The following is a 57671-nucleotide window of genomic DNA, read 5'->3' on the forward strand; positions in this document are numbered from 1 at the left end:
GCCTCCGGTCGGCCACCGACACGCTGCCCGTTTTCGTTGTGCCACGTCGCCTTGGAAAACGGGGGGCGCGTCGGCCGCGTGTCGCCGGCCCCGTCGTGCAAGGGTTTTCGGTTCTTTTATGCCGCTTTTCTGACGGTCGCATCCATCGCGCGCGACAACCGTGCCACGCCTTCCTCGATGACGTCCACCGCCGGAGCGGCAAACGACAGACGCAACGTCGACTCATCCGCATCCGTCGCGTAAAAGGCCTTGCCCGGCACGAACAACACCTTCTGTGCAATCGCACTCGGCAGCAACTCGCTGGTTCCGAGCGTCGACAATCGTGCCCATACGAACATCCCGCCCTGCGGCGCATGGAATTGAATTGCGCCGCCCAACCGCTCACGCAGTGCGCCGCACATTGCCTCGCACTTGAGCCGGTACGCTTCGACGATCTTCGGCAAGTGTCGGGTCAACGCACCGTCGGCCAGGTACTCGGCCGCCACCGCCTGCGTCCACGGCACGCTGCACAGGTCGACGGTCTGCTTCGCAACGACGCACCGTCGCGTGATCTCCGGCGGCGCCACCGTCCAACCCACCCGCAATCCGGGCGCCACGATTTTCGACAAGCTCGAAAAATGCACCAGCCAATCGCGGGAACCCGGCACCTCGGACGTCAGCGCCAGCATCGTGGGCACCGCTTCGCCGGCAAACCGCAGGTCACCGTACGGATCGTCCTCGACGATCACGAACCGGTACTCGACCGCCAGCTTCAGCAACGCAATGCGACGCTCGCGCGAGAGCGTGGCGCCCGTTGGATTCGCAAAGGTCGGCACGGTGTACAGCAGCTTCGGCACCGCGATACTGCCTTCGCGCAACAGTGCGGACAGATGCGCGACGTCGAGCCCGTCGGCATCCACCGGCACCGTCACGATGCTCGCCTGCTGCAAGCGCAACGCCTGCAACGTCGCCGGATACGCCGGTTGTTCGGTGACGACGACGTCCCCCGGTGCAACCATCACGCGCAACAACAAGTCGAGTCCCTGCTGCGAGCCCGTTGTTGCCAGCAGTTCTTCCGCCGAGCACGGCGCGCCGCGCGCAGCCATCAGCGCCATGAGTTGCGTCTTGAGTTCGGTCAGGCCGTCGGTGGGGCCGTATTGCAGGCAACGCGTCGGTTGCGCAAAGGCGCGCGCCTGCGCCACCGCCAGTCCTTCGGTGTCGAACAGGTCGCTCGCCGGATAGCCGCCCGCGAACGAAATCATGCCCGGCTCGGACAGGTATTTGAACAACTCGCGGATCGGTGAGCCCGTCGGGTGGGCAAACGGAGAAGTGAAAGCGTACATGGAGGCCTCGCTATCGAAAGCGTGACGAACGGAAGCTGTCGGGAATCCGGGACGGACGCCTCGCCACCATCGGCGCATGGCGTTCGTGAGCGTCCGTAAAGGCAGACTCCGGGGCGTTATTCATTGTTGTGCGCGACACCCGGAGCCCGCTATTGCAACTTCACTCGATCGAGAAGTCGACACCTTGCGCGAGCGGCAGCTCGGACGAATAGTTGATGGTGTTGGTCGCGCGGCGCATGTAGCCCTTCCAGGCGTCCGAGCCCGACTCCCGGTCGCCGCCGGTTTCCTTCTCGCCGCCGAACGCGCCGCCGATTTCCGCGCCGCTCGGACCGATGTTGACGTTGGCGATGCCGCAGTCGCTGCCGGCCGACGACGTGAAGCGCTCCGCCTCGCGCAGATCGGTCGTGAACACGCACGACGACAGTCCGTGCGACGCGGCGTTGTTCGCCTCGATCGCCTGTGAGAAGTCGCTGTACTTGAGCACGTACAGGATCGGCGCGAAGGTCTCCGTCAGCACCACTTCGGTCTGCGACGGCATCTCGACGATCGCCGGCTTCACATAGAAGCCGTTCTCGGCGCCCGCCACCACATGGCGCTCACCGCCCGTCACCTTGCCGCCTTGCGCCCGCGCCCTGTCGAGCGCGTCCTGCATGCGCCTGAACGCACCTTCGTCGATCAGCGGACCCATCAGGGTGCCGCGTTCCAGCGGATTGCCGATGGTGACCTTGCCGTACAGCGTTTTCAAGCGCTCGACGGTCTTGTCGTAGACGCTCTCATGCACGAACAGGCGGCGCAGCGAGGTACAGCGCTGACCGGACGTGCCCACCGCCGAGAACAGGATGCCGCGCAGGGCGAGCTCCATGTCGGCGCTGCCCGTCACGATGCCTGCGTTGTTGCCGCCGAGCTCGAGGATCGAGCGACCGAAGCGGCGCGCCACTTCCACGCCGACCTTGCGGCCCATTTCGGTGCTGCCCGTCGCGCTCACGATCGCCGAGCGCGGATCGGCGACCAGCGCCTCACCCACCTCGCGTCCGCCGATGACGAGCGCCGTCAGGCCTTCCGGGGCGTCGCCGAATTCGGCAATGACTTCTTCCAGCAGCTTGTTCACGGCCAGCGCGGTCAGCGGCGTCTTCTCCGACGGCTTCCACACCACGGCGTTGCCGCACACGAGGGCGATCGCCGCATTCCACGACCACACGGCGATGGGGAAGTTGAACGCCGAGATGACGGAACACACACCCATCGGGTGCCACGTCTCGGCCATGCGGTGGCCCGGACGCTCGGAGGCGATGGTCAGGCCGTACAGCTGACGCGACAGGCCGACCGCGAAGTCGCAGATGTCGATCATTTCCTGCACTTCACCCTGGCCTTCCTGCAGGATCTTGCCGGCTTCGAGCGTGACGAGCGCGCCCAATGCCTGCTTGCGCTCGCGCAGCTTCTGGCCCAGCAGACGCACGAGTTCGCCGCGGCGCGGGGCCGGCACGTTGCGCCAGGTCGTAAAGGCCTTCTGCGCGCGCGCCAGTGCGGCCTGGGCGTCGGCCGCCGAGGCGCTCGCCACGCGGCCGATCAGTGCGCCGTCGATCGGCGAATGCACGGCGATGTCGCCGCTCTCGACCAGCTTGGCGATACCCAGTTCGTTGAGGATGGAAGATGCGTTCACGTTGTCACCTCTTTTGGAATTCAGTGTTGGCCGACGGTGCCACGGGGGTGTCGGCAGGGAAGCACGCAGACCACGCACACGCAAGCATTGTGCGCCGGCTGCGCGGCGAAGTTCATTTGGCGTTGGCCGTCATCTTGAAAATACCTTGCGCGTTGCCGGCATCGAAACGCAGATCGATTTTCCAGCAATGATTCGCCGTGTCGTACTCGCGATGGCGGGTGATGAACTCGTAGAACGAACCCGGCACCTCGCGTGTGACGATCCCGCCGTCCTTGCCGCGGAACTCGCGACGTACGGTGTCGGCGCGGTACGCCGTCTGGAACACCCGTCCCGAGCGCGAGCGTTCGACCTCGGGCTTCATCGGGCGGCCCTTGGCCTTCTCGGCGTCGGAGAGCGCGAAGACGTCTTCCACGCGGTCGGTCGCGTGATTGAACGCGTTGCCTTCGGTCGCGATCCACGCCATTTCGGCGGACTCCGCCAGCAGCAGTTCGTAATCGGCCTCGCTCGGCACGTCGTGTTGACGTGCAAACGCGCTCACGATCACCGGCAGCAACGCCTGTGCGCTCTCGAGCGGCAGCGTGCCGTCGCGCTCGAGCTCCCACAGTTGGGCGACAGCCGCCGGCGTCAGCGGGTCGCGCGACGTGCCGACCACGCGCGACACGGCCTGCTGGAATGTCTCGGAAAAGCGCTCGGGATGCAACTCGCTCACGAAGAACTGCGAAATCTCTTCGGGGGCGTCGTCGTGCACATAGGCGCGTCCTGTCATGCCCAGGCGATCGAGCGGGTAACGACCGTTCAGACGGAAACCGAGCGGGCGCAGAATGCGCGTGAACGCCGCTTCACCCGGCGGCAACGCACCGTTCTCGTGCCAGCGCACGGTGCGCAGCGCCCCGTGATCGAAGTAGACGCGGCCGCCGGCGGCGATCGCGTCTTCTGTATAGGTACGCCCGTTCGGGGAGCGCGCCAGCAACCCTTCGAACAGCGCCATGTTCATGGCCTGCGCCAGCTCGGCGCGGGTCACGCGGCCCGGCTCGCAGTCGGCCAGAATCGACGGGGAATTGAGCGTGGCGAACAGCGCGTCGGTACGCGCCTGCCCGATCAGGGAGACCAGCAAGGACTGCACGTTGGCATTGCGCATCGGTTTGTCTCGCAGGGGGACGCCGTCTTGCGCGGCGTCGCGGAGTGTCAGGGCATGGTGTGGGGTGAAATGGCGACAGGACCACCCGTCGCTTCGCCTCCTACCATCTTGCAGTGACAGCATTATTGGAACGGATGGCGCGCCCGTAAAGCGAGTTAAAATTGCCACTTGATGCGTTTTTGGAATTAACATGCGCAAATTCAAGACACCTGGCACCGCCGCGCTGCTGGCGTTCGAAGCCGCCGCCCGGCACGAGAGCTTTACCCACGCCGCGCGCGAGCTGTTCCTGACGGAGAGCGCCGTGTCGCGGCAAATCGCCACGCTCGAGGCGCAGCTCGGCGTGCGTCTGTTCGTTCGAACCAAGCAGCGTGTCGTGCTCACCCGCGCCGGCCGCCTCTACGGCACGCAGGTGCGTCGCACGCTGGAGCAACTGGACCGGGACACGCTCTCGATCATGGCGCACGGTAGCGGCGGCGGTCACCTTGAGCTGGCGGTGCTGCCGACCTTCGCGTCGGAGTGGTTGATTCCGAGAATGAAAGACTTCAACGCGCGCCACCCGGACGTGCGCGTGAACATGGGCGTCCACACCGATCTGTTTACGTTCGACGAGACGCACTTCGAAGCGGCCATTCACTTCGGACGGCCGACGTGGCCGGGTACGTCGTCGGACTATCTGTTCGGGGAAGAGGTGGTGCCGGTCTGCCAGCCGTCGCTATTGACGGGCCCGGTGCGCTCGGCGGCGGATCTGCTGGCGTATCCGCTGCTGCACTCGACGACGCGCCCGAGCGCCTGGACGCGTTGGTTTGCCGAGCAGCGCATCGAGGACAACCGCACGCTGCAAGGCGTGCGCTACGAGCTGCACACGATGCTCATCGCCGGCGCGGCGGCGGGGCTCGGGGTGGCGCTGGTGCCGAAGTTCTTCGTGGAAGGGCAACTCGACGCGCTCGGCCTCGTGATTCCGTTCGACGTGAAAAGCGTGGCCGACTCGGCGTATTACCTCGTCTATCCGACTGAGCACACGCATGGGCAGCCACTCAGCGTCTTTCGTGAGTGGCTGCTGCATCAGGCGAGTGCCTATCGTCCCGATTACGGTTCGGATCAACGCCCGGTGTAGCGGCCCGGGCGGTGCCAGGCGACGACCATGCCGCTCATCGCGACGGCCGACAGCGCGGACCAGGCGACGCGGTCGGCCGGAATGGTGGCCAGCGAGGCGAGCAGGATCGTCGCATCGATGCAGACCTGCGAGATGCCCGCGTTGATGCCGCGCTCACGCTGCAGCCACAGCGTGACGATGCCGGTGCCGCCGACCCCAGCGCCATGCCGGGCGAGCGCCAGGATGCCCATGCCGCACAGCGTACCGCCGACGAACGCGGCGAACAGCGGATTGACGAAGGCAACGTTGAACGTCTGCGGCATGGCCGCGAGCGCGAAGGTGATGCCGAAGCTCGCGACGGTGGACTTGAGCGCGAAGCGCGGGCCCATCGTGAAATACGCGAACAGGAAGAACGGTATGTTCACCAGCGTGAAGATGGTGCCAACCGGTAGCGGAAAGACATAAGAGGCGAGCAGCGCAATGCCGGCCACGCCGCCGGTCACCAACCCGGCAGCCTTGAGCAGCACCAGACCGACCACCACAAAGGCCATGCCGATGATCATCGCGTAGATGTCTTCGAACACGGAGTGCGGAACACCGATTTTGTCGGTTGCCGCAATGGCGCCGGATACAGCGCCCGTTTCGTGTTTCATGATCTGTCAATCAAGGACAACAGGACGGCGCGTCCGACTCTCCTTGTGTCGTCGCACGCCGCCAGGGATTTCCCGCGTCGCTGTCTCGGGCGACGCGCAGCTTCACAGCTTGTTATGAAAGGAACAACGCCCGATCAGGCAACGTGGTGCACCCAGCCGAACGGATCGGCGATCTTGCCACGCTGAATGCCCGTGAGCTGGTCGCGGATGCGCTTGGTCACCGGACCTTCGCCACCGTCGCCGATGCTGAATTCGCCCTTGGCGTGACGCACCTGCCCGATGGCCGTGACCACTGCCGCCGTGCCGCAGGCGAACGTTTCCTTCACGCGACCGCTGGCAGCATCGGCTTGCCACTGCGCGAATTCGTACGGGGCCTCGTTGACGCTCAGGCCTTCGCGCCTGGCCAGCTCGATGATCGAGGCGCGCGTGATGCCCGGCAGGATCGTGCCCGAGAGTGGCGGCGTTTGCAGCGAACCGTCGTCCATGACGAAGAAGACGTTCATGCCGCCCAGTTCTTCAATCCAGCGATGTTGCGCGGCGTCGAGGAACACCACCTGGTCGCAGCCCTTGGCGCTCGCCTCGGTCTGCGCGATCAGGCTGGCCGCGTAGTTGCCGCCGCACTTCGCCGCGCCCGTGCCGCCGGGCGCCGCACGCGTGTACTGGTCGGACACCCACACGGTGACCGCCGACTTGCCGGGCTTGAAGTACGGGCCGACCGGGCAGGCGATCACGCAGAAGATGTACTCCTGCGCGGCGCGCACGCCCAGGAAGCTCTCCGACGCGAACATGAACGGACGGATGTAGAGGCTGCTGCCTTCGGTGCCCGGAATCCACGCGCGGTCGATGTCGACCAGTCTTTCCACAGCCTCGAGGAACAAGGCCTCCGGCAACTCGGCCATCGACATGCGCTGGGCCGATTCGCGGAAACGCCTGGCGTTGGCTTGCGGGCGGAACAGCGAAATCTTGCCGTCTTCACCGCGATAGGCCTTCATGCCCTCGAAGATTTCCTGCGCGTAGTGCAGCACGGCGCACGCCGGATCGATCTCGAACGGACGGCGGGCTTCCACCTTCGCGTCATGCCAGCCCTTGCCCTCGGTCCAGCGGATCGTGACCATGTGATCCGTGAATACGCGGCCGAACACCGGGTTCGCCAGCTTCGCGGCAACCTGGTCGGCGGGAGTGGGGTTGGCGTGCGGCTCCACGACAAAACGCAATTGACCCTGTTCAGTATTGGCGCTCATGTTTCTTCAATGTCTCGGCAGAGGGGGGCTTTCTTCGGTCGTCAGTGCCGTTAACGTAAACGGCAAGGTGGCGATATTTTCCTCCTTCGCAGGCCGCCTGTCGACTGCCTTCACCGTTTCCCGCGTCACAGCGGGCTTTCAGTGGTGCCAGTGTCGGAAAAAATCGGAATTTGGCCGGTTTTTGGTGGAAAAGCGCACGACTTGCGGTAGTTCGGCGTCAATCGACCTTGCCGACGGGGGTGTTCGAGCCAAGTGGTGTCGCCCAAGAGGGCGATGGGGAGGAGTGTAAAAAAACGTTTCCTGTCACAAGACGATCGACGCTCTGCAGTTAACATCGCAACGAGATGCGGCAGGGGATGCGCCCAAGGTGGCCGCCGTGTTGACTCCTGGGGGGATGGTGCCCCGACCCGATAGGACAAGTGTGGGAGGGCGGATGAAATCGTCGACGATTCGGATGTTGCGCGCTTACCTGCTGGTGGCTTCGCTGGGAGCCGTCTGTATCGACGCCTGCGTGGTGATCGCCATGCTCGTCTTCGATATCCCGGAACGGGTCTTCACCTCGGGCGACTTCCGGATCGCCATGGCTGCCTCGCTGCTACTGCTGGTATTTGCCGCGCGCTCGGTCGCGGAGTGCGCGTTCCATGCCGCCCTTGCCAGTCGCCATGCGACCGTGGACGGCGCCCACGGTCGCCGCAAGGTCGCCTTGCGCGCCGATTGCCCATATCGCCCGCTGGTGCTGCTTCACGTGCGCATCCATCGGCAGGGGCTGACGTTGATGCCCGCCTGATACGTCTGATACGCCTGATACCGCCGGGACCGGCCGTCACGGCCGGCCCGACCTTTTGCGTTCCAGACCTTATCAAGCCGCCTTCTCGTCGGCGACGAGATCGCATGCGCGCGGCGGGCGTGTCATCGCAAGCCATTCCTGCACGGCGGGACGCGTGAATTGATGCCGGGCATATGCCGCCAGGGCGGGGGGCACCACGTCGTCGTTGTACACGAGGCGGTTGATCATCAACGCAAGATCCACGTCCGCGATGCACCACTTGCCGAACAGCGACAGACCACCGTCGGGCAGCAGGCTTTGCGCGATCGCGATCAGTTTGCTCGCGGCGGCATAGCCGGCGTCCGAGAGCGGCTTGTCGGAGGGGCGGTAGAAGATGACTTCCGTCGAACGTTCCTCGCGCAGCGCACCGAGATCGCTGCGCAGCCACGCCTGCACCTGACGCGCCCGCGCGCGCTCCCGAACGTCGTCGGGATACACCGGCGCTGCAGGCGACAACGTATCGAGATATTCGCTGATGGCGGATGACTCCGACAGGGTGAAGTCGCCATGCACGAGCGTTGGCACGCGACGCGTGAGCGACATGTCGGCGAAGCTCGTCTCGTGATGCGCACCCTGGCCGAGGTCGACGGTGCGCAGGTCGAACGGCAGCCCTTTCTCGCGCAAGGTGACGAAGACCGACAGCGCGTACGGGCTGGTGAACTGCGAGTCCACGTAGAGCGTGAACGAGGCGGGGGCAGCGGCTGACACGATGAACTCCTGAAGAGACGGGACGAGGAAAAAACGGGGTCATGACGACTGGCGCGCAAGGCGTGCTCGACGGCAGTCGAATCCCTATGTTGCCGCACCGGCGCGGTGATAAGCTACTGCACGAATCGATGACAAGCTGTGAGCAATATTCACATCTCGCCGTCAGCGCAAACGCGTGATTCCCGTGTGATTTTCCGCCCCCCAACGCCCATGAACGCACCGCATCGCTCCCGCCCGCCGCTGGCCAATCTCGAAACCGTCTGTCTTGTCGCGCGTCACGGCTCGTTCACGGCGGCGGCGGAGGCGAGCGGCCTCACGCACGGCGCGATCAGCCGCCGTGTCGGCGCCGTGGAAAACTGGCTCGGTTGCGCGCTCTTCGAGCGGCACGGGCGCGGCGTCAGCCTGACGTGCGATGGCCAGCGCTTCCTGGGACGCATCGAGCACGCGTTCGATGTGATCGACGCGGCCGCCGACCAGTGGCATCAGGCGCGCAAGGTGCCGGCGGTCCGCCTGAGCGTCGTGCCGTCGTTCGCCAAGCTCTGGCTGCTCGAGCGGCTGCAATCGCTCGAAGCCGGACAGCCGTTCATCAACATCCAGGTCACGACGGAGCACCGCAATGCCGACGTCGGCGCGGGCGAAGTCGACATCGCGCTGCGCTACGGACGCGGCGGCTGGACTACGGTCGACTCGGAACCGTTGATGGTGGAGACGCTGTATCCGATCGCGTCGCCCGAGATGGCGGTGCGTTTGAAGGGCGCCAGTGCGTCCGAGATGCTCGCCATGCCCTTGCTGCACGACTCCGACCTGACCGGATGGCGAGCGTGGTGCGGCGCGCAGGGCGTCTCCCTCAGACCGCGTGCGCGCGATCGCCGCTTCGAGGACTACACGGTCGTGCTGGCCGCCGCCGAAGCGGGGCTGGGCATCGCGCTCGCGCGTGCGCCGCTGGCCGACGCGGCCATCGCGAAGAGCCGGCTCCAACGTCTCTCGGACGTCGAAGTCGAATGTCCGCTGAGCTATCACATCGTGACGGCCAAGCGGGAGAAGCGGCCGGAAGTGCTGGAGGTCATGACGCGGCTGCATCGTGCGGTGCGTGCAGGCGCGCGCACGTAAATACCACGAACGTCGTGGTGCGCGTGGGCGGGTTTCCCGCAATGCGCATACGCACGTGCGTTGCCTAAAATGCCGCACGGCCATTCACGGGATTTTCGCGGGAACGCACTGCTGGGGATGAACTTACGCTCGCTGGATCTGAATCTGTTGCTCGTGTTCGAGTCGCTGCTGCGCACGCGCAGCACGACGGTGACGGCCGAGGAACTGAACCTCACGCAGTCGGCTGTGAGCAATGCGCTCAAGCGGCTGCGTCTGGCGTTCGGCGACCCGCTGTTCGTCAAGACGCCGCAAGGCATGCTGCCGACGGACCTTGCGAGCTCGCTCGCCCCGCCGGTCACCGAAGGCCTCGGCCTCATTCGCGGCGCCGTCGAAACCCCGCAAGACTTCGATCCCGCCAGGGCGCAACGCACGTTCCGCCTGTACCTGAGCGACATCGGCCAACTGATCTTCATTCCGAAGCTGATGGCCACGCTCGCCGCCGAGGCGCCGGGCGTTCGCATCGTGACCGTCGATACCACGCCGCGCGAAGCGCAGAACGCGATGGCGATGGGAGACATCGACCTCACGCTCGGACTCTTCACGCGATTCTCTTCGGGCTTTCATCAGCAGCGCCTCTTTCGCGAGCACTACGTGGCGCTCGTGCGCGAGGGGCATCCGACGATACGTGGCAAGCTCAGCGCCGACGCGTTCCTCAACGCGGCGCATGCGGTGTACCGTCCCACGGCGGGCAATCACGACGTCTTCGAGACGGCGGTCGAGCAGTGGTTCGCGCAGGCCGGCCGCCAGCGGCATGTGGCGTTGCGCATGGCGCACTCGATGGGACTCTCGGCGCTCATCGCCGCGAGCGATCTCGTGGTGTGCGTGCCCACCCGCCTCGGCCGCGCGCTCAGGGCCGCCACGGAACTGCGCACTTACGCGCTGCCGTTCGAGGGGCCCGAGTTCGATATCTCGCAACTCTGGCATGAACGCTTTCATGCCGACGCCGGCCATCGCTGGCTGCGCAGCACCATCTTCCACCTGTTCCACGGCGAGGACTGATCTCGCGGCGCGCATCCGCGCGCGCATGCTGCACCCTCGATTCACGACGTAAATACCGCGCATTTACGCAATTTGTTGGCGTCATTCGGCGCCGCTCCTTATCGTATCCCTCACGACATTCGAACTACATCCGCAGGAGACAGGCGGTGATCAATCTGCACGACATTCGTTACGTGCGGCTGGGCACGCGCGACCTCGAGGGGGCGACACGCTATGCGCGCACCATTCTCGGGTTGCAGGAAGTGCGCCGGGAGGCCGGTTACGTATTCCTTCGCAGCGACAGCCGCGACCACTCCGTTTGCTACTTCGAAGGCGATCCCGCCGATCACACGGTGGCCTTCGACGTGGCGAGCGACGCCCATTTCGACGCCGCCGCCGCGCAGCTCGAAGCCATGCGCATCGAATTTCGCCGTGGCTCGCGCGATGAGGCCGACCTGCGTCGCGTGGCCGACTTCCTGACGTTCCGCGACCCCACCGGCAACCGGATCGAGCTGGTGCTGCGTGCCGCGCAGACGGGGCGACGCTATCACGGCGAGCGCGATGCGGGCATCGACTCGTTCAGCCACGTCGGCCTGTGCACGACGGACGCGCGCCGCGACGAGGCGTTCTGGACGAGCGTGTGCAACGCTCGCGTGTCCGATCGCATCGGCGATGCACCGCTGCTGCGCATCGACGAAGTGCATCACAAGATCGCGTTGTTCCCGGCCAAGCGCGCGGGCATCCAGCATGTGAACTTCCAGGTCAACGGCATCGACGACCTCATGCGCTCGTGGTACTTCCTGCGCGAGCAAGGCGTGCCGATTCGCTTCGGCCCGGGGCGTCATCCGACCTCGCACGCGATGTTCCTGTACTTCGCCGGCCCGGACGGCATGGTCTACGAATACTCCACGGGCGTGCGCAAGATCGCGCCCGAGGACGAGGCGACCTACGTCCCGCGTCAGTTCCCGTTCGATCCGACGGGCTTCTGCATGTGGGGCGCGAAGCCCGAGATTCCCGAGTTTTCGGCCTGACGCGTCGCGTCGTAATTCTCAGTTGTTCTTCGCAATCAATACTTCGCGGCGAACACGCCGGCTGCCCATGACACAACACACGTTCGATGCCGCACGCATCGCCGAGCTCGACCGCGCAGTGCGCGTGGCGGCTCGCACACTCGCCCGCGCGGGGCTCGCGCATGCGTACGGTCATTGCAGCGCTCGGCTCGACGCCGATCGCTTCCTCGTATGCGCCGCGCGCCCGATGGGGCTCCTCGGCGTCGGCGAAGCGGGCACCGTGGTGCCCATCGACGGCCCGCTGCCCGACGGTGTGCTCGGCGAAGTGCGACTGCATCAGCAGATCTATCGCCGTCGCGCCGACGTCGGTGCGGTCGCTCGCACCATGCCGGCGAAGACGATGTCGCTTTCCACGCTGCGCCGCACGCCGCGTGCGCTGCATGGCCCGGGCACGTACTTCGCCCCCGGCGTGCCACTGTGGGACGACCCGCAACTGATCCGCTCCGATGCACAGGCCGCCGCCGTCATCGACACCATGGGTGGGAACGCCGCCGTGGTGATGCGCGGCAACGGCGCCGTCGTGGCCGCCGACACGCTCGAGGCGATGGTCGCGCTCACCTGGTATCTGGAAGACGCCGCGCGCGTCGAGCTCGACGTGCTCGCCCTGGAAGCGACGACGCCGGCCGCCGTGCTCGATCCCGACGAATGCCGTGCCCGCGCGACGCGCTCGGGCCGGATCATCGAGCGCATGTGGGAATACCTCTCGGCAGGCGACCCGGAGCTGACGCTCGACTCGGCCGACTCGTCGGCATCAGCGCTTTCGTCTCGTTAGCAGGTTCTCGATGTAATCGCCCCCAACCGGCGGCGCGGCTTTTCACAGAGCGTCGGACAGACGCCACGGCCCGCCGCTCAGTCCACGGTAGCCACCGTACAGGAGACAGACATGGAAATATCCGCCCTGATGAATCGCAGGGGCATCACGCCATTCCAATGGCGTGTGATCGCCCTGTGCTTTCTGATCGTCACATTGGACGGCTTCGACACGGCCGCCATCGGCTATCTCGCGCCGGCCATCCGCACTGAATGGGCCATGGCGACCACGAGCCTCGGCACCGTCTTCGGTGCGGGCCTCGGCGGCCTGATGCTCGGTTGCTTCATCTTCGGCCCGCTGGCCGATCGCATCGGCCGCAAGCGCGTGCTGATCCTCTCGGTGATCATGTTCTCGCTCGGCAGCATCGCGTCGGCCTATGTGCACAGCCCGACCGAACTGGCCGTGATGCGCTTCGTCACCGGCATCGGGTTGGGCGGTGCGATGCCCAACGCCATCACGCTGAGCTCCGAGTACTGCGCCGAGCGCATGCGTTCGCTGCTGGTGACGGCCACGTTCTGCGGTTTCACGCTGGGCTTCGCCATTGGCGGCGAAATCGTCGCGCAGACGCTGCCGCACATCGGCTGGCGCGGCGTGCTGATCGCGGGCGGCGTGGTGCCACTGGCCGTCGTGCCCGTGCTCATGCGCTGGTTGCCGGAGTCGATGCGCTATCTCGCGGCGCGCGGCGATCGCGGCGAGCAACTGCTGGCGATCGCGCGCCACATCGACCCGCAGGTCACGCGCATCGATCCGGAAGTCGTGCCGGCCGGCGCATCGCACTCGGCCGTCGGCGGGCTTTTCGCGCGTCGCTATGTCGTGGGCACGCTGCTGCTGTGGGCGACGTACTTCTGCACCCTGTGCGCGTTCTACCTGCTCACGAGCTGGTTGCCGCTCGTCGTCAAGGATTCGGGCTATACGCTCTCCGAGGCGGCGCGTATCGGTGCGATGCTGCCGCTCGGCGGTACGGTCGGCGCCGTGCTGATCGGCTTCGCGATGGACCGCACGAGTCCGTATCGCGTGCTGGCGTCGTCGTATGTGATGGCGGGCATTGCCTTGTGCCTGCTCGGCACGGTCACGCATCAAGCCGGCTGGCTCATGCTCGTGGTCTTCCTCGCGGGCTTCGGCGTGGCCGGCTCGCAGACCGGCGCCAACGCCCTGACGGCCGCGTACTACCCGACGCCTTCGCGCGCCACCGGCGTGGCATGGGCGCTCGGCGTCGGTCGCCTGGGCTCGATTCTCGGCTCCAGTCTCGGCGGCGTGCTGATCGCGTCGGCGTCGAGCATCGCGCAGGCGTTCCAGATCGTCGCCATCCCGGCGTTTCTCGCCGCTGCGCTGATGCTCGTCATGCGCCGTCGCGTGAGCCGCGAAGGCGCCGTGCCGGCAACCGCCGCGCGCATTGCCTGACACGTTTCGCCGCGGGCGGCCGGCATCGGTTTGCCCGCGCGTGCGGGTTCCGTCGCGCGTGCCCGTCCCCCGACGAGCCCTGCGGCGGTGCAGGACCCAGAAGTCGACCGGCCGGGACAGGCCGGACCACCACATGCATTTCATGGAGACATTACCGTGACCCACAAGGGACTGCCCGCGCTCGCGCTGGCTGCCGGCCTCGCATTGGCCCACACATCCGCCTCGGCCCAGACCGTGACGCTCTACGGCATTCTGGACACCGGCGTCGAATACATTTCTCACGCAGGTGCGAACAACAGTTCGCTCGTGCGCATGCCGGCCAACACCGGCTCGCTGCCGTCGCGCTGGGGACTGCGTGGCGACGAGGATCTCGGCGGCGGCCTGCATGCCGTGTTCGCGCTGGAGAACGGCTTCAACCTGCGTGCCGGCGATCTCAATCAGGGCGGACGACTCTTCGGTCGCCAGGCCTGGGTCGGGTTGTCGAACCAATACGGCACGCTGTCGTTCGGCCGCCAGTATTCGATGACGTTCTGGGTCATGGGCGACGCGGACATTCTCGGTCCGGATCTGTACGGCAGCGGCTCGCTCGACAGCTACATCCCGAATGCTCGCAGCGACAATACCATCGCGTACAAGGGCGTGTTCCAGGGGCTGACGGTCGGCGCGACGTACTCGTTCGGCCGCGACAGCGGCGGCACGGGCAATTCGCCGGGGCAGGGCACGTGCGCAGGGCAGGTCGCCGGGCAGATGACGGCGTGCCGTCAGATTTCCGCCATGCTCAAGTACGACACGCCGTGGTTCGGCGTGGCCGGCGCGTGGGACGAGCAACGCGGCGGCGCGGGCGCCGCGGCGAGCTTCTTCAACGGCGCGGCGGCGGTGCCGCTCACGAGTGCTTCCGACAAGGACACGCGCTGGCAGTTGAACGGCTATGTGAAGGGCGGCAACTGGAAAGCCGGCGCCGGATGGCTCGGGCGCCGCGTGCAGACTGCTTCCGCCGCGATTGCCGACGTGAATTCCGACATGTTCTACGTCGGCGCGCTGTATCAATTCACGCCGACGTTCGCCGTCGACGGGGAAGTGTTCCGCATGCTCAATGCGCGCCAGAACACGCGGGCGACGATGGCGACGCTGCGCGGCACCTACTTCCTGTCCAAACGCACGGCCGTCTACACGCAGGTCGCATGGCTGGGCAACAGCAGGAACGCCGCGTATTCGGTGAGTTCGGGCGGTGCGGGCGGCGCGCCGACGCCGGGCACCAGCCAGTTGGGCGTGAACGTCGGCATGCGGCATACGTTCTGACATCCGACGCGGTCTGGCGAAACGCAATACGGCGCACCGCTTTCACGGTGCGCCGTATTGCATTACCGGCGCGGGCTTACAGCATGCCGGCTTCGGCGAGCTGTGCGCGGCGCGGGTCGCCCTGGCGGGAGAGCATCCAGCCCGGATACTCGCTCGGCAACGCGCTCGATGCGTCGATCGCCGCGAGCTCGCGCTCGCTGAGCGTGACGCGCGTTGCCGCGATGTTGTCGTCGAGCTGATCGGTGCGCTTCGCCCCGATGATCACCGTCGATACGACGGGCTGCGCGAGCAACCACGCGAGTGCGATCTGCGCGACCGACACGCCCTTTTCGGCGGCGATGCCGCGCATGACGTCGATGGCGTCGTAGGCGCGCTCCACGTTGACCGGCGGGAAGTCGAAGCTCTGGCGGCGGCTGCCGGCTTCGGACTGGCCGTCGCGGGTGTACTTGCCGGAGAGCAGGCCACCGGCGAGCGGGCTCCATACCATCAGGCCGACGTTTTCGCTGCGCAGCATCGGCACGATCTCGCGTTCGAGGTCACGCCCGGCGACGGTGTAGTACGCCTGCAGCGATGCGAAGCTCGCGAGATTCAGTCGTGCCGAAATGCCGAGCGCCTTGGCGATCTGCCATGCCGCCCAGTTGGAGACGCCGATGTAGCGCACGTGGCCTTGGCGCACGAGCGTGTCGAGCGCGCCGAGCGTTTCCTCGATGGGCGTGGCCGGATCGAAGCCATGCACCTGGTATAGATCGATGTGATCGAGTTGCAGGCGTTTGAGGCTCGCCTTGATGCCGTCCATGATGTGATAGCGCGACAGGCCGCGCGAGTTGGTGCCCTGGGCGCCCGTCACGCCGAACACCTTGGTGGCGACGACGACATTGTCGCGCGGCACCTTGAGATTGCGCAGCGCCTGACCCGTGAGGACTTCCGACTGCCCTTCCGAATAGACGTCGGCGGTGTCGATGAAGTTGATGCCCGCGTCGAGCGCACGGCCCACGAGGGTGTCGACGTCGTTCTGCTGCAGATGTCCGATCTTGCTCCACAGTTCGCCCTGCCCGCCGAAGGTCATCGTGCCGAGGCACAGTTCCGAGACGAAGAGGCCGGTGTTGCCGAGTTTCCGTTGTCGCATTGCATCGCTCCGTTGAAATTGCCGCCCGTAGTCGGCGCCGTCGGAGAGAGGGGGACGGCGTCTACGGGATGGGAGCCATTATGTGGCGCGGGGCATCAGGCAAGCAGTACCTGTTCCTGCACATTTCCTGCCTGATTCTGCAAGCGGTGCATATCGCCGTTTCCTGAGGCTTTCGGTTACGCACGGGAATGGCGGGAAACCGTTGCCCAATATGGCAGGACGATGACATTGGGGGTGATGGACAAGTGTGTGGGACGAGCCGATCAATCTCCTGAATTTGCCGGATCCTCCGGAATTCCTGCCTGATCGTGGACGTTCCTTGCCGGAGAATCAGGCAAGCCAGGCCGGCAGGCGTATGCTGTCGCCTGTGTGACCGCCGCGGTCACGTTGGTTGAGGGGATGGAAATGCATCTGGTCAAGACACTGCCTCGCGAGGCCTCGCAAAGCGACTTTGCGGACGACCCATCGCACGCCGCGCGCGCGGAGTTGGTGCATCTGCTCGAGCGTGCGACGCACGGGCTGGACGGTACGTCGCCGACGGCCGTGGCGGGACTGTCCGTGCATCGGATCCTGCACCCGGGTGGCCCGAAGCCGGCGATGCAGCTACCGGCGTTCGCGGTCATCGCGCAGGGAGCGAAGCAGTTGCAGATCGGCGATGAGCACTATGCGTACGACCCGATGCACTACCTGGTGTCGTCGGTGCATTTGCCGGTGGTTGCGCAGGTGTCGGGGGCGAGCGAACAGTCGCCGTATCTCGGCATGCGACTGGATCTGGATGCCGAGGATGTCACGTCGCTGATTGGCGACGAGAATCTGCCGCCGCCCGCCGCGTCGGTGAGTGGACGCGGGATGTACGTGAATCGGCTGGATGCGGCGTTGCTCGACGCGGTGTTGCGTCTGCTGCGCTTGCTGGAGTCGCCGCGCGACGTGCCGATTCTGGCGCCGATGATCAAACGCGAGATCGTGTACCGGTTGCTGATGAACGGGCAGGGCGTGCTGCTGAGACAGATGGCGATGCAGGACAGCCAGATGAACCGCATCGCGCGCGCGGTGCGTTGGTTGCGCGAGAACTACGCGCAGCCGTTGCGGGCGGAGGCGCTGGCGCAGGAAGTGCATATGAGCGTGTCGTCGCTGCATCACCATTTCAAGCTCGTGACGGCGATGAGTCCGCTGCAGTATCAGAAGCAATTGCGATTGCAGGAAGCGAGGCGCTTGATCTTTGCGGCGGACGTGGCGGTGGCGGCGGCCGCGCTGGCGGTGGGTTACGAGAGCGCGTCGCAGTTCAGCCGCGAATACGCCCGGGTGTTCGGCGAAGCGCCGCTGCGCGACAAGCGTCGCTGGTTGCAGGAGGGAGAGGCGGGAGCGGCGGCGAGGCGCTAGACTTGTTCGTCCTTCCTACTTTTGCGTGCTGCGTTTGCGCGCGGCTTCGCGGCGCGCAGCGAAATGAATTACAGTGCCGGCGGAGGCCTGCAATTTCACCACCACGTCTTGGAATTGCCCGCGGACGAGCCGCCACGGCTCAATCCTCCAACCGTTCCAGAATCTCTTTCGTCACGCGCTGCCGGGCGGCTTTTTCGTAATCCGCCCAAGGATCGCGCTTGAGCGCGGAGAGGCGGTCGAGTGCATTGCGCACGTTCCACTGGTCCGCACTTCGCAAGTCAGGCAACTCCTCCCAGGCGATCGGCATCGACACGGCCATGCCTTCGCGGGCGCGAGCCGAGTACGCGCAGACGGTGGTTGCCCCGCGGTAGTTGCGCAAGTAATCGATGAAGCACTTGCCGACGCGATGTTTCGGTCCCATCGTCGCCGTGAAGCGATCCGGAAAGACGCGCGCCATATGTCTCGCCACGCGCTCGGCAAAGCCCTTCGCGAGTTCCCAGTCGTGACGTCGTGCCAGCGGCGCCACCACGTGCAGGCCCTTGCCGCCGCTCGTCTTCACGAACACCTCGAGCCCCAGTTCCTCCATCAGACTGCGAATCAGTTCCGCACCGTCACGGATCTGGGCGAACTCCACGCCCTTGCCCGGATCCAGATCGAAGATCACCCGGTCGGGACGCTCGATCAGATCGCTGCGCGCATTCCATGTGTGGAATTCGACCGTGCCCATCTGCACGGCGCCGACGAGCCCTCGCACGTCGTCGATTTGCATCAACGGCTGATGATCAGGATCGAGCGACGGATCGAGCTCACGCACGCCTCGCATCGTTTTCGCCGCGTGCTTCTGAAAGAACATCTCGCCGCCGATGCCCTCGGGCGCACGCAGTACTGCAAACGGGCGCTCGTCGAGCTGCGGCAGCATCCACTGACTGACGGCGTTGTAGTACGCCGCCAGCTCCGCCTTCGTGACGCCCGACTGCGTGTCCATCACCCGGTCGCCGTGCGTGATCTTCATCGGCAGGGCCGAGCTGTTGTGCTTCGGTGACGCTGCACGAGCCATGGACGGAGTCTCCTCATGGATGTTGGGGCGCCCGGCGCGCGGCCTGCGTCGATGAGTTGGCTTTTTGCGTCGGCATGACCGTCGTCACTCGTCCTTGTTTTTCCTGGCGGTCTGCGTGGCAGCAGGATTCGCCGAACAAATTGCGCCGACGTCGCGCACGGCATAGTTGCCTTCCTCGTACTCGCAGCCGTGCACGATCTGCCCGTGCATCGTCGCGGGCCATTCCCCGGCCCCTCGCAATACCTGCGATAGATGCAAATGCGATTCGCGGGCCGGCGGGTGGGTTCCCGGACATTGATTTTCTCAATGTCTGTCGTCGATCGAAAGGATTCCTTGATGAAACGAAGCGGGATGCTTGTCATCCCACGGGAATCAGTACGTGTATCGAAGACAAAGGGAGAATTGCGATGGCGAAGATTGTCGCGGGACGTTTCACGACGTTCGATCAGGCGAATCTGGTCGCAAGCCGTTTGTACGACCGGGCATTCCGCACGAACGACGTTTCGGTGTTCTTTCTGAATCCCACGGGCCAGCACGCGCGCTTTCCTGTCGGTGGCGACGTCAATGCCGATGCGGCCGCGCGTCCGGCGGGCAAGGGCGCGGCGCAGGGCGTGATCGTGGGTGGCGTGTTCGGGTTGGCGCTGGGCGTGCTGTTGTTCGTCGTGTTGTGGCGTTTTTGGCTCGTGCCGGTGGTGGGATTGATGGCCGGGGCCTATCTCGGCGCGTTCTTCGGCGCGCTGCAACGTTTGCGGGGCCATGAAGAAGTGTCGGCCGCACAGGCGGGCATGCGTGACGCCGGCGTGATGCTGGCCACCCACGTGGACGACGCCACGGCGGACACGGCGATAGCCGTATTGCGCGACGCTGGCGCCGCGGAAATCGAGGAGGCGGATGGCGTGTGGGAAGACGGCGAGTGGCGCGACTTCGATCCGACGCAGCGGGTTGGCACGCCGCACGAAGCCGAAGCGCGCCCTGAACCGACCGTGGGTGTCGCGGCCAATGATCGGCCGCCGCCGCGGCGGGATCGGCACGGCCCGGTTCGCGGCGACGCGCAGCCGTACAAGGACGCCACACGGGCCAGCCCTCGCCGCACGGACTGGCTGTAGAATTTTCGATGTCACGGCTACGGGAGACTTGCCATGCTGTCGATCCACACCGGTTTCGTCGTCTGTCCGACCTGTCAAACGCGCTTCGCCGTTGCGGCGAGTGAGCCGTCCGTCCAGGCGATGGACGACTATCTGCATTCGGATGCGCAGGTGAAATGCCCGACGTGCGACACCGCATTCGCCACGGGCAGCGCCAGGAGCAGCATCGAACTCGAACCCGTCAACGACGGCGAAACCCTCTCGCCGTCACCCGAGCGAAGCATTGACGGGTTGGATAATCACTGACGCCTGACAGCGGTTCGAGGTCGCGTCTTCACAACGGCGTCAACAATGCCTCGCCCGCCTCAAAGCGGCGGGTGTTCTCGAGGAACATGGCGAGGGTGGCGGCTTCGGCTTCGGGGGAGCGTCCGGCGACGTGGGGGCTGAGCACCACGTTCTGCAAATCGATCAGCATCCGCGGCGGCGACGGTTCTCCTTCGTATACGTCCAGCCCGGCGCCCGCGATGACGCCTTCGCGCAGCGCTTCAGCCAGCGCTGCCGTGTCCACCACGCTGCCGCGCCCCATGTTCACGAGGAAGCCGTTCCTGCCGAGGGCGCGCAGCACTTCGGCATTCACCAGGTGGTGCGACGCCTGTCCGCCCGGCGCCGTCACCACGAGATAGTCGGCCCACTCGGCCAACGCCAGCACGCTGTCGAAATACTGGTAATGCGCAGGCAAGTCGTCGCGACGGTTGCGATTGCGATAACCGATCCGCATATCGAATCCTTCCGCGCGCTTGGCGAACTGACGCCCGATCGCCCCCAGCCCGACGATGCCCATCTTCTTGCCCGACACACCAGGCTGCATCGGCAGTGCATCGCGCCATATGCCCTTGCGGCACGCCGCGTCGTACTCGGGAATGCGACGCACCGCCGCGAGCAGCAGCGCAAAGCCCTGATCCGCCACCGTCGCCGCATTGGCGCCGGCCCCGTTCACCGCCACGATATTGCGCGCGCGCATTGCCGCGAGATCCAGATTCTCGTAGCCGGCGCCCAGTGCACCGACCAGTTCGACGTTCGGCAGATGCGACAGCTCGGCGGCGTTCAACCCGCGTCCGCCGTTGGTGAGCACGAAGCGAACGCGTTCGCCTTCGGCCCCCCAGCCTTCCGGCACAGGATGATGACTCGGCCGATACACCACGTCGAAGCGGGTTTGCAGTTCAGCCAACTGTTCGGCATGCATCGGAATCAAGACCAGCAATGGGGGCAGCGACACCTTCAATCTCCGGCAGGGATAAGGAAAAAGACAATGACAAGCATTCGACACTGTATTCCTATCCGCGACGTTTTGCGTCGCAGCGTTCGGAAAGATCACCCCGCGACGTCGGCTGTTCCCGCCGCAAAAGCCGACGGGCGCCATCGCATATCGCGAATGGCGCCCGTCGGAAGGGCATACCGGGCGTTGCGCCCGACGAAACAGCGCAGCGTAGCTCAGGGACTCAGGCCGCAACCTCCATGGCGCGCGTCGCCTGACGGTGACGCAGACGGCCCAGCGTGAGCATCGTCAGGCCGGCAAGCACGGCCGGCACGCCGATGGCGGCGAAGAGTGCCGGCATCGACCAGCCCATCGCGAGCATCGACGCGCCGCCGACCGATCCGACCACCGATCCCAGCCGCCCCACGCCGTTCGCCCAGCTCACACCCGTCGCGCGGCAGTCCGTCGGATAGAACTCGGCGGACAGCGCGTTGGCGCCGACCTGGCCGCCCGACACGCAGAAGCCAGCCCAGAACACCGCCACCGACGCGAGCACCGGCGAACTGGCGAGCGGGCCGACGGCCGCCACGCAAATGCCGGCGAGCACATAGGCAGCGGCGAGCACGTAATGCGGGTTGAAGCGATCCATCAGCCAGCCGAGCACGATGGCGCCGAGTGTGCCGCCGACCTGGAACATCGCGGTGACGATGGCCGCGTTGCGCAGCGTCAGACCGTTCGTGCGCAGGAGCGTCGGCAGCCAGCTCGAGAGCAGGTAGATCACGAGCAGGCTCATGAAGAACGTGATCCAGAACAGCAGCGTGCCACGCAGCAGCGCCGGCTTGAACAGGTGCCCCACCGGCGACGTGGTGGACGGCTTCGAGGCAATGTTGAACGTCGCACCCCGCAGATCCTCATGCGGTGCGATTCGCTGCAGCGACGCGGCCACGGACTCCGGCGACTTGCCGGCCATCACGAGGTAGCGCACCGATTCCGGCAGGGCGCGAACCAGAAACACGCCGAGCACGAGCGGCATCACGCCACCCACGATCAGCACGGAACGCCAGCCGAACGCCTCGATCAGTCCGGCCGACGCCAGACCGCCCAGTGCCGAACCGAGCGTGAAGCCGCAGAACATCGTCGTGACGAGGAACGACCGACGCGAATCGGGGCAGTACTCGGACGTGAGCGTGATGGCGTTGGGCATCGCGCCGCCCAGGCCGAGGCCGGTGAGAAAGCGCAGCGCGATCAGTTGCCACAGCTCCATCGACCACGCCGAGACGAGACTCGCCAGACCGAAGAACATCACGGAGAAGATCAGGATCGACTTGCGCCCGAACTTGTCGGCGAGCGGGCCGAACAGGAACGCGCCTGCCATCAGGCCCGCGAGTCCCGCGCCGAAGAGCGGTGCGAGATGCGCCGGGGTGAGCGACCACTCGGCGCGGATGGCCGGGGCAATGAAGCCGATCGCCGCCGTGTCGAAGCCGTCGATGGCCACGATCAGGAAGCACAGGACGACGATCATCACCTGGAACGGCGAAATGCGATGCCGGTCGATGAACGCCGTCACGTTGATGGGGGTGGCTGGCATAGGTTGTCTCCTCGAAGGTGCCAGTCGCGGCGAGGCACGCCGGCCTGCGTCGCGGTTACGTTGCAGTGGTTGTTGTTATGGGTGCTGCCGTACCACCGCGCGCCCGATGACGGGCGACGCGATGCGCGGCGGCGCGGTGCGTTCATACCTGCACGCCTGCGCCGCCGCTCGACCGGCTCGGTGCCGCCGGTTTTCTTGTGGACGATGCGGGACTTACTCGCCGTTCAGCCAGGGCGTTTGCGACAGACAGTTCTCGGCACGCCATCCGTGCAGCCATTGCAGCGCGTCGTAGAACTGCGTCTGTGTGCGGCCTTTCCACAGCGAGTTGCGCACCCAGCGATCCACGCCCTTGGCGTGATACACGCGGCCCATGTCGCGCGCGCCATACAGCACGCGTGCGGTGCGCGGAATGCGCGCATGTTCGTAACGACGGAAGGCGTCGACGAAATCGCCGTTCGCCGCCGCATAAGCGGCACCGAGCGTGACCGCGTCCTCGAGCGCCTGACACGCGCCCTGTGCGATGTACTGCGTCATCGGGTGCGCGGCGTCGCCGAGAATCGTGGCGCGGCCGAAGCTCCACTGCGCGACCGGATCCCGATCGGCGGTGGCCCAGCGACGCCAAGACGTGGGACGGTCGAGCATCTGGTGCGGCAGCGGGTCGATGCCTTCGAAGTAAGAGAGCACCTCCTCCTTGCTGCCGTCGCGCACGCCCCAGACTTCCTGCTCGCGGCTGTGGAACGTCACCACGAGGTTGTATTGCCTGCCGCCGCGCAGCGGGTAATGCACGAGGTGGCAGTTCGGTCCGGCCCACACCACCGGCGCGTTGACCTGCAGATCCTTCGGCATGTTCTCGACGTCGACCACGGCGCGGTAGACGACGTGGCCCGTCACGCGCGGCTCGTCGCCGATGAGCACGGCGCGCACGGCGGATTTCACACCATCGCAACCGATCACGGCGTCGGCCACATGACGCTCGCCATGCTGGTCGATCACCGTCACGCCCGCGTCGTCCTGTTCGAGCGAGACGACGCGCGTGGCGGTGCGGAATCGGATCAACGGATTGCGTTGCACCGCTTCGAGAATCGACAGATGGATGTCGGCGCGGTGAATCACCGCGTACGGATTGCCGAAGCGCTCGCGATAGGGCGCGCCGACGTCGACCTCGGCGATCGCGCTGCGATCGATGGCGTCGCGCAGCGTGATGTGATCGGTGAAGACGGAGCGTCCGCGCGCCGCCTCTCCCACGCCAAGGGCATCGAGCGCGGCGAACGCATTGGCCGCGAGCTGGATGCCCGCACCGATCTCGCCGATGGTTTCCGCTTGCTCCAGCAGTTCGATGTGCACGCCCTGGTTGGCGAGCGCGAGCGCCGCGGCCAGGCCGCCGATGCCGCCGCCGACGACCAGCGCCTTGGGTTGATGGGGTTGTGTCATGGTTGTCTCCTGCGGCCCTTCCAGCCGTGAATCGGGATTACGCCGTATAGTCCGGCTGACGGTTGGGGGCGGCCGCGAGGAAGGCCGGATGCGTCGAAGCGTGTTCGAACACGGCCATCGCCTTCGGGTAGGCGGACAGGTCGCAACCCGTGCGCTGCGCATTGGCGATCTGCGGAATCAGGCAGACGTCGGCAAGCGTGGGGGCGTCGCCGAAGCACCAGGGTCCGTGGCCGTGCTTGTCCAGAAGACGTTCCACGCCGGCCATGCCGTCGGCGATCCAGTGCTGGTACCAGGCGTCCTTCTGCGCAGCCGTGAGGGCCAGCGGGCCCTGCAGATACTTCAGGATGCGCAAGTTGTTCACCGGGTGAATGTCGCAGCTGATGAGCATCGACAGTTCGAGCACACGCGCGCGCGTTTCGATGTCCAGCGGCACCAGACGCACCTGCGGATACTTCGCGTCGAGGTAGTCGAGGATCGCCAGCGACTGACCGAGCGTCATGTCGCCATCGACGAGCGCCGGCACGACCGCCGACGGATTCACTTCGTCGACATAGGCGCTGGCCCGATGCTCACCCACGCGAATGTTCACGGGGATGGTGTCGAACGCAAGCCCCTTGAGCGCGAGGGCGATGCGCACGCGGTACGACGTCGAACTGTTGAAGAAGCTGTAGAGCTGCATGACGACCTCAGACCACGCGCACCTTGATTTCGCCGAGGCCTTCGACCGCCGTGACCATCGTCTCGCCGGCCTTGACCGGACCCACGCCTTCGGGCGTGCCGGTGTAAATCAGATCGCCCGGTTCCAGACGGAAGAATCGCGACAGATACGACACGGTTTCCGCGACCGACCAGATCAGGTGCGTGACGTCGCTCTTCTGCTTCTGCACGCCGTCGACGCTCAGCGAGATCGCGGCCTTTTCGATATGGCCGACGACCGACGCGGGGTGGATCGGGCCGATGGGAGCCGACGCATCGAACGCCTTGCCGATTTCCCACGGACGGCCCATTTCGCGCATCTTCATCTGCAGATCGCGGCGCGTCATGTCCAGCCCCACGGCGTAGCCCCACACATGCTCGAGCGCCTGGTCGAGCGGGATGTCCGAGCCGGCCTTGCCGATCACGGCCACCAGTTCGGCCTCGTAGTGGTAGTTGTTCGTTTGCGCTGGGTACTTCAGCTCCAGCGTGTCCCCGTAGGCGACGGGCAGCACGGCGTCGGCCGGCTTGCAGAAGAAGAACGGCGGTTCGCGATCCGGATCGAAGCCCATTTCGCGGGCGTGGGCGGCGTAGTTGCGGCCAACGCAGTACACGCGGCGCACGGCGAACTGATCGTTGCTGCCGGCAACGGGGATGGCGACGGTGGCGGGCGGAGCGAAGACGAATGACATGGCGTTGAACTCGACTGGAATGAGAAGCGTGGGGCGTCACTCATGTGTGCGCGACGCCGATTCGTTAATGACGGATGTGGGTGCGTTCGTTGTGTGCGCGGCAAACACGTGCTCAGGTGCGCGATTCGCGCAGCAGATTCAGCGCGGTGAGCACCGGGCGGTCCGAGTAGCTGAACAGCACGGCGTCTTCGAGCGCGGCGAGTTGCACCGGCGCCCACGACGGCACGACGAAGTGGTCGCGCGGCTCGAACTGGAAAACCTCGTCGCCGATGCGGACCGTGCCCCGGCCTTCCACGACCGAGAACACCGTCGCATCGGTGCTGCGATAGGTCTTGCCCTGGAAGCCGGCGGGCAGGTATTGCATGAACGTCGCCATCGTCGGCATCGGCCAGCCGCCGGTGGCGGGATTGACGTAACGCAGCTTGATCCCGTCCCACGCATCGAGTTCGCCGTTGCGGTACAGCGTGTCGAGCGCTTCACGCGAGCGCGCGTACGGATAGCTGAAGATGGGCGAGGTCGGATCGCTGACCTTGTGACGCACGGGCAGCATGTTGAAGCCGTAGCGCGCGAAGCTGTCGCCTTCGGGACGCTGCACCGGTTGCTGTGCCTCGGGGTAGTTCTCGGCGAAGCCGGCGTCGAAGTACTGCACGAGCGGGATGTCGAGGCCGTCGAGCCACACGACCGGCTCGCCGTCCGACGGGTTGCCGTGGTCGTGCCAAGTCCATGACGGCGTGATGATGAAGTCGCCCGGCTCCATGGTCGTGCGCTCGCCATTGACGGCGGTCCATGCGCCGCGGCCTTCCACGATGAAGCGCAGGGCCGACTGCGTATGACGATGGCTCGGCGCGATCTCGCCCGGCAGAATCAACTGCAAGCCGGCATAGAGCGAACCGGTGATGCTCGACGACCCCGGGGTGCCGGGGTTCTGCAGGATCAGCACGCGACGCACGGCTTCTTCGGCGCTGATCACACGTCCGGCTTCCATGACCAGCGGGCGCACCTCGCTGTATTTCCAGATCGCAGGCACGACGCGTGGGCGCGGCTGGGGCGGCACCAGGCTGTGCAGCGACTCCCACAGCGGGGCCATGTGGTTGCGGCCAATGTGTTCGTAATAGGCAGCGCGCTCGGCGCTGGGGGCGCGTTCGGACATGCGTGTCTCCGTATGGGTTTGGGGCCCGGTCGGTCCGACGAATGCGCTATCGGCGGCGTTGTCGGCGGGTCTATGGGTAGCGTTATACTCGGCGAGACATAATCTTTGAAATGAATTAATCATCGAATCCATACGAAAAAACGTATGGCTGGTTCGATTTTGACGGCATCCACGGGGTGCCGGGAGACCGTGCATGGATTGGACCCATCGCCTGCGACTGCGCAATCTGCAGATGCTGCTGACCCTTGCCGAGACAGGCAACATGAGCCAATCCGCGGGTTTGCTCAACACGACCCAGCCCGGTTTGTCGAAGTGGCTCAAGGATCTGGAGGACGATATCGGCTTGCCGCTGTTCGAGCGTCAGGCGCGCGGCTTGCGTCCGACGGCCTACGGGGAAGCCCTGATCGAGCATGCCCGGCGCATCGAGGCGCAGCTCGACACGGCGCGCGACGACCTCGACGCCATGCGCGAGGGCGGCAGCGGACTGGTGGCGATCGGCACATCGGGGGCGTCGTCGGCCGACACGGTGCCGCTCGCGGTGCTGCTGCTCCTGCAGCGCATGCCGCGCGTGCAGGCCCGTGTCATTGAAAACACCATGGACCGGCTGATGAATCAGCTCGCGCACAGCGAGATCGACATCGTCGTGGGGCGTTCGGCGCCGGAATTGCAGGATCGCAATGTGCGCGCCGAGGCGTTGTACCTGGAGCCGCTGCACTTCGTCGCGCGGGCCCGGCATCCGGTCTTCTCGCTTGCCAAGGTCGACTGGCCGGACATTCATCGCTACCGGTGGGTGGTCTGGCCGCGCGGCACGCCGATTCGCAACGCGCTGGAGGCGGCGCTGGCCGAAGCGGGGTACCCGTTGCCGAACGACACCGTCGAATCGAACTCGACGATTCTCAACCTCACGCTGCTCAACAACAGCGACATGATCGGTCTCGCGTCGCACCGGACCGCGAGGCGGCTCGAAGCGCTCGGTGCGCTGCGCATCGTGCCGCTGCGCCTGGCCGGCTTCGGGGCGATCTCGATGTACTGGCGCGATGACGGCGCCAATCGCGCGGCGGTCGTGGCGGCGCTCGAATGCCTGCGCACGGCGGCAACGCGCTCGACCGGCGACGCGGTCGCCGGTGTCGAAGGGGAGGGGTGAGCGCGCGACCGGATGGCAAGGTGACGTGGCGGCAGGCCGGGACGCGCCGTCACCCTGCCGTTTGCTACACTTGCCGCCTGTCGAAGTCACTCTCTCGGGGCGTCAATGATTGGCCGCATCTCCGGCACGTTGCTGGAAAAGAATCCGCCGCACATCCTGGTCGATTGCCAGGGCGTGGGCTACGAAATTTCGGTGCCGATGAGCACCTTCTTCAACCTGCCGAACGTGGGCGAGCGCGTGACGCTGCTCACCCAGTTCATCGTCCGTGAAGACGCGCAACTGCTCTTCGGTTTCGGCTCGCCCGACGAACGCAACACCTTCCGTGAACTGCTCAAGATCTCCGGCGTGGGCGCCCGCACGGCGCTCGCCATTCTCTCCGGCATGAGCGTGGCCGACATTGCGCAGGCCGTGACGCTGCAGGAGTCCGGGCGCCTCACCAAGATTCCGGGCATCGGCAAGAAGACGGCCGAGCGTCTGCTGCTCGAACTCAAGGGCAAGCTTGGCGCGCAGCTGGGCACGGTGCCGGGGGTGGCGACGCCGCACGACCACAAGAGCGACGTGGTCAATGCACTGCTCGCGCTGGGCTATTCCGACAAGGAGGCGCTCGCGGCGGTCAAGACGGTGCCCGAAGGCACGAGCGTGTCGGACGGCATCAAGCACGCGCTCAAGGCGCTCTCCAAGGCCTGACGCGGGCGGGTGCATGAAAGCGAAGACGGATGCGCGAGTGACGAGGCGTCTTCAGCGTCTGAAGTGTCTGTAAGGAAGCGATGAGGAGACGGCATGCAGTTGCGATGGCTTGAAGACTTCGTCGAACTGGCACGCACGCGCAGTTTCACGCGGGCGGCCGAGAATCGCTTCGTCACGCATCCGGCGTTCGGACGGCGCATTCGTGCGCTAGAGGAGTGGGTCGGCACGCGGCTCATCGAGCGCACGAAACCGCTCGAGCTCACCGCCGCCGGCACCGTCTTTCTCGACGCGGCGACCAACGCCCTCGATATCCTCCACAGCGCCCGCACGCAATTGCAGGATGCCGCGCCCACTCTCGAAAACAATCTGAAGATCGCCACCGGCCGCACGCTCGCGGCCACGTTCTTTCCGGACTGGTACGACGAGACCGTCGCGCGCATCGGCGTCTTCACCGCCACGCTTTCCACCGGCGGGGCCGAGGAAGCGATTCTCCGGCTCGCGGCAGGCGAGGTCGACCTGCTCATCGTGTACTCCAGCGCGCACACGCGGCTGCTCATCGATCAGGAGCGTTTCGACTGGTTGAGCGTCGCGCGCGAAGTGCTGGTGCCGGTCAGCGCGCTCGACGCCAAAGGCCGCGCAAAATACCGGCTGGCCGCCGGGCCGACGCCCATTCCCTGGCTTGCTTTTTCCCGCACGCTCACGCTGCGCGCCGTGCTCGCGCGCCATCTCGCGGAGATGCCGAACCGGCCCACGCTCAAGCCGGTCTATCAGGCCGACTCCTACGAGGCGATTCTCGCGATGGCGCGCCGTGGCGCTGGCATTGCCTGGCTGCCGCAGCGGCTCGTGGCGGACGACGTCGCGCGCGGCACGCTCGCGATCGTCGGCGGCAAGGACTGGCAGATCGGCTTCGACATCGCGTTGTACCGGCGGCGCCATCAGCCGCACCCGGTGCTCGACGCGATCTGGCAGAGCACGCGTCAGGCGTCGGGCGAGGACGTCTGACGCGCGATTTCATCTGGCCTTGCCCAAGCGAGCTCAGCCTTGCGCCAGATGGGCGAGGGCTTCCTTCACGTACGCCAGCAGATGCGCATCGACGAACGTCCCCGACGCCAGATCGGGCTCGTGCATGTACGCTTCACGAATCTTCGCGTGCGTGGCCGGATCGTCCCCGGCGTAGGATCGGAAATACGTCATCCATTGGTGCGCCAGCGCTTGCGTCTCGGGTGAATCCGCCGGCGCACCGCTTTCGAGCCGGTCGCGCATGGCGCCGATGAGGGCGGGCCATTTGTCGTAGTACTTCAGATAGTTCGCGGCCATGAAGCGGTACTCGTCATCCGAGAGGTACTTCCGGAAGACGTTCAGTTTCGTTTGCGCAATCGCCTCCTTGAGATAACACGCGAGGTCGGGCGTGATGCCCGTTTGCGAGCGCACCGACGGCTCGTTCTCGTGCATGGTATTGAGCTTGGCGAGCAGACGGGCGTCGCCGCCCGTGTCGCGCACGATCATCGCCATCCAGCGGCGCGAGATCGCCTGCGCGGCTTCGCCCGTCGATGGCTCGCCGCGCGCCATCAGCGCCTTGACCTCGGCCACGATGGCAGGCCATTCGGCATCATGCGCCTGCTTGTTCTGGTACAGCGGGAAGCGGGCGAGTTCGTCCTTCGAGAAGTATTTGTCGTACATATTCATCAGCTCCAGCGTTGTCAGCCATTCGGCAAGTTCCGGGGCGTCGCCTGCGGCCAACTGCGCCTGCAACCGTGTCAGACGATCGCACAGACGACTCGCGTCCTCGATCTGCCGCGTGAGCATGTCGATCTGTCGAGCGATGAGCGTGTCGAGCGGGACGTCCCGGTTTGCCAACCATTGACCGATGTCGGTGAGCGACATACCGAAGCGGCGCAGCGCCTGGATCTGATGCAGACGGGCGATGTCGCTGCGATCGTAAAGCCGGTAACCGGCATCGGAGCGCGCCGAAGGCGTGAGCAAGCCGAGCGTGTCGTAATGGTGAAGCGTGCGCACCGTCAGGCCGCTGCGTTTGGCTAATTCACCGACTTTGAGCAACATCGGAGCTCCCGTGATCTTCTGGCGTGTGACAAGGCTGAGGCCTCACGTAGCGTGAGGGTCAAGCGATTTTAAGCGACATGGTTCTCATGTCACGCACCAACAAGGGAAGCTCGAAAGCGGGAGTGTGGGAGGGGCGGGCGCATCGCGCCACGCCCCTTCCCGGATCACGATCAGTGTTCGTGATGCAGGTACCTGGCTTCTCGCGGCAGACGCAGGCTCACGAGGAACGCAATCACCATCATGCCGGTGACATACCAGTAGAACGCCGGTTCCATACCGGCCTTCTTCAGGCCCAGCGCCACGTATTCGGCCGAGCCGCCGAAGATCGCATTGGCGACCGCGTAAGCGAGGCCGACGCCCAGCGCACGCACTTCGGTCGGGAACATCTCGGCCTTCACGATGCCGCTGATCGACGTGTAGAAGCTCACGATCGCCAGCGCCACGCAGATCAGCACGAAAGCGGCGATCGGGCTCTGCACCGTCTTGAGCGCCGTGAGGATCGGCACCGTGGCGATTGCCCCGAGCGCGCCGAAGAGCAGCATGTTGTTGCGACGGCTGATGCGGTCCGACAGCATGCCGAAGAGCGGCTGCATGCACATGTAGGCGAACAGGCAGCCCGTCATGATGTAGCTTGCCGTCTTGATCGGCATGCCGGCCGTGTTGACCAGGTACTTCTGCATGTACGTGGTGAACGTGTAGAAGATCAGCGAGCCGCCGGCGGTGTAGCCCAGCACGGTGAAGAACGCCGCCTTGTGGTGACGGAACAGACCCGCCAGCGTACCGGCATCGCGGTTGGTGCGGCTGGCCGCCGTCGACGTCTCGTGCAGCGTGCGGCGCAGCAGCAGGGCGACCACGGCCGTGATCGCACCGACCACGAACGGAATGCGCCAGCCCCAGGCCTTGAGTTCGGCGTCGTCGAGGAGCTGCTGCAGAATCACGACCACGAGCACGGCGAGGAGTTGACCGCCGATGAGCGTGACGTACTGGAACGACGAGAAGAAGCCGCGACGGCCCTTGAGCGCCACTTCACTCATATAAGTGGCCGTGGTGCCGTACTCGCCGCCGACCGACAGGCCCTGCAGCAGACGCGCGAAGAGCAGCAGCGCCGGCGCCCAGTTGCCGATGCTGGCGTACGTCGGCAGTGCGGCGATGAGCAGCGAGCCGAAGCACATCATCATCACGGAGATGACCATCGAGTTCTTGCGGCCGTTACGGTCGGCGATGCGGCCGAACAGCCAGCCGCCGATGGGGCGCATCAGGAAGCCGGCGGCGAACACACCCGCCGTGTTGAGCAACTGCGCGGTCGGGTCGGAACTCGGGAAGAACGCCGGCGCGAAATAGATCGCGCAGAACGCATAGATATAGAAGTCGAACCACTCGACCAGATTCCCGGACGATGCCGCCACGATCGCGAATATGCGCTTGCGGACTTCCTCGGGGGTGGGTGGTTTGTTGCCGATATCGGCGTTGAGGGTAGCTGTCTCTTTCATTTCTACTGGCGATGCAGGGCATCGCGTTGACTACGTTTGCAACAATGACGCGCGGGTGCTTGCGTCATATCCAATTCACATCGGATCTCATAAGCCAACCATCGCGTCGCGGGGCGCGGCCACTATAGCGGTTATGTGCCGGTCCATACAATGCCCGGACATCGGATCTATTATTGTGAATATGGAAACAATCCAACGAATTGTTGCTCTGCAACATGGCGATCGCGCCCGGCGGGCGGCATTCCCGACCGCTTGATCGAGTCTCCCGTCCATCGGGAAATCTGCCCGAAATTCGCGCGGGAATTCTTACGATGTGAGAGGCCGGATGCGAAACGATCGCTTATGCCACGGTTTCCCGGTGCATATCCGATGCGCATTCATAAGCTATTCGATAAGAAATGCTTAGCGCGACGCGGGGCGGTCGGTAGCATGAGAGGCCGCTTTCTCCCGAAGCCCTTGCGCGTCGACGCGGGGCGCACCCCGAAGTCATGCAAGGCGATACGTTATTGATCAAGTCGGGCGGCGCTGCCGCGCTGACCGAATGGCAGCACCATTTTGCGCGGCTGATGCCCGGCTTGCGCGTGTACGGATGGGATGACCCGTTCGTCGATGCGCGCAACGTGAAATACGCACTCGTCTGGCGGCCCGATCACGGGCGTCTCGCGCATTACCCCCGATTGCGGCTGATCCTGAGCGCGGCCGCTGGCGTCGACCACATTCTGGCGGATCCGGCGTTGCCGCCCAACGTGCCTATCGTGCGCATGGTGACGGACGAGACGCGCGAGCGCATGAGCGACTTCGTGACGCTTTCGGCGCTGGCCATCGTGCGCGATATGCCCGCACTGCTCAGCGCCCAACGCGACGGGCGATGGGCGGACGAACTCACTGGACGCCTGGCGCGCGACACACGGGTGAGCATCCTCGGGCTCGGCGAGCTCGGGAGCGCGGTGGCGGCCCGGCTTCACGCGAACGGCTTTCGGGTGAACGGCTGGGCGCGCACGGCGAAGTCGCTGGCGAATGTGCGCGTGTTCTCGGGAGAAGCGCAACTCGACGCCTTGCTCGCAGAGACCGACATCCTGGTCAACCTGCTGCCTGACACGCTGGCCACGCGCGGCATTCTCGGGCGCCGCCTGTTCTCGCGACTGCCCGCGGGCGCAAGTCTCATTCAGGTGGGACGTGGCGCGCATCTCGATCGCCAGGCGCTTCTCGATGCACTCGACAGCGACCGCCTTCGCTACGCGGTCGTCGATGTCTTCGACGTCGAACCGTTACCGCCGGACGATGCGCTGCGCCGGCATCCCAAGGTATTCGTGACGCCGCACATCGCTTCGACGGTGTCGTATGCCGCGCGCGCCCGACAGGTGGCCGATGTACTCGGAGCGCATCTGCGCGGCGCACCGCTGCCATTCGTCTACGACGCCAAGCGGGGGTACTGACATCATGACGAACGACTCACACGCAAGCGACGAGGTTGCCATCGCACGCGGCGACGACGCCTACGAGCGCATCCGGCACGATGTACTCACCTGCGCGATCATGCCTGGCACCATCGTGAGCGAGGCGGAGCTCATGCGGCGCTATGACATTGCGCGCACCAGTTGCCGGGTGGCGCTGGTGCGTCTCGTGCACGAGGGCTTCGCGCGGGCGATTCCGCGTCAGGGCTATCGCATCTCGCCGATCACGCTGGCGGACGTCGAAGAGATCTTCAACCTGCGTGCGCAGCTCGAACCGATGGCCGCGCGGCTCGCTTGCGGCAATGTCGATACCGAGTTGCTCGCGCGCCTGGACGAAGCCTGCGAAGCGCCCTATGCGCACAAGCCCATCGGTCACCAGATCGAGTGGTTCCTGCACACCAACCGGAAATTCCATCTGACCATCGCGGCGGCGAGCGGCAATGCGCGGCTGTATCGCACGCTGGCCGGCCTGATGGACGACATGGCCCGCCTCGTCTCGCTGGGTTTCGGCGTGCAGGGTGTCCGCCCAGGGATCGAGCGCGATCACGAGGGCATCATCAAGGCATTCGTCACCGGCAACGCCGCGCGCGCCGAAGCGCTCGCCCGTCGGCACATCGAGACCTTTCTCCAGCAGACCAAGGAACAGGTGTTCGCCAGTCTTTCGAGTTCGGGCACGTGGCTTCCCTACTTCTCGATCGCCGACCTGCGGAAGTAGGCAGTCCTCGGGGCGTTGGTGTTGCCCGCGCGATCACGCCGCGGTGCGGGCGCGTGCGTCTTCGTGGCGTCTCCCCGGGATCGCATCGAGCAGCGCGCGAGTGTACGGATGGGACGGTGCGCGGAAGATGGCCGCCGTGTCGCCGTACTCGACCACACTGCCCGACTTCATGACGGCGAGCGAGTCGCACAGCTGCGCCGCGATACGCAGGTCGTGCGTAATGAAGATCATCGACAGTCCCAGCTCCGACTTCAGACGCGCAAGCAGGCGCAGCACTTGCGCCTGCACGGAGACGTCGAGCGCCGACACCGGCTCATCCGCGACGAGCACGCGCGGTCGCATGGCGAGCGCCCGCGCGAGTCCGATGCGCTGACGCTGCCCGCCGGAGAACTCATGCGGGAAACGGTCGAGCGCGTCGGCGTTCAGCCCCACCAGTTCGAACAGTTCGCGCGCGTGCTCCCTGGCTTCGCGCGGCGGTTCGCCCCGTGCGACCGGCCCTTGCGTCACGATGTCGCCCACGCGGCGGCGCGGGTTGAGCGAACTGAACGGATCCTGGAACACCATCTGGATGTCGAGCGCCGCGCGTCGCGCTTCGGCGTTGAGCGCACCGGCTGCAAGATCGGCGTCGCGATAGAGAATGCGTCCGGCGTCGGGCGTCATCAAGCGAAGAATCGCGCGCGCGAGCGTCGATTTGCCCGACCCGCTCTCGCCCACGATGCCCAGCGTCTTGCCGGCGCCGACTTCCAGGCTCACGTCGCGCAGTGCTGCCGTATCCGCTTGCGCCTTGCCGAGCCAGCCGTGGCGGCGATACGTCTTGCGCACTTGCTCGATGCGCAGCACCGGTGGCGCTTCCTTGCCGCCGCTATTGCCGCGCTCGCCACTATCGCCGCTCTTGCGACGAGATCCGCCGGATGCCGATGGCGCCCCCGTCCCGGACGACGGCAACGCAGGCACCGCCGCGATCAATGCCCGCGTGTACTCGTGCGATGCTCGCGTAAGGAGGCTTTGCGCCGGCCCTTGCTCGACAATCTCGCCATGCCGCATCACCGCGACCCGGTCGGCGATCTCCGCCACCACGCCGAAGTCGTGCGTGATGAACAGTACGCCGGTGTCCTTGCGTTGCTGAAGCTCGCGAATGAGCGTGAGGATCTGCGCCTGCGTGGTGACGTCGAGCGCGGTCGTAGGCTCGTCGGCGATCAGCAGCTCCGGCTCCAGTGCGAGCGCCATCGCGATCATGGCACGCTGACGCTGACCGCCGGAGAGCTCGTGCGGGTAGCGTTTGGCGGCATCGAGCGGCGAGGGGATGTGCACGGCCTCGAGCCACTCGAGCGTGCGGGCGCGAATCGCGCTGCCCGACAGACGCGTATGCGTGCGATACACCTCGGCGATCTGGTCGCCGATGGTGCGCAGCGGATTGAGCGCCGTCATCGGTTCCTGGAAGATCATGCCGATGCGTGCGCCGCGCCAGCGACGACGTTCGGCTTCGGGCAGCGCCAGCAGATTTCCCTCGCCGTGCCACGCCACGCGTCCCGCGCTGACGCTCACGCCGGGCGGCAGCAGTCCGAGCAGCGCGCTCGCGGTCATCGACTTGCCTGAACCGCTTTCCCCGACCATGCAGAGAATCTCGCCGCGCTCGAGCGAGAACGACACATCGCGAAGCGCGTGCGGACGATCCGCCTCCGGGGGCAGGTCGAGAGTGAGACGTTCGACGTCGAGCAGTGTCGTCATGAGGGAAATCCTCCGTGAGGGCGTTGGTGGCGTCGGTGGGCCATGCGTTCAGAGGCGTTGGCCGCCGCTCGCGTCGAGCGACTGGCCGGTGATCCAGCGGGCGGCGTCGCTGGCGAGAAACGCCACGATGTCGGCGATGTCGCGCGGCTCGCCCACGCGGCCGAGCGCGACCGTCTGGGCGATGACTTCGCGCTCGACGGGATCGCTTGCGCGACGGTTCAGGTCGGTGGCCGTTGCACCGGGCAGCACGGCGTTGACGGTGATGCCGCGCGCGCCGAGGTCTGCCGCGAGCAGTAGCGTCAGCGCTTCCAGGCCGGCCTTCGCGGGCGCGTAGACGCTCATCTCCGGATACGCCGCGCGGGTGCCCATCGACGAAACGTTGACGATGCGCCCGCCGTCGCGCAGGTAGGCGAGGGCGTGCTGGATCAGGAAAAACGGCGACTTGAGGTTGACCTGCAGCACGCGGTCGAACGCCTCGGGCGTGACGGCGTCGATGCGCGCCCGCAGGCCCACGCCCGCGTTGTTCACGAGAATGTCGAACTGCGGCGGAAGGTTGTGCGCCGCGAGAGCGCCGGTGAAGCGTTCGATGAGGGCGAGCGCGCCGTCCGGCGACGACAGGTCGGCGCGCACGGCAAACGCCCGCGAGCCGTTCGCACGCAGTGTCGCAACCAGCGTCTCGGCGTCGTCTTCGGCCGCGTTGTAGTGCACGGCGACGGTGGCGCCACGCGCGGCCAGCGCAACGGCGATGGCGCGGCCGATGCCGCGGCTTGCGCCGGTAACGAGGGCGACCTTGCCGTCAAGGCGAATCGGGTCACGGGAATCGGGCTGAAGGCTCATGAGGCGAGGGCTCCGGAAAGGGGACGTGTGTTGTTTCGGTCTTCGCTCCAGCCGCGTTCGGCTTCGAGTGCGCGGGCTTGTTGCAGGAGCGCGTGGCGGTCGACCTTGTTGGTGCCGGCCAGCGGGAGTTCGGCCACGAACGCCACGCGGCGCGGATGCTGATAGGCGGGACCATTCGCGAGCGCATGTTGCTTGAGGGCTTCGGCGCTCAGCGTGCTGCCTGGCTGCCGGACGACAAACGCGACCGGCACGGCGGCCCGCTCCTCGTCGGGCAGCGGCACCACGCTGGCCTGGCGCACTTCCGGGTGCGCTTCGAGCAGCTTCTCCACTTCCACCGGATAGATGTTCTCGCCCGCGCAGACGAACATGTCGTCCGCGCGCCCGACGAAGTAGAAGAAGCCGTTCGCATCGCGCCGCATCACGTCGCCGCTGTAGTACCAACCTTCGTCGAGCACTTGTGCCGACTTCTCGGGCAGACCGTGATAGCCGCGCATGACGGCGGGATTGCGCATGCAGAGCACGCCGTGATCGGCATCGTCGCCGTCCACGAGCTTGACCGCATCGGGCGACAGCGGATAGCCGAGGGCGAGCGGCGGCGGCGGGATACCGTCGGGGTGCGGTCCGAAGATGCTCGGGCCGGCCTCCGTGGTGCCGTAGCCATGATGGATATGCGTGTGCGGAAACGCGGCCTGAATCCGGGCGAGTAGCGCGGCGCTCATCGGCGCGGAGCCCAGCATCACACGCTTGAGCGAGGAGACGTCGCGGCCCGCCAGCGTCTGCGGATCCTTCACGAGCCGAGCGAACATCGTCGGTACGGCGGTGAGCGCGGTGATGCGATACAGCTCCAGCGCATCGACATACGAGGCGACGTCGAACGACGGCAGTATCACGAGCGAAGCGTTCGCGGCGAAGGCCCGCTTCGCCATGAACAGGCCGTTCATGTGAAACAGCGGTTGCGCGAGCAGAAGGCGCTCGGACGACGGATCCTCCGGGCGCACGTACGTCGCACCCAGCGCCCAGAGCTGCCCGGCGTGCGTGAGCGGCACGCCCTTCGGCTTGCCGGTGGAGCCGGACGTGTACAGCATCTGCGCGGCGTCGTCGGGCGCCGGGCGCACGGATTCGAAATCCGTCGGCCGGATCTGTGCGGCGAAGCCGTCAGGGCCGTCGTCGTCGAAATCGATCACCGGCACGCGTGCGGCGAGCGCTTCGCGGCGCGCACCGTCGACGAAGGCGAGTGAGATGCCGGCATCGTCGATCACGTAATCGAGGATTTCGCGCGACTGTTTGATGTTGATGGGCACGGCGACGTAGCCCGCGCGCATGATGCCGAAGTAGGCGATCAGATACTCGGCGCGGTTGAGCGAGGCGATGGCCACATGGGCGCCTGCCGGCAGGCCACGGGCGCGCAAGGCGGCGGCGACGCCCGACGCGAGCCCGTCGATGTCGGCGTGCGTGTAGCGGTGCGGCAGCTTGCCGTCGCGCAGATCGACGATCGCGGTCGCGTTCAGATCGAGGGTTCGGTCGATGAGGTCGCCGAGGTTGTGCCAACGATGAGTCATGAGATTCGGAAGAACGATGAGATATTCGGGAGGGCGAGGCGTCGGTTGCGCTCGGCGCTCAACGCCTGCGTAACGAGGGGTTCAGCGCATCGTTCAGGCCGTCGCCCACGAGATTGAGGGCGAGCACGGCGAGCATGATCGCCACGCCGGGCTCCGCGCACAGGTACCAGGACGAACGGATCAGCGTGCGGCCTTCGCCGATCTGACGGCCCCAGCTCGCCACGTTCGGATCGCCGAGTCCGAGGAACGACACGACCGATTCGTACAGGATCGCGCCGGCCACCACGAGCGTTCCCATCACGAGCACGGGCGGCAGTGCATTGGGGAGCACCTCGCGCAGCGCGATGCGCCACGGCGAGAGGCCGACGGTGCGGCACGCCTGCACGAACTCGCGCGACTTGAACGACAGACACTCCGCACGCGTGAGGCGTGCGATGGCGGGCCACGACACGAGCGCCACGGCAATCACCGTGTTCTCGATGCGCGGACCGAGAATCGCCACGACAGTCAGCACGAAGACGACATTGGGCACGATCTGGAACAACTCGGTCAGACGCATGAGCCCCTCGTCGATCCATCCGCCCCACCACGCGGCAATCGCACCGATCGACACCCCGATGGCCGTGGCCGCGACACTGGCGGCAATGCCGATGACGAGCGTCGCCCGGGCGCCATGCGCGAGTTGGGCGGCGATGTCGCGCCCGAGGGCGTCGGTGCCCAGCGGGTACTGCCATTGTTCGAACGGCCAGATTTCCGGCGCGGCCACGATGCGCAGCGGGTCGCCCGGATACCACCAGCCGGTGCACAGCGCGACGACCGCGATGAGCGCGAGCAGCATTGCGCCTGCCACGGCGCCGCCGTGTCGGGTGAATTGCCGCCATGCGTGGGCGCGGCGCCTTTCGGGGTGAGGCGCGGGAACATTGGCAACCATCGCAGTCGTATGGCTCGAAGGGAGCGCGTCGAGCGTGGGTTCGGCGGAAGACGTCATGGGACAGACCGGTTTTTTACAGTGAAGCGGGAAGACATCGTGCTGGCAACATCACGACGCTTGCGTGCGGATGCGCGGATCGAGCCGTGTGTAGATCAGATCCACGACGATGTTCGCCACGATGACCAGCGCCGAGCTGAGCACGAGCAGCCCCAGCACGACCGGGTAGTTGCGGCTCATGACGCTGTCGAAGAGCACGCCGCCGATGCCGGGCCAACTGAAGACGGCTTCGACGACGATGCTGCCGCCCAGCACCGTGCCGAGTTGCAGACCGAGCAGGGTGACGACGGGCAGCATGGCGTTGCGCACCATGTGACGCGCGATCACGGCGCGGCGCGTGAGGCCCTTCGCCCGCGCGGTACGGACGTGGTCCTGCCGAGCGACTTCGAGCATCGACGCGCGCATCACGCGCGCATACGTCGCCGCGTAGAAGAGGCCGAGCGTGAGGGCCGGCAGCGCGAGATGGTGGAGCACGTCGAGCGCGGCGTGCCACGCGCCGGCGAGGCCGGTGCCGTAGTCCAGGCCGATGGTGGTCATGCCCCCCACGGGAAACCAGCCGAGTTTCACCGAGAACAGAATGATCAGCATGATGCCGAGCCAGAAGCTCGGCGCGGCGAAGCACACCACGGCGGCGATGGACACGAGCGTGTCGCGCCATGTATTCACGTTCACGGCGGCGACGACGCCGGCGCTAACCCCCACGAGCACGGCGACGACGAGGCTGGCGAGCATCAGCACGAGCGTGGCGGGCAGATGCGCCATGATCACGTCGAAGACCGGCAGGTTGTGACGGTACGAGTAGCCGAGATCGAGGTGGGCCACCGCGTTGATGTAGTGCAGCAGTTGCTGCCACAGCGGCTTGTCCATGCCGTACGTCACGCGCAGGCGCTCGATCAGGGCGGGGTCCGTGACCTGCTGCTCGGCGGTCATCACGTCGAGCAGCGTGCCCGGCACCGACTGGATCAGGCAGAAGTTCATGACGATCACGCCGAGCAGCAGCGGCACGGCTTGCAGCACCCGGCGCAACAACAGACGCGTCACCATGACAACCGTCTCCTTGTTTACGCGAGCCAGACGTCGGCCAGCGCGTCGCCCTGGACGTTGGCGCTGGTCGTCGCGCGCCGCACGTTGGTGCGCGAGAGTGTGAACGACTCCATTTCCACGAGCGGCACATGCGGCACGTCGGTCGACGCGAGGCGCGCGAAGTCATGAGCGAGCTTCACCCGTTTCGCGTTGTCCGTCTCCACCGTGAGGCGGTCGACGATCGCATCCATCGCCGGATTCGAATAGCCCGTGGCGTTGCGGAACGCCGCGCCCTTGACGATGCCGTCCGTCGTATAGAACTGCGTGACCACCGGCACCAGTTCCAGCGGCGCGGTGAAATTCGAGATGGCGATGTCGTAGTCGTAATCGCTGTAGATGCGCTTGAGCGACGTGGCGCGGTCGAGCGAGTCGAGCTTCACCGTGATGCCGATGTCCTGCAGCGCCTGCTTCACGTACTGGCCGAGCTTGGCGTTCTCCTCGAACCAGGCGGCGGCGACGAGGTTGACGGTGAAGCGCGAGCCGTTCTTGCGCGGCAGCCCGGCGGCGTCGAGCAGGGCGTTGGCCTTGGCCGGGTCGAACGGGTATTTCGGCACGTCGTCGGTGAAGAACAGCGGGTTGCTGCGAAAGATCGGCGAGACGGCCGGCTTGCCGCGTCCGAAGTAGATCGTGTCGATGATGAACTTGCGGTCGATGGCGTGCAGGATCGCCTGGCGCACTTCGCGGCGCTTGACGTGTTCGCGTCGCTGGTTGAACTCCACCGTGACCGTCCACGCCGCGTTTTCGTAGCCTTTGGTTTCCACGGCGATCTTGCCGGTCTTCACGAGACGGTCGATCTCGCGCGCCGGCACCGGGTTGGAGAACGCTACCGCGAGCTCGCCCGTTTCCAGCGCGGCCGAGCGCGACGCCGGATCGCTCCACCAGCGGATGATCAGCTTGTCCGGATACGGTTGAGCGTTGTTCCAGTACTGCTCGTTGCGCGAGTAGGCGACGTGGCTGCCGCGCACCCACTGACCGTATTTCCAGGGGCCTGTGCCCACGGGCGCATTGTTGAGAGGGTTCGTGATGATGTCCTTGCCCGCATAGAGATGCTTGGGCACGAGCACCTGGTACTGACCGGCGAGGATCGACTTGAAGAAGAATTCCGGCACCGGCGTGGAGAATTCCAGTTTCACGGTGTGAGCGTCGGGCGCGCTGACGCGCTTGAGCGCCTTGAGCGCGACGCCGGCGGAGATCGGCTTCCAGTGTTCCTGCACGTTGTAGACGACGTCGTCGGCCGTGAACGGCTTGCCGTCGTGCCAAAGCACGTTCTTGCGCAACGAGACGGTGTAGGACTTGAAGTCGCCGGAAGCGCGTACATCCGTGGCGAGTACCGGCTGGAAGGCGAGCTTTTCGTCGATCTTCAGCAGCCGTTCGAGAATCTTCGTCGACGTCATGAAGGGGCTGGAGCCACCGCCACCCGGCACGAACAGCGCCTGCGGTTCGAGTCCCCCCCAACTGGCAACGAGCGTACCGCCGCGGCGGGGTGCGGCCGCCGGGCTGTCAGCCGCATTGGCGCGCGTAGGCGAGACCAGCCATCCGGCGGTGCCCGCGAGCGCTGCCGAGCTGGCAGCCAGTGCGCCGCCGGCGCTTCGGTAGAGGAACTGACGTCGCGAGACGCCCCGTGATTTACGCATGATGAACTCCGGTATGGCTGGGCACCCGTGCGTTCTCGCGAGTGCCTTCAATCGTCGTGGCAATGAAACGTGAGTGAGTGGCGCGGCGCGTCAACCGGGCGGCAACGTGGCGTAGCTGGCGCGGCCGATGGCGACAAGGGCACCCTGATCGTTGAACAGGTCGACGTCCGCCACGCCGATGCTCTTGCCGAGGCGGCGCACGCGTGCCACGGCGCGCAGATCGGTGTCGATGGCTGGACGCAGGTAGTCCACGCGGAAGTTGACCGTCGGCAGGCCGCGGCCGACCAGCATGCCGACCGCGAAGTCGCCGACCGTGTCGATGACGGCGGCCAGCGGACCGCCGTGCCACTGGCGCGTGCCCGCGCCTCGTTCGAAAGCTGCCTGGAACGGCACGCTGACGTCGATCGTCTGGGCGTCGTGATCGAGCGCGGTGACGCGCAGGCCCAGCCAGGCGATGAACGTCGATTTGTCGAATGCCTGCTGAACCTGTTCGGCGCTGAGGGTTTGGGCGGGCGTGCTCATGCGGCCACCAGTACCTTGCCGACGATCTGGCGATTCTCGAGCGAGGCGAGGGCCTGCGCGCCCTGTTCCAGCGGCCACTTCCTGTCGATCAGCACGCGCAGCTTGCCGCTGGCGACGAGATCGAGCAGTTCGTGCAGGTCTTCGCGCTCCCAGCCGTTCGAGCCGCGAATCTGCAGCTCGAACGTCCAGATGAAGCGCAGATCCTCCTTCGGATCGAAGCCCGCCGTGGCGCCGCACGTCAGCACGCGACCGCCCTGGCGCAGCGTGCGCAGGGAGCGCGTCCACGTCTCGCCGCCGGTGAAGTTCACCACCACGTCGACCCCGCCGTTGTTGGCCGCGCCGCGACGGCGCGCGGCCTTGCCGTAGCGTGCCCGCACGACTTCCACGAAGTCCTCTTCGGCGTAGTGGATGATGTCGTCCGCGCCGAGCTCGCGCAGGCGTTCCCCCTTCTCGCGCGAGCCTGCGCAGGCGATGACATGCGCGCCGGCGAGTTTTGCCAGTTGCACGGCGCACACGCCCACGCCGCCGCTCGCGCCGAGGATCAGCACGCGTTCGCCGGCCTTGACCTGACCGATGCGATGCATCATGCGCAGCGCCGTGCCGTAGGCGACGGGCAGGGCGGCGGCGTCATCGAACGAGACCGCGTCGGGCAGACGCACCAGTTGATGGGCGGGCACGCGGCACAGTTCTGCCAGCCCGCCGTGGGTCGTCTCGCCGACGAGGCCACCCGTCACGCGATTGATCGGATCGACGAGCACGCGATCGCCGACCGACCACCCTTCCACGCCCGGGCCGACGCTGGCGATCTCGCCCGCCACGTCCAGCCCGATGATGACCGGGAACGGCAGTTTGATGCCGGGCATGCCGCGACGTGTGAACACGTCGTGATAGTTGAGCGACGAGGCGCGCACGCGCAGGACCACTTCGCCTTCGCCGGCCACGGGATCGGGGAAGTCGGTTTCGAGTTTCAGGGCGTCGTTGTCGCCGTGTTCACGCAGTACGATGGCTTTCATGTCGGTGCTGAGGCAGGTTCAGGGTGAGCGACGCCCTCGGGCAGTCGCCGATCAGTGTTGAAAACGAATAACGGAGTGCCGTGTGCAGGCCGCGAAAGCGGTCGCCGTGGCGCTATGGGGTTCGCGTCAGCGGGTCATGAGCTTGCTTGTCTATGCCGCCGTGGCCAGACCTTGCAGCGCCTGGTCCGTGATCCGCAGGCCGTGGGCGAGCACGCTGTTGCGCCACACCGAGGAGATCGGCACGAAGGCGTCGAGCACGTCGGCGCGCAACTGACGGTCGCGGACGGCGTCGGGATGGGCGCCGGCGCGCGAACGCAGCCACTGGTCGAGGCGGTTTGCGATGCTGGCGTTCGAGCCACGCGTGCCGAATTCGACGACGGCGCCGATGACCGGGCGTCCCCGGGCGAACTGTTCGACGCCACGGAAGACGAGGCCTTGATAGTCGGGCCGGCGCAAACCATGCGGACGTTGATCGAGCACGCGCTCGGCGCCCCACCAGCGTGCCGCTTCGCGTTGCTCGGCGCTGTCCTCGGCGTTGAAACAGAGGAAAAAGGGCTCGCCGTACTCGCCGATGCCGGTGTGCCAATCGATCAGACCGATGCGTTGCGCTTGTGCGAGATCGCGCTCGACGATGGTTTGCAGCGTGACGTTCGACCATTCCCGCGCGCGTCCGCCGTAGATGAGACCATCGGCGTGCGTGTATTGACCGCTCGCAAGCGTATTGAACAGGGCGTCGGCGCCATGCTCCTGACGGAAGGCGTCGATCGCCTTGGCGCTTTGCGCGAGGCCTTCGCTCGTCCACTCGGCTGGAATCAGGTGATCGTGCAGCGACGCGTAGTGAGCGTTCGCGGGCGGCGCGAGCGTGTGGTCGATGAAGTTGCGGTTCAGGTCGACGTTGTGTTCCGTGGTGCGTGTGGCGTGGGCAAATCCATACGGATTCAGGGCGTGCACGAAGGTCACGGCGACATCGGCGGGCAGCGTGTTCGCGGCATGCGCGAGCCATGCGGTTTGCACGGCCGAGCCTGCGCCGCCTTCGAGGCCGTGCGTGCCGCTGATCGCGAGGAGCTGATGCGGCGCGTGCTCCGGGCCGAGCCGTGCGACGTCGATGCTCAATTCGCTGCCGTCAGGCGCCTTGGCGTCGGGGTGAACGTAGGTCGTGAGGCTCGCGCCCGCGTGATCGGCGGCACTGCGAAAGCGCTGCCGGGCGTCCGCATAGTCGACGCCGAACGCTTGCCACCAGGTCGGCTGGACGCTCATGCGGCCTCTCCTTCGACGAACTGCAGGGCGACGCGAAAACCTTCCGCGGCGGCGACGAGCACCGAGCCGTCGTCGAGCGTAGTGAACGGCACGCCGTTTTCGCGCAGCGTGGCCTGCGTTTGCGCCAGCGAGCGGGTGCGCAGGATGAGCGCGACGTTGCGCTCGCTGCCGTCGTCGGTCGTCTCGACGTTGCCGAAACGTTGTTCGGCCTCGGCCGGCGTGATGAATTGCACGCGGGCGCGGCCGGCGGCGAGCGAATAGCCTTGCGAGCCTGCGGCCGCGAGCACGCCGGGTCCGAAGACGCGGTCGTACAGTGCGGCGGTCACGGCCGGGTTCGGCGAGGCGATCACGAAGCCGACGATGTCCGTTACGCCGTTGGGATGATCGCGCCATTCGTCGCGCCAGACGTTTTCCGGCGTGAAGTGATGGCAGAAGAACGTGCGGCCGTTGCGCACCAGCTCGGCGGCCAGGCGCACGGTGCGAAAGCGCGCATCTTGCGTGGTGCCGTCGGGCAGGCGCACCGGGCGGAAGAACTCGGCGGGCGTTTCCACGCCGATGTTGCGTTCCTGCAAGGCGTTGAAGAGGCCGTGCGAGTCCTGCGTCTTGAAGACGAGGCCCGTCAGGCCGAGCGGGGCCTGCGTGACGTCGGGGCGTGCCGTCGATTTGCCGGCCTCGTAGCCGAGCAGTTCGAGGTAGTTCTCGCCGAAGATCGCCAGATGGTTGCTGGTGCCCAGCGAGTGATGGCCGCGCTCGGTCAGCGAAAAGCCCAGACGGCGGTAGATGTCCACCGAGGCTTCGAGTTCGCCCTTGACGTTGATGACGACGTGGTCGAGGACGGGGGCCGGAATTTGGCTCATGCCCGACCTCCGCTGCGGCGACGGGGAATTCGGGCGATGGACGCGAAGGCGGCGGCGATAGCCGCAACGGCGACGCCTTGGGCAGAACGACTGGACACGACAGCTCCCGGCAATGGATGGACGACGCGTCCATTCTAAGAGCCTTGGCGTTCAAGCCCAACTGACGGATTTTGCTTTGCTTAGTGCGGAGACGGCCGGTCGTGAGGCGCTCACGAGCACCGGCCCCCACGGTGGGCGAAATTCACGGTGCCGCGGGCGCCGTCGGCGTCGGCGTCGGCGTCGGCGTCGGCGTTGGCGTTGGCGTTGGCGGTAGCGGGGCGGATGGCGCGATGTGTTTGCGGTCGGCGGAAACGAGCGCGGCGGGAGGGCCTGCTAGAACTGTGCGGTCAACGAGAAGCCGACGGTCGTGCGGGCCGTCTGAAACGAGGATGGCTTGTAAATCGGTTTGCCCGCGAAGAGTTCGCCGGTGACGAAGCCGAACGGCAGTTTGGTGCTCCCTCTGATGCCGATGACCGCGCCCACCAACTGGGTGCCCGCAAGGTAGGCGGCATTGGGTCCCGCCACGCGTCCGTAGTCGACACCCGCAAAGAGCGATATCCCCGAACTGCCCGGCGTCCATTGCAGTTCGTTGCGCCAATAGAAGCCCTTTTCCGCGGCGAGCATCGATTCGCCATCGAAGCCGCGCACCGTGTAGCGGCTGCCGATGGTCAGATCGTCGATGTAGTTCAGGACATCGTTGGTGAACTGGCCATGTACGGTGGTTACGTAACGCAGCGGCAGTTGTCCCAACGGCAGCGACAGATTGGCATCGAGGACGGCCATTCTGTATCGGTAGGTCGGCGCACCGGGGATCGTGGTGTCAGGCATTGCGCCGAGGCCGGCGACTCCCTGCCGATACATCAGGCTGCCGTCGAACTGGCCGGCGCCGATGTAATACCGTTCCACGAGGCCGAACTCCAGGAACGTGTTGTTTCGATACTGTTGATCGATCTCGGCGTCTTCCAGGAAGCTCTTGCCAAAGCGCTTGCTGAGACGGACCTGCGCGCTGAGCACGTGGCTCTGGCTTCGGTGAAGTACGCGCGAGAGCTTGAAATCGATGTTCTGCGATTGCCCGCGTGTCGTGAACGTGTCGTTGATGCCCGCGATTTGCTGGTTATACCGGTTCGTGTAAGCCGACACGGTGGCTGTCCAGTATCCCCATGGAATCGAGTAATAGGCGTTCCATCCGTCCGAGCCGAAACGCTTGTCGCCCAATGCCAGATCGCGTGTCATCCCGATGTTGAAGATGTCGTTCAGGCCCAGCGGGTTGTCGATGCCGATCGCAAGATTCCCCTGCAGCTTTCCGGTCGCACGCGATCCTCCGTTATCGATCGAAGCGACGACGCTCCAGGGCTTCGTCCGCTTTACATCGATCACGACATCGCTTTCGCCGGGAATCTCCGCGGGCACGACCTGCATGGTGACGTCCTGACTTCCCACCCGCTTCATTTGCTCGAGACCCTGTTCCAGATCTCTCAGTTCGAGAAGATTGCCCGGGCTCGTCGGAAACGCGTTGCGCCAGGTGCCGTATAGCGACGGATCGGCGAAACGAATCGTTCGCAGCATGCCGGGAATCAACGTGAGCTTGAGTTCACCGGTCGCCAGATCCTGTTCCGGCACCAATACGCGAGTGGTGACGTAGCCTTTGGCGAGAATCGCCTTCATCAAGCCCGCCGTGATGCTTGCAATGCCCTCTTTGCCAATACATTGGCCGCGATAGTGCTCCAGCCACGTCACCGCGAACGCGAACGGATCGAGCGGCAGCGACGAGGCGCCCGCTGCTTTCGTATGCGCGGGGAGCGATGACGGTACGCCCAGAGAGAACCTGTCGATCCGGAAGCAGGGGGTCTCGTCGGGGAGCGCGGGGAATCCATCCGCTGCCGGCAGCGCGGAGCGCAAGGCAGGGGCGTTGACTGCGGCCGCCCGTTCCTGCGCCTGCCGTTGCTGTTCCAGAAGCTGCTGCTGTCGCGCGTTGGGGTCGACGGCGCTGGTGGACGCGGGGGTTTGCGCTAACGCCGGGTGAAATCCCGCGAGCGGCACGAGCAGGCCAAAAACGAGAAACGAGAAGACGGCGCTGGGGATGCGATTTGAATCTCTATTCATTTTTAGTTTTCGTAGTTCTGGCGAAGCCACAGGGCGAATGCCAGTTCAGCTCGGATGTTTTGTGGCCGAGTCTTATTGCGATGCCGGGCGGATGATGGGAAAAGCGCGGTAATTGATCCCGGCGGATCTCGGCGCCGGGCGGCCTTGAATTCAGGCGTAGAAACTTACCACGATCCCCATTGATATTTACTCGGAATATTAGTTTTCCGGAATATCTCCGTAAATGATCAAGTTATGAATTTTTTAAGAATCTCGAATTCGATGATGAATTTATGAAAAGTGGTGGCTATGGGGAAAATCGTTAATGAAGTTACCTATTATTTGGCGTGCGAAGTTTGTAACGATGAAACATAAATCAAAACATATCCCCATGTAGTCGTAAAACGAATCCATGAAAACAAAAGAGACAAACGAGAAGCGGCGTGCGCGGTGCGCGCTCAAGGGAGGAGGCCGTGCGGATGCCGGATTCCTGCGTACCATGGTGCGAGCGCTCGTTCTGGCTCAGGTCATCGCGCCGCTGTCCGTGATGCCCGTATACGCGCAGGTCGTCGCGGCTCCAGGCAGCCATGCTCCCACCGTGGTGCAAACGGCCAACGGCATTGCCCAGGTCAACATCACCGCGCCGACGGCCGCCGGCGTATCGAAGAACGTCTATTCGCAGTTCGACGTGCCGCGCCAGGGCGTCATCCTCAACAACTCACCGACGGTCGTGAATACGCAGCAAGCGGGGTACGTCACCGGCAACCCCAACCTTGCGCGCGACCAGGCCGCTCGCGTCATTCTCAACCAGGTCAACAGCAACTCCCCGAGCCAGCTGCGCGGCTATCTCGAAGTGGCGGGCAAGGCGGCGCAGGTCGTGGTCGCCAACAGCGCGGGCATCATGGTCGATGGCGGAGGCTTCATCAACACCACCCGGGCCGTGCTGACCACCGGCACGCCTCTGCTCGGGGCGGATGGCAGCCTCGCCGGCTATCAGGTCAACGGCGGTCGCCTGTCGATCCAGGGCGAGGGACTGAACGCCGCCAACGTCGACCAAGTTGATCTCATTGCCCGCGCCGTGCAGGTCAACGCGGCGTTGCACGCCAAAAAGCTCAACGTGGTGACGGGCACGAACCGTGTCGACCATGAGAGCCTGGCGCTCGAGAAGCTGGCCGGCGACGCGGCGACACCCGATGTCGCCATCGACGTCGGTCAGTTGGGTGGCATGTATGCGCAGCGCATTTTCCTGATCGGCACGGAAAACGGCGTGGGCGTTTCCAACAAGGGCGTCATCGCCGCGCAGGCCGGGGATCTGACGCTCACGACCGAAGGCAAGCTCGTCTCGAGCGGCACGACCGAGACGAGCGGCAATCTCGCGGTCAGTGCGCGCGGCGGGATCGAAAACCGGGGCAGTGTGTACGCGGGAGGCAGCGCCGATCTGCGCACCGACGCGGCGCTGGAGAACCACGGCATGCTGAGCGCGGCCGGCGATCTTGCCGCGCGAGCGGCGAGCGTCGCGTCCGACGGTACGTTGGGCGCGGGTATCGATGCGAATGGCCAGGCGACGCTGGCGGGCAATCTGTCGGTCACAGCTGACGGCAAGGTCTCGGCAACCGGCAGCAATGTCGCCCGAGGCGATATGACCATGACGGGGGGCGCGGTGGACCTGAGCGGCAGCCGCACCGATGCGAGCGGCAGCCTCTCGCTCACTTCCACGGCGGCCGACGTCGACCTCCAAAAGGCCATTGCCACGGCGTCGAACGCGCTGAAGGTCCAGTCGGCGCAACATGTGCTCAACGCCGGGGGCTCACTCGGCGCCGACACGATCACGCTCGCCGCGAGGGGGAACATCGACAACCGCGACGCCCAGTCGGTGGCGACGACGCGACTCGATGTGAGCGGCACCGGCATCGACAACCAGGGCGGTCTCCTCCAATCGGGCGCGGCGCTCACGGTCAAGGGCGCGACGCTGGACAACACGGCAGGCCGTGTCGTCTCACTCGCCGGCGACGATGCGTCGGTCGATATGGCGGGGGAGCTGCGCAATGCAGGCGGCACCACGGCCCACGGCAAGACGGGCGGGGTGATTGGCGCGAACGGCGATCTTCGGGTGCATGCCGATTCGCTGGTCAATGCGTCGCAGATCGTGGCGGGCAAGGCGCTTGACGTTGCCGCGACCCAATTGAACAACACCGGCGGGGAAGTCATCGGGGGCGGCGACGTCACGCTCGGTGTGGACGGCACCCTCGACAATACCGGCGGACGCTTGTTCGGTGGGGCGTCGCTGGCCACGACGAAGGGGAGCACCCGGGTCGTCAACGCGAACGGCACGATCGAGAGCGCGGGCGACGTGGCGCTGCAGGTGGCGTCGCTCGATAACGCCGCGGGCGCGATCCGCTCGAATCAGGACGTCGGCGTGGGTGGTGCCATGAGCGGCGCCGGCGAGATGACGGCGGGACGCAACCTGACGGTGGCGGCGGTGGGCGACTACCAGAACTCGGCGACTAACCGTTTGCGTGCGGACGGTGTGCTCAAACTGAGCTCGACCGGGCGTCTGACCAACGAGGGGGCGCTCGATGCGCCCGGCACGCTCGACATCCAGGCCGGGGAGATCGTCAACACGGCCAGTGGAAGTTTCAACGCGGCAACCACGCACTTGAGTGCTGGTGGAAGCGCGGGCGGACTGTTTTCCAACGCGGGCAGCATCAGCGGCGACACCGTTCGCCTCCAGGCGGGCCACTTCGTCAATACGAACGCCGTGTTGGGCCATGACGTGCAGGTCAACGCGAACGACATCGAGAACAATGGGGCGGCGGCCGTCATGGGCGGCGCGAAGCGGCTCGCCCTGTACGCGCCGAATTCGGTGTCGAACGACGACGGCGCGTTGCTCTACAGCACCGGCGACATCGAGATTGCGCGCGACGGCACACGCGATGGTTCGGGACTGCTCGCCAACCAGACGGCGACGCTGAACAACCGTTCGGCCAACATCATCGCGGACGGCAATCTGGACATCGCCGCGCGTGTGGTGAACAACACGCGCACGAGCCTCGTGACGCGCCCGGGGACGCCGGAAAGCAGTACGAAGACCTACAGCCTGTACACCGCAGGACTGCCCGTCGGGGAGGAGACGCTGTCGCACACCAGCCTGACGTTCCCGGAGTGGAAGTGGGGGGCGGGCTTCGCCCCGGTGTCGTCGGCGTTGTTGGAACATCTGGCCAAGCCGATCACGGTCGAGGTGCCGAAGTCGCAGGTGACGAACCTGGACGCGACGTCCAAAACGTTCAGCCTCACGAAGCCGCTCGAAGAGTCGTACCAGGACGTCACGACGGCTGGCAGGGGCCCGTGCGACGACCACGGACAGTGCGCGTCGACCACGAAGACGCGCGAAGTGGGCAAGAACCCCACGCAGTATTACAACAGCATCGTCGACAACGGCGCGACGTATCGCATCACGTTCTGGCCGGACTGGGATCCGAATACGATGATCCGCCCGGATCAGGCCATCTCTCGCGGCGATCTGGGCATCGATCAGCGCGACTACAACGAGATCGCGCGGCATATCACGACCACCCGCACACGCGACGAACTCGTCAGTGCGTCCCCGGAAGCCAAGTTGCAGGCGCAGGGGTCGATCCGGATCAATGCCGATGGGGGCGCCATCAACAACCAGTCGTCGACGATGACGGCCGGCCGCGATCTCATCCGGCGCGCGCAGGGCGGCACGATCAACGACACGGGCATCGTCTTGCAGGAGAAGGTCGCACAGACGCAGACGTCGACCTTCTACTGGCACCAGAAGTCGGGTGGTGACAGTGAGCAACTGGACGTGGCGTACCCGGTCACGCCGCTGCCGCCGGTGACGGTGGCCTCGCTGCCGGCCATTGCGCTGGGTGGGCAGTCGGTGCAGTCGTTCGGGCATGACATTACCGTGGCGAGCGTTGACCGATTCGGCAATACCGTGAACGGCGCGGGGCTCACCCAGACGCTCGGCTCGTCGGCGCAAGCCATTCCCGGCTTCACGCTGCCGCGCAACGGCCTGTTCCAGATCCACGCGGCGCCGGGCCAAACTTACCTGGTCGCGACGGACCCTCGTTTTACCGACTATGGGAAGTTCATTTCCAGCGATCACATGCTCGGCGAACTGGGGCTCGATCCGCAGAAGACGCAAAAGCGCCTGGGCGACGGCTTCTACGAGACGCAACTGGTGCGAGACCAGATCACGGGCCTGACCGGCAAGACGCTGCTGGCGGGCTATACCGATTACCTCGACGAGTATACGGCGCTGCTCAATAACGGGGTGGCGTACGGCAAGCAGTTCGGGCTGACGGTGGGCGTGGGCCTGTCGGATGCGCAGATGAAGCAGTTGACCACCGACATGGTGTGGCTGGTCTCGCAGGACGTGACGCTGCCGGACGGCTCGGTGCAGTCCGTGCTGGTGCCCAAGGTGTATCTGGCGCAAGCCAATCGGGTCGACCTGACGAATACCGGCGCGTTGGTGGGCGGCGGTAGCGTGAAGCTTGCCGCCACGGGGGAGGTCAAGAATAGCGGCCGGATCGTGAGCGACACGGCGACGACCATTCTTGGCGACGCCATCGTGAACCTTGGTGGTGTCGACAGCGGCGGTACGACGGCGCTCGCCGCCTCGGGCGACATTCGCAACACGGGCGGGCGCATCGGTGGCAAGGACGTCGTGGTGCGGGCCGGCCGCGACCTGATCAACGAATCGAGCACGCTGACGCAGACGGCGGGGGCTGACAATAGTGGCAGCGGCGGCAGTTTCAAGTCGTCGGCGTCGGCCACCGGTATCGGGTCGGTGGGCGTCATTTCGGGCACGAACAGCGTGGCGGCCGTGGCCGGGCGTGACGTCACGCTCAACGCGGGCGCCATCGCCAGCGACGGGGCCGTGGTGGTGGCGGCCGGTCGCGACCTCAAGGCCAATACGGTGACGGTGGGGCAGTCGCAGACGGTTGGCACGACCGACGGCCAGAATGGCGGCAGCGATGTCGTCACGCAGCACGTGGGCAGTGCGATCTCCGCTGGCGGCAATCTGACGACCGTCTCCGGGCGCGATACCACGTTGACCGGTGCGACCATGGCGGCCGGCGGCAATGCGACGGTGCTGGCGGGCAACGACGTGACCGTCACCGCCGCCAAGGACTCGCATACGCACGACGAGCGCTCGTTCGGCGGCTCGCTGCAGTCTACGAAGTCGTCGCTGGACGAGGCGGTGCGGGGCTCGTCCGTGAGTGCGGGCGGCAATGTCCTGGTGGGCGCGGGGCAGACGGGCGCCGTCAATGGTGTGCTGAATACCTATCAGGTCAGTCCGGTCAATCCTGCGACGACCTCCTCCGGCACGGGCAATCTGTCGGTGCTGGGCTCATCGGTGTCGTCGCAAGGCACCGGCACGGTGGCGTTGGCCGCGACCGGCGATGTCAAGACCGGTACGGTCAGCGAGATCCACGACAGCCAGAAGTGGCAGCACGACAGCAGTTCCGGCTTCCTGTCGAAGACGGAGGAGACGTCGGCCTCGAGCGCGCACCAGACGATCGCCGTGGGCTCCACCGTTTCCGGCAATGCGGTGGGGGTGGCGGCGGGACGGGATCTCACCGTCAGCGGCTCGACCATCGCCGGCACGCAGGATGTGGCGTTGCAGGCCGGGCGCGACCTGCGCATCGAATCGGCGCAGAACGAGAGCGAGACCCATTCCTTTTACGAGAAGAAGCGCTCGGGCCTGGGGTCATCGGGGGGCGTGGGCATCTCGTATGGCAAGAACGAGCAGCGCGACTGGACGAACGATAACGGCGTGACGCAGACGGGCAGCCTGGTGGGCAGCCTGAACGGTAACGTCAGCATGGTGGCGGGCAACGACCTGTCGGTGCGTGGCAGTGACATCGTGGCCAAAGGAGATGTGACCGGTATCGGGCAGAACGTTTCGATCGAATCGGCGCAGGAGCGCAGCCATCACGACGAGGCGCACGAGTTCAAGAGCTCGGGCTTTACGTTGGCGGTGAAGTCGCCGGTGATCGACGCGGTGCAGAACGTGACGAACCAGGCCAAGTCGGCGGCCGACTCGGGCGGCGATGCGCGGGTGTCGGCGCTGCGCGGTTACGCGGCGGCCAGCGGGGCGTATGGGGCTTATAACGAAGCCAATAAGGCGCTCGATGCGCTCAAGAGCACCGATCCGAAGGTGAAACCGGAGGCGAAGGTCGAGTTGAGTTGGGGCTCGTCGAGCAGCAAGTCGACGTCGTCGTTCGATGGCACGAACAACGTGGCGAGCAACATCAAGGCGGGTGGCACGGCGGCGTTCATGGCAACGGGCGATGCGGCCTCCGGCAAGGGCAACGTGAACGTCGTGGGGTCGAACGTCGACGCGAAGGACGTGCTGCTGCAAGCGACGAATCAGGTGAACCTGCGCCACAGCACGGACACGGAATCGAGCCGTAGCGAAAACGAGTCGAAGAGCGGGAGTTTCGGGGTGTCGTTCGGCACGGGCGGGTTGGGCGTGTCGGCGTCGATGTCGCGGGCGAATGGCGATGCAAACTCGGATTCGGCCTTCCAGAACAATACGCACATCAACGCGGGCAATACGGCGGTGATCGTGAGCGGGGGTGACACGAACATCGTTGGGGCGAATGTGAACGCGGACAAGGTCATCGCCCGTGTGGGCGGGGATCTGAAGGTGGCGAGCGTACAGGACACGAGCGAGAGCGCCGCGCATCAGCAGAGTGTGGGCGGTGGCTTGAACTTGAGCATGGGCGGTGCGTCGGGGAGCTTCAGCACCTCGCATGGCAATGCGAGCGGCAGCTACGCGGGGGTGGCGGAGCAGTCGGGGATTCAGGCGGGATCGGGCGGGTTCGATGTGAACGTGGCGGGCAATACGGATCTGAAGGGGGCGTATATCGCGAGCACGGCGGAGCCGTCGAAGAACCAGTTGACGACGGGCACGCTGACGTACTCGGATATTCAAAACCACTCGGACTACAAGGCCAATAGCTTTGGGGTGGGCGGTGGCTTCTCGGTGGGCAACGGCGGTGCGAATGAGCGCACGACGGGACCGTCGTCGGGGAAGAACACCGGTGGCCCGTCACCGATGCTGCCGCAGTCGGAAAGCGGCAGTGAGCGGGGAACGACGCGCAGCGGCGTGAGTGACGGGACGATCACGCTGACGAACGGTACAAACCAGACGCAGGATCTCGCGAGCCTGAATCGGGAGACGTCTAACCTGAACCAGACGGTGAGCCAGACGCCCGATCTGCAGAAGACGCTCGACGGGCAGTCGCGGTTGATGGGCGCGGCCACGGCGGCGGGTGAAGCGGTAGCGCGGGATATTGGGACGTATGCCGATAAGAAGGCGGCGGAAGCGAAGGATCTGGCGAAGAATACTAACGATCCGGCGCTGAAGGCGAAGTACGAACAGGAAGCGAAAGACTGGTCCGAGGGAGGCGATTATCGCGCGCTGATGCACACGGCGGGTGGTGCGATTGTGGCGGGCTTGGGTGGTGGTAATGCGCTGGGTGGGGCGTTGGGTGCTGGAGCGACATCGAAGCTGGGTGGCGTACTGAACCAGCTCAGCGAAGACATTCGAGATTCGCACCCGACGGGCAATGCTGACATGGATCAGGCGTTAGCTCAGATCGTGACGACGAGCGTGGGGACGGCGGTGGGCGCTGCTGCAGGAGGCTCGTCCGGGGCCTTCACAGGTTACAACGTGGATCGCTTTAACCGGCAGTTGCATCCGACGGAGGAGAAAGCGATTCACGATGCCGCTGGCGGCGACAAGAAAAAAGAGGAGCGGCTGACGCAGGCAGCTTGTTACCGTGTGCAATGCTGGGCGCAATATTCGCCGAACAGCGACGAGTACTTGCAGCACTACGTAAGTGCGCAAGACGCCCGCGGTTTGACGGCGGAACTGGCTTGGGTGGATAGTCAGACGAAGCCGGGGATGTTCGACTACACATGGACACAGCAGGCGGGGGACTTCTTTGCGAGCCAGGCGGATCAGGCCAAACGTGCGGCGCAAGGCTTGTGGGATGACGCGAAGAATCTTCCGCGAGACATGGTGAATACGCGCCTGAAGCCGCCGGGCGATGTGCAGCAGGGCGACCCAAACCCACAGATCGATCCCAACGGAGGTGGGCCAAAGACGCCGAGCGGACCCGCCGGAGCTACGATCGTACCTGGCTATACAGTATGTGGGCCGGGAATAGTTTGTCCGACAGTCAATGTGGTACCGGGGCAAAGCTTGCCTGGTAATGTTGTTGCGTCGAGCGGTAGCAGTGACAGCGACGGAAATCAGGCGAATAACGGTGCGTCGTCAGGTGGGCAGCAAGGACCGGATGCTCCTACGGTCGATATGGGGAAGCAAGGGAAACACCAACCGGATCACAATAATTTCCTTCCCGGGCGCAGTGAGCTGACGTACCCCGACCCCCAACAACTTGTCGATCAATACGCTGGCAGAGGGCAGCCTGCAAATAACGTTTCAGTTGGTCAACCTGGCTATAGAGAGCGGGTGAATTTTGGGACACCGATCGGCAACTATGTCGATCCTGTAACCGGCGAGAAAATGTCAACTACGAAGGGCATCATCCACTATGGGAAAGATGGTGTTCATATCGTGCCTTCGAGGCCCTAATGATGGATAGTACATTGCGTATTCGTTTGCTCCTTGCCATGCAAACGGCCCTGCTTGGAAGGATTATCCCCAACATCCGGGCAGTTAGCTGTGGAGTCGTTGGTGGAGACATAAAGATAAAGGTCATCTTTGATGGCGCGGTTTCAGATTTGGGGCGAGAGATGATTGACGAGGTTGGCTCAGAGGTAGCGTCGCACTTTGAAGATGCAAACGTCGACGTGGAATGCGTGAGGATGGATGTCCCGCAAAAAATTCGGGACAAAGCACTTGATTGGTATGTTTATCTGCGGAAGGAGTAGCTGCTTGGCTGCGATGGCTGACAAAATTGCAGGGCGACCCCTGGTCCCTAGTTTTGTGAACAGTTGGATTCAAGATGCCTTATCCGGCTACGAAACGGAACCGCTGACCAGCAGGCGACGGCGACCAAAATTCAAAAAGCTATAGACAATGGAACCCTTGTGAAGACTGTCACCGGGGTCAACTCGAATGGCGCTACCATAATCAAACTGAAATGAGCCTGACTATAGATTCTGATTTTATCGAAAAAAAGCGCCGAGGCCTTCAGTTCTCCTTGGACCATATGCCGCAGGTCATTGAGAAGATACGCTATCGAGTCAAGCCGATCAGCTTGGAAAACTGCTACAGCAGCCTCGCGAATGACCATTTGGTAATTGGTCTTTTTGAGTACTTTATTAACCAAAATTCGGAGCGTCTAAAGCAGAACCTGCACACGGCTTGTCAGCTTAAATTAGCTGACATAGCTATCGACAGTTATCAGAAATTTGAAGTTGGCTCCGAAATATTGTACGCACTTCTTTCTGATTCCCCTGGGATGGTGGAGGAGATGGCGAATTTGAAGCCTAGCCATTTTCTCTCGGCTAGAGATAACCCGTTGCATTCGCAGTTTCAGGTGCATATGTGGCAGTTGGCGATACAGGGCGACTACACGGCGCTGGAAGCGAAAGCTGGTCATCTTGCTAAGAATGGTCGTAAGGCAGATCACATGCTCGCTGCGCAAGGGAAGGATTTCTTCTCATTGCTAATGAGGGCGGACAAAAGTGGCCTGGAGAGCTTAAT

Annotated in this window: 47 protein-coding genes (1 of these 47 running past the window's edge); 19 read left to right on the forward strand and 28 right to left on the reverse strand. The window is 65.3% G+C overall.

Annotation, left to right across the window (positions count from 1 at the left end):
• Nucleotides 1-116 precede the first annotated feature (116 nt).
• The 3 genes from RO07_RS03075 to RO07_RS03085 all read right to left on the reverse strand — a co-directional run bounded on the left by RO07_RS03075 (nucleotide 117) and on the right by RO07_RS03085 (nucleotide 4120).
• Complete coding sequence (locus tag RO07_RS03075) at nucleotides 117-1322, reverse strand: aminotransferase-like domain-containing protein (RefSeq protein ID WP_039407964.1); 1206 nt, start codon at nucleotides 1320-1322, stop codon at nucleotides 117-119.
• Nucleotides 1323-1482: 160 nt separating this feature from the next.
• Nucleotides 1483-2982, reverse strand: a complete 1500-nt coding sequence (amaB, locus tag RO07_RS03080) for an L-piperidine-6-carboxylate dehydrogenase (protein ID WP_039407966.1) — start codon at nucleotides 2980-2982, stop codon at nucleotides 1483-1485.
• Nucleotides 2983-3094: 112 nt separating this feature from the next.
• On the reverse strand, nucleotides 3095-4120 hold the full coding sequence (locus tag RO07_RS03085; protein ID WP_039407968.1) for a DUF1338 domain-containing protein: 1026 nt from the start codon (nucleotides 4118-4120) through the stop codon (nucleotides 3095-3097).
• 190 nt (nucleotides 4121-4310) lie between these two features.
• On the opposite strand from RO07_RS03085, the gene RO07_RS03090 reads away from it, so the two are divergent.
• Nucleotides 4311-5234, forward strand: coding sequence for a LysR substrate-binding domain-containing protein (locus RO07_RS03090; RefSeq protein ID WP_039407971.1), 924 nt, complete (start codon nucleotides 4311-4313; stop codon nucleotides 5232-5234).
• Here the strand turns inward: RO07_RS03090 and RO07_RS03095 are convergent.
• Nucleotides 5219-5866: a YitT family protein gene (locus RO07_RS03095; protein ID WP_052266979.1), complete on the reverse strand. Its 648-nt coding sequence runs from the start codon at nucleotides 5864-5866 to the stop codon at nucleotides 5219-5221. The two genes, RO07_RS03090 and RO07_RS03095, sit on opposite strands and share 16 nt — an antisense overlap.
• Before the next feature lie 134 nt (nucleotides 5867-6000).
• A complete protein-coding gene (locus tag RO07_RS03100; protein WP_039407974.1) occupies nucleotides 6001-7107 on the reverse strand; it encodes a branched-chain amino acid aminotransferase in 1107 nt (368 codons plus the stop codon).
• A gap of 433 nt (nucleotides 7108-7540) precedes the next feature.
• Between RO07_RS03100 and RO07_RS03105 the strand changes: the two genes are divergently transcribed.
• A complete protein-coding gene (locus RO07_RS03105) occupies nucleotides 7541-7894 on the forward strand; it encodes a hypothetical protein (RefSeq protein ID WP_039407976.1) in 354 nt (117 codons plus the stop codon).
• 72 nt (nucleotides 7895-7966) lie between these two features.
• Here RO07_RS03105 and yfcF read toward each other — a convergent pair whose 3' ends face one another.
• Entirely contained in the window at nucleotides 7967-8641 is a 675-nt protein-coding gene (gene yfcF, locus RO07_RS03110; protein WP_039407979.1) for a glutathione transferase, read from the reverse strand.
• Nucleotides 8642-8851: 210 nt separating this feature from the next.
• On the opposite strand from yfcF, the gene RO07_RS03115 reads away from it, so the two are divergent.
• From RO07_RS03115 to RO07_RS03140, 6 genes are all read left to right on the forward strand, one after another.
• Nucleotides 8852-9751, forward strand: a complete 900-nt coding sequence (locus RO07_RS03115) for a LysR substrate-binding domain-containing protein (protein WP_039407982.1) — start codon at nucleotides 8852-8854, stop codon at nucleotides 9749-9751.
• Between the two features lie 117 nt (nucleotides 9752-9868).
• The gene (locus tag RO07_RS03120; protein ID WP_039407985.1) at nucleotides 9869-10789 is read left to right on the forward strand and encodes a LysR family transcriptional regulator; all 921 of its coding nucleotides are present in this window, start codon (nucleotides 9869-9871) and stop codon (nucleotides 10787-10789) included.
• 146 nt (nucleotides 10790-10935) lie between these two features.
• The gene (locus RO07_RS03125) at nucleotides 10936-11799 is read left to right on the forward strand and encodes a VOC family protein (protein ID WP_039407987.1); all 864 of its coding nucleotides are present in this window, start codon (nucleotides 10936-10938) and stop codon (nucleotides 11797-11799) included.
• A 67-nt stretch (nucleotides 11800-11866) separates the two neighbouring features.
• Complete coding sequence (locus tag RO07_RS03130; protein ID WP_052266980.1) at nucleotides 11867-12610, forward strand: class II aldolase/adducin family protein; 744 nt, start codon at nucleotides 11867-11869, stop codon at nucleotides 12608-12610.
• 111 nt (nucleotides 12611-12721) lie between these two features.
• Entirely contained in the window at nucleotides 12722-14050 is a 1329-nt protein-coding gene (locus RO07_RS03135) for an MFS transporter (protein WP_039407989.1), read from the forward strand.
• A gap of 156 nt (nucleotides 14051-14206) precedes the next feature.
• Nucleotides 14207-15349: a porin gene (locus RO07_RS03140; protein WP_039407991.1), complete on the forward strand. Its 1143-nt coding sequence runs from the start codon at nucleotides 14207-14209 to the stop codon at nucleotides 15347-15349.
• A 76-nt stretch (nucleotides 15350-15425) separates the two neighbouring features.
• Here the strand turns inward: RO07_RS03140 and RO07_RS03145 are convergent, their stop codons facing one another.
• Nucleotides 15426-16475 carry an aldo/keto reductase gene (locus RO07_RS03145; protein ID WP_039407994.1) on the reverse strand — a complete coding sequence of 350 codons (1050 nt, stop codon included), beginning with the start codon at nucleotides 16473-16475 and terminating at the stop codon, nucleotides 15426-15428.
• 405 nt (nucleotides 16476-16880) lie between these two features.
• Between RO07_RS03145 and RO07_RS03150 the strand changes: the two genes are divergently transcribed.
• The gene (locus RO07_RS03150; protein ID WP_237171365.1) at nucleotides 16881-17855 is read left to right on the forward strand and encodes an AraC family transcriptional regulator; all 975 of its coding nucleotides are present in this window, start codon (nucleotides 16881-16883) and stop codon (nucleotides 17853-17855) included.
• A gap of 139 nt (nucleotides 17856-17994) precedes the next feature.
• Here the strand turns inward: RO07_RS03150 and ligD are convergent, their stop codons facing one another.
• Nucleotides 17995-18912 carry a non-homologous end-joining DNA ligase gene (gene ligD, locus RO07_RS03155; protein WP_052266981.1) on the reverse strand — a complete coding sequence of 306 codons (918 nt, stop codon included), beginning with the start codon at nucleotides 18910-18912 and terminating at the stop codon, nucleotides 17995-17997.
• 84 nt (nucleotides 18913-18996) lie between these two features.
• The gene (locus RO07_RS26725) at nucleotides 18997-19122 is read right to left on the reverse strand and encodes a hypothetical protein (protein ID WP_257786854.1); all 126 of its coding nucleotides are present in this window, start codon (nucleotides 19120-19122) and stop codon (nucleotides 18997-18999) included.
• Between the two features lie 197 nt (nucleotides 19123-19319).
• On the opposite strand from RO07_RS26725, the gene RO07_RS03160 reads away from it, so the two are divergent.
• A complete protein-coding gene (locus RO07_RS03160) occupies nucleotides 19320-20018 on the forward strand; it encodes a Rossmann-fold NAD(P)-binding domain-containing protein (protein ID WP_072636939.1) in 699 nt (232 codons plus the stop codon).
• A 33-nt stretch (nucleotides 20019-20051) separates the two neighbouring features.
• Complete coding sequence (locus RO07_RS03165; protein WP_039407997.1) at nucleotides 20052-20303, forward strand: MJ0042-type zinc finger domain-containing protein; 252 nt, start codon at nucleotides 20052-20054, stop codon at nucleotides 20301-20303.
• A 28-nt stretch (nucleotides 20304-20331) separates the two neighbouring features.
• Here RO07_RS03165 and RO07_RS03170 read toward each other — a convergent pair whose 3' ends face one another.
• The 6 genes from RO07_RS03170 to gtdA all read right to left on the reverse strand — a co-directional run bounded on the left by RO07_RS03170 (nucleotide 20332) and on the right by gtdA (nucleotide 26806).
• The gene (locus tag RO07_RS03170; protein ID WP_084072416.1) at nucleotides 20332-21273 is read right to left on the reverse strand and encodes a 2-hydroxyacid dehydrogenase; all 942 of its coding nucleotides are present in this window, start codon (nucleotides 21271-21273) and stop codon (nucleotides 20332-20334) included.
• 223 nt (nucleotides 21274-21496) lie between these two features.
• Nucleotides 21497-22840: an MFS transporter gene (locus RO07_RS03175; RefSeq protein WP_039408000.1), complete on the reverse strand. Its 1344-nt coding sequence runs from the start codon at nucleotides 22838-22840 to the stop codon at nucleotides 21497-21499.
• 213 nt (nucleotides 22841-23053) lie between these two features.
• Nucleotides 23054-24271 (reverse strand): 3-hydroxybenzoate 6-monooxygenase, encoded by a 1218-nt coding sequence (locus tag RO07_RS03180; RefSeq protein WP_039408003.1) that lies wholly within the window; start codon nucleotides 24269-24271, stop codon nucleotides 23054-23056.
• A gap of 37 nt (nucleotides 24272-24308) precedes the next feature.
• The gene (gene maiA / locus RO07_RS03185; protein WP_039408006.1) at nucleotides 24309-24950 is read right to left on the reverse strand and encodes a maleylacetoacetate isomerase; all 642 of its coding nucleotides are present in this window, start codon (nucleotides 24948-24950) and stop codon (nucleotides 24309-24311) included.
• A gap of 7 nt (nucleotides 24951-24957) precedes the next feature.
• The gene (locus tag RO07_RS03190) at nucleotides 24958-25656 is read right to left on the reverse strand and encodes a fumarylacetoacetate hydrolase family protein (RefSeq protein WP_039408009.1); all 699 of its coding nucleotides are present in this window, start codon (nucleotides 25654-25656) and stop codon (nucleotides 24958-24960) included.
• Between the two features lie 112 nt (nucleotides 25657-25768).
• A complete protein-coding gene (gtdA, locus tag RO07_RS03195) occupies nucleotides 25769-26806 on the reverse strand; it encodes a gentisate 1,2-dioxygenase (RefSeq protein WP_039408011.1) in 1038 nt (345 codons plus the stop codon).
• Between the two features lie 193 nt (nucleotides 26807-26999).
• Between gtdA and RO07_RS03200 the strand changes: the two genes are divergently transcribed.
• The 3 genes from RO07_RS03200 (at nucleotide 27000) to RO07_RS03210 (ending at nucleotide 29639) form a co-directional block, all read left to right on the forward strand.
• Nucleotides 27000-27950 carry a LysR family transcriptional regulator gene (locus RO07_RS03200; protein WP_039408013.1) on the forward strand — a complete coding sequence of 317 codons (951 nt, stop codon included), beginning with the start codon at nucleotides 27000-27002 and terminating at the stop codon, nucleotides 27948-27950.
• A 105-nt stretch (nucleotides 27951-28055) separates the two neighbouring features.
• On the forward strand, nucleotides 28056-28637 hold the full coding sequence (gene ruvA / locus RO07_RS03205; protein WP_039408014.1) for a Holliday junction branch migration protein RuvA: 582 nt from the start codon (nucleotides 28056-28058) through the stop codon (nucleotides 28635-28637).
• A gap of 93 nt (nucleotides 28638-28730) precedes the next feature.
• The gene (locus tag RO07_RS03210) at nucleotides 28731-29639 is read left to right on the forward strand and encodes a LysR family transcriptional regulator (RefSeq protein ID WP_039408016.1); all 909 of its coding nucleotides are present in this window, start codon (nucleotides 28731-28733) and stop codon (nucleotides 29637-29639) included.
• Between the two features lie 33 nt (nucleotides 29640-29672).
• Here the strand turns inward: RO07_RS03210 and RO07_RS03215 are convergent, their stop codons facing one another.
• Both RO07_RS03215 and RO07_RS03220 read right to left on the reverse strand, forming a co-directional pair.
• Nucleotides 29673-30698 carry a MerR family transcriptional regulator gene (locus RO07_RS03215; protein ID WP_039408018.1) on the reverse strand — a complete coding sequence of 342 codons (1026 nt, stop codon included), beginning with the start codon at nucleotides 30696-30698 and terminating at the stop codon, nucleotides 29673-29675.
• A gap of 170 nt (nucleotides 30699-30868) precedes the next feature.
• The gene (locus RO07_RS03220; RefSeq protein ID WP_052266982.1) at nucleotides 30869-32188 is read right to left on the reverse strand and encodes an MFS family transporter; all 1320 of its coding nucleotides are present in this window, start codon (nucleotides 32186-32188) and stop codon (nucleotides 30869-30871) included.
• Nucleotides 32189-32676: 488 nt separating this feature from the next.
• On the opposite strand from RO07_RS03220, the gene RO07_RS03225 reads away from it, so the two are divergent.
• The gene (locus RO07_RS03225; RefSeq protein ID WP_039408020.1) at nucleotides 32677-33624 is read left to right on the forward strand and encodes a 2-hydroxyacid dehydrogenase; all 948 of its coding nucleotides are present in this window, start codon (nucleotides 32677-32679) and stop codon (nucleotides 33622-33624) included.
• A 4-nt stretch (nucleotides 33625-33628) separates the two neighbouring features.
• The gene (locus RO07_RS03230) at nucleotides 33629-34357 is read left to right on the forward strand and encodes a GntR family transcriptional regulator (protein ID WP_039408023.1); all 729 of its coding nucleotides are present in this window, start codon (nucleotides 33629-33631) and stop codon (nucleotides 34355-34357) included.
• 33 nt (nucleotides 34358-34390) lie between these two features.
• On the opposite strand, the gene RO07_RS03235 is transcribed toward RO07_RS03230, so the two are convergent.
• From RO07_RS03235 to RO07_RS03285, 11 genes are all read right to left on the reverse strand, one after another.
• Nucleotides 34391-36085 (reverse strand): ABC transporter ATP-binding protein, encoded by a 1695-nt coding sequence (locus RO07_RS03235; protein WP_039408026.1) that lies wholly within the window; start codon nucleotides 36083-36085, stop codon nucleotides 34391-34393.
• Nucleotides 36086-36133: 48 nt separating this feature from the next.
• The gene (locus tag RO07_RS03240) at nucleotides 36134-36922 is read right to left on the reverse strand and encodes an SDR family oxidoreductase (RefSeq protein WP_052266983.1); all 789 of its coding nucleotides are present in this window, start codon (nucleotides 36920-36922) and stop codon (nucleotides 36134-36136) included.
• Complete coding sequence (locus tag RO07_RS03245; RefSeq protein ID WP_039408029.1) at nucleotides 36919-38481, reverse strand: class I adenylate-forming enzyme family protein; 1563 nt, start codon at nucleotides 38479-38481, stop codon at nucleotides 36919-36921. Before RO07_RS03245 ends, RO07_RS03240 begins: the two co-directional genes overlap by 4 nt.
• Nucleotides 38482-38539: 58 nt before the next feature.
• A complete protein-coding gene (locus RO07_RS03250) occupies nucleotides 38540-39469 on the reverse strand; it encodes an ABC transporter permease (protein ID WP_418303700.1) in 930 nt (309 codons plus the stop codon).
• A 51-nt stretch (nucleotides 39470-39520) separates the two neighbouring features.
• A complete protein-coding gene (locus RO07_RS03255) occupies nucleotides 39521-40513 on the reverse strand; it encodes an ABC transporter permease (protein WP_039408031.1) in 993 nt (330 codons plus the stop codon).
• A gap of 17 nt (nucleotides 40514-40530) precedes the next feature.
• Nucleotides 40531-42186 (reverse strand): ABC transporter substrate-binding protein, encoded by a 1656-nt coding sequence (locus RO07_RS03260; protein WP_039408033.1) that lies wholly within the window; start codon nucleotides 42184-42186, stop codon nucleotides 40531-40533.
• Nucleotides 42187-42276: 90 nt separating this feature from the next.
• Entirely contained in the window at nucleotides 42277-42708 is a 432-nt protein-coding gene (locus RO07_RS03265; RefSeq protein ID WP_039408034.1) for a PaaI family thioesterase, read from the reverse strand.
• On the reverse strand, nucleotides 42705-43721 hold the full coding sequence (locus RO07_RS03270) for a quinone oxidoreductase family protein (RefSeq protein ID WP_039408036.1): 1017 nt from the start codon (nucleotides 43719-43721) through the stop codon (nucleotides 42705-42707). Before RO07_RS03270 ends, RO07_RS03265 begins: the two co-directional genes overlap by 4 nt.
• Nucleotides 43722-43871: 150 nt before the next feature.
• Nucleotides 43872-44978 (reverse strand): M14 family metallopeptidase, encoded by a 1107-nt coding sequence (locus tag RO07_RS03275; RefSeq protein WP_039408038.1) that lies wholly within the window; start codon nucleotides 44976-44978, stop codon nucleotides 43872-43874.
• The gene (locus RO07_RS03280; protein ID WP_039408041.1) at nucleotides 44975-45835 is read right to left on the reverse strand and encodes a VOC family protein; all 861 of its coding nucleotides are present in this window, start codon (nucleotides 45833-45835) and stop codon (nucleotides 44975-44977) included. Before RO07_RS03280 ends, RO07_RS03275 begins: the two co-directional genes overlap by 4 nt.
• Before the next feature lie 372 nt (nucleotides 45836-46207).
• Nucleotides 46208-47977 carry a ShlB/FhaC/HecB family hemolysin secretion/activation protein gene (locus tag RO07_RS03285; RefSeq protein ID WP_084072417.1) on the reverse strand — a complete coding sequence of 590 codons (1770 nt, stop codon included), beginning with the start codon at nucleotides 47975-47977 and terminating at the stop codon, nucleotides 46208-46210.
• A gap of 391 nt (nucleotides 47978-48368) precedes the next feature.
• On the opposite strand from RO07_RS03285, the gene RO07_RS03290 reads away from it, so the two are divergent.
• The 3 genes from RO07_RS03290 to RO07_RS03300 all read left to right on the forward strand — a co-directional run.
• On the forward strand, nucleotides 48369-56594 hold the full coding sequence (locus RO07_RS03290) for a hemagglutinin repeat-containing protein (RefSeq protein ID WP_084072418.1): 8226 nt from the start codon (nucleotides 48369-48371) through the stop codon (nucleotides 56592-56594).
• Nucleotides 56594-56893, forward strand: coding sequence for a MafI2 family immunity protein (locus RO07_RS03295; protein WP_237171366.1), 300 nt, complete (start codon nucleotides 56594-56596; stop codon nucleotides 56891-56893). The genes RO07_RS03290 and RO07_RS03295 overlap by 1 nt, the downstream gene beginning before the upstream one ends.
• Before the next feature lie 212 nt (nucleotides 56894-57105).
• A protein-coding gene (locus RO07_RS03300) for an immunity 49 family protein (RefSeq protein WP_237171367.1) crosses the window boundary here: on the forward strand, nucleotides 57106-57671 show its 5' portion. Its footprint extends 259 nt past the window's final position; 566 of the gene's 825 nt are visible here — the first part of the coding sequence; the start codon lies at nucleotides 57106-57108; the stop codon falls past the right edge of the window.

Source organism: Pandoraea pulmonicola (assembly GCF_000815105.2).
Taxonomy (GTDB): Bacteria; Pseudomonadota; Gammaproteobacteria; order Burkholderiales; family Burkholderiaceae; genus Pandoraea; species Pandoraea pulmonicola.

Bases quoted from the DNA above. Each gene is read 5' to 3' on its own strand.
- RO07_RS03075 (WP_039407964.1), bottom strand. From the start codon at position 1,322: ATGTACGCTTTCACTTCTCCGTTTGCCCACCCGACGGGCTCACCGATC.
- RO07_RS03085 (WP_039407968.1), bottom strand. From the start codon at position 4,120: ATGCGCAATGCCAACGTGCAGTCCTTGCTGGTCTCCCTGATCGGGCAG.
- RO07_RS03090 (WP_039407971.1), top strand. From the start codon at position 4,311: ATGCGCAAATTCAAGACACCTGGCACCGCCGCGCTGCTGGCGTTCGAA.
- RO07_RS03095 (WP_052266979.1), bottom strand. From the start codon at position 5,866: ATGAAACACGAAACGGGCGCTGTATCCGGCGCCATTGCGGCAACCGAC.
- RO07_RS03100 (WP_039407974.1), bottom strand. From the start codon at position 7,107: ATGAGCGCCAATACTGAACAGGGTCAATTGCGTTTTGTCGTGGAGCCG.
- RO07_RS03105 (WP_039407976.1), top strand. From the start codon at position 7,541: ATGAAATCGTCGACGATTCGGATGTTGCGCGCTTACCTGCTGGTGGCT.
- RO07_RS03115 (WP_039407982.1), top strand. From the start codon at position 8,852: ATGAACGCACCGCATCGCTCCCGCCCGCCGCTGGCCAATCTCGAAACC.
- RO07_RS03120 (WP_039407985.1), top strand. From the start codon at position 9,869: ATGAACTTACGCTCGCTGGATCTGAATCTGTTGCTCGTGTTCGAGTCG.
- RO07_RS03130 (WP_052266980.1), top strand. From the start codon at position 11,867: ATGACACAACACACGTTCGATGCCGCACGCATCGCCGAGCTCGACCGC.
- RO07_RS03135 (WP_039407989.1), top strand. From the start codon at position 12,722: ATGGAAATATCCGCCCTGATGAATCGCAGGGGCATCACGCCATTCCAA.
- RO07_RS03145 (WP_039407994.1), bottom strand. From the start codon at position 16,475: ATGCGACAACGGAAACTCGGCAACACCGGCCTCTTCGTCTCGGAACTG.
- RO07_RS03150 (WP_237171365.1), top strand. From the start codon at position 16,881: ATGCATCTGGTCAAGACACTGCCTCGCGAGGCCTCGCAAAGCGACTTT.
- ligD (WP_052266981.1), bottom strand. From the start codon at position 18,912: ATGGCTCGTGCAGCGTCACCGAAGCACAACAGCTCGGCCCTGCCGATG.
- RO07_RS26725 (WP_257786854.1), bottom strand. From the start codon at position 19,122: ATGCACGGGCAGATCGTGCACGGCTGCGAGTACGAGGAAGGCAACTAT.
- RO07_RS03160 (WP_072636939.1), top strand. From the start codon at position 19,320: ATGGCGAAGATTGTCGCGGGACGTTTCACGACGTTCGATCAGGCGAAT.
- RO07_RS03165 (WP_039407997.1), top strand. From the start codon at position 20,052: ATGCTGTCGATCCACACCGGTTTCGTCGTCTGTCCGACCTGTCAAACG.
- RO07_RS03175 (WP_039408000.1), bottom strand. From the start codon at position 22,840: ATGCCAGCCACCCCCATCAACGTGACGGCGTTCATCGACCGGCATCGC.
- RO07_RS03180 (WP_039408003.1), bottom strand. From the start codon at position 24,271: ATGACACAACCCCATCAACCCAAGGCGCTGGTCGTCGGCGGCGGCATC.
- maiA (WP_039408006.1), bottom strand. From the start codon at position 24,950: ATGCAGCTCTACAGCTTCTTCAACAGTTCGACGTCGTACCGCGTGCGC.
- RO07_RS03190 (WP_039408009.1), bottom strand. From the start codon at position 25,656: ATGTCATTCGTCTTCGCTCCGCCCGCCACCGTCGCCATCCCCGTTGCC.
- gtdA (WP_039408011.1), bottom strand. From the start codon at position 26,806: ATGTCCGAACGCGCCCCCAGCGCCGAGCGCGCTGCCTATTACGAACAC.
- RO07_RS03200 (WP_039408013.1), top strand. From the start codon at position 27,000: ATGGATTGGACCCATCGCCTGCGACTGCGCAATCTGCAGATGCTGCTG.
- ruvA (WP_039408014.1), top strand. From the start codon at position 28,056: ATGATTGGCCGCATCTCCGGCACGTTGCTGGAAAAGAATCCGCCGCAC.
- RO07_RS03210 (WP_039408016.1), top strand. From the start codon at position 28,731: ATGCAGTTGCGATGGCTTGAAGACTTCGTCGAACTGGCACGCACGCGC.
- RO07_RS03215 (WP_039408018.1), bottom strand. From the start codon at position 30,698: ATGTTGCTCAAAGTCGGTGAATTAGCCAAACGCAGCGGCCTGACGGTG.
- RO07_RS03220 (WP_052266982.1), bottom strand. From the start codon at position 32,188: ATGAAAGAGACAGCTACCCTCAACGCCGATATCGGCAACAAACCACCC.
- RO07_RS03225 (WP_039408020.1), top strand. From the start codon at position 32,677: ATGCAAGGCGATACGTTATTGATCAAGTCGGGCGGCGCTGCCGCGCTG.
- RO07_RS03230 (WP_039408023.1), top strand. From the start codon at position 33,629: ATGACGAACGACTCACACGCAAGCGACGAGGTTGCCATCGCACGCGGC.
- RO07_RS03235 (WP_039408026.1), bottom strand. From the start codon at position 36,085: ATGACGACACTGCTCGACGTCGAACGTCTCACTCTCGACCTGCCCCCG.
- RO07_RS03240 (WP_052266983.1), bottom strand. From the start codon at position 36,922: ATGAGCCTTCAGCCCGATTCCCGTGACCCGATTCGCCTTGACGGCAAG.
- RO07_RS03245 (WP_039408029.1), bottom strand. From the start codon at position 38,481: ATGACTCATCGTTGGCACAACCTCGGCGACCTCATCGACCGAACCCTC.
- RO07_RS03250 (WP_418303700.1), bottom strand. From the start codon at position 39,469: ATGACGTCTTCCGCCGAACCCACGCTCGACGCGCTCCCTTCGAGCCAT.
- RO07_RS03255 (WP_039408031.1), bottom strand. From the start codon at position 40,513: ATGGTGACGCGTCTGTTGTTGCGCCGGGTGCTGCAAGCCGTGCCGCTG.
- RO07_RS03260 (WP_039408033.1), bottom strand. From the start codon at position 42,186: ATGCGTAAATCACGGGGCGTCTCGCGACGTCAGTTCCTCTACCGAAGC.
- RO07_RS03265 (WP_039408034.1), bottom strand. From the start codon at position 42,708: ATGAGCACGCCCGCCCAAACCCTCAGCGCCGAACAGGTTCAGCAGGCA.
- RO07_RS03270 (WP_039408036.1), bottom strand. From the start codon at position 43,721: ATGAAAGCCATCGTACTGCGTGAACACGGCGACAACGACGCCCTGAAA.
- RO07_RS03275 (WP_039408038.1), bottom strand. From the start codon at position 44,978: ATGAGCGTCCAGCCGACCTGGTGGCAAGCGTTCGGCGTCGACTATGCG.
- RO07_RS03280 (WP_039408041.1), bottom strand. From the start codon at position 45,835: ATGAGCCAAATTCCGGCCCCCGTCCTCGACCACGTCGTCATCAACGTC.
- RO07_RS03285 (WP_084072417.1), bottom strand. From the start codon at position 47,977: ATGAATAGAGATTCAAATCGCATCCCCAGCGCCGTCTTCTCGTTTCTC.
- RO07_RS03290 (WP_084072418.1), top strand. From the start codon at position 48,369: ATGAAAACAAAAGAGACAAACGAGAAGCGGCGTGCGCGGTGCGCGCTC.
- RO07_RS03295 (WP_237171366.1), top strand. From the start codon at position 56,594: ATGATGGATAGTACATTGCGTATTCGTTTGCTCCTTGCCATGCAAACG.